Raw genomic sequence first — 57,671 nt, 5'->3', positions numbered from 1 at the left:
GCCCTCCGCGTCCTCGGCCACCACGCACTTCAGCGGCGAGGCGCCCTCCCGGCGCGCCTCCGGGTCCAGCAGGCCCAGCCGCTCCCAGCCGGGCTGCCGGGCCGGCATCCCCGGCCGGCGCGCGACCAGGGCCGCGTACACGCGCTCGCAGTCGGCCAGCGCCTTCTCCGGGTCCACCAGGCGCAGCCGGACCTCGTCCGTCCCCGGCGGGACGGCCAGCCGCACGCGCGTGGTGTCGATCTCGACGGACAGGGCGTAGGCGCCGGTGCCGTAGCCGAACCGGCCGTAGATCTCCGGTTCGGAGGCCGTCAGCACGGCGAGCGGTTCACCACCCTCCCGGATGTCGTCCAATTGGCGGCGCATCAGCGAAGTCAGCACCCCGCGCCTGCGGTGGGTCGGCGCGACGCCCACCATGGTCACGCCCGCCGCGGGGACCAGCGCGCCGCCCGGCACCGAGAGGCGGAAGCTGAAGGCGCCGGCCGAGCCGACGCAGGTGCCGCCGTCCCACACGCCCAGGGAACGCTCCAGTTCCGTGAGGTCCCGGTAGAGCGTCCGCTCGCCCAGGGTCTCCGGCACACCGCCGAACGCCAGTTCCAAGTGGTCGTACCAGACATCCCACTCATCAGCCTGCAATACGCGCGTATCAAGAGCCATGGGGCTATCCCTACCAGGGCATTCCGTCCCGGTCGAACTGTTTTCGACCCCGAAGGTGACCTACGTCCGGGGGTACCCCTGCGCACACCCGGCCGGGATGGATAGGGTCCCGATGCAATGGCCTCGGCACGCGTGGAGACGTACGCGGCCCGGATGCGCGCGTTCTGGCACCGGGCCCGCACCGCCCTGCGCAAATCCGCCGTCGACTACTTCCGCGGCGACGCCTCCGACTGGCTCGCCTTCGGCGGGCTGCTGCTGACCGTACCCGCGATCGCCTGCGGCACGCTGATCATGCCCGTCTGGTTCTCCCCGTCGGCCCTGGTCCTGCCCATCGTGGCCGGTGGCCTGCTGCTGCGGCCCGCGAGCCTGCTCGGCCTCTACGCCGCCTCCGCGACCGCCCTGATCGTCGAGGCCCTGGTGCTGGGCCCGTACTCCGGCGGGCCGGCCCGGGTCACCCCCGGGACCGTGCTCGTGGTTGCGGCGTGCGGGTTCTTCGGGCTGGTCATCGCCCAGTTCCGCAGCCGCGTCGGCGTGCCCTGGCGGCGCGGCGGCACCATGCTCTTCGACCTGCGCGAACGGATCCGGGTCCAGAGCAAGCTGCCCACCCTGCCGCGCGGCTGGCACCGCGAGATGGCCCTGCGCCCGGCCGGCGGACAGTCCTTCTCCGGCGACTTCGTCGTCGCCGCCCGCACCAACGGCGGCCGGACCCTGGAGATCGTCCTCACCGACGTCTCCGGCAAGGGCATGGAGGCCGGCTCCCGCGCCCTCCTGCTCTCCGGAGCCTTCGGCGGGCTGCTCGGCGCGCTGCCCCCGCACGGCTTCCTGCCCGCCGCCAACGGCTACCTGCTCCGCCAGGACTGGGACGAGGGCTTCGCCACCTCCATCCACCTCGTCCTGGACCTGGAGAGCGGGGACTACGAGCTGCTCTCCGCCGGACACCTGCCCGCCCTCCAGCTCTCGGCCGGCACCGGCCGCTGGCAGGAGGTCACCGGCGAGGGCCCGCTCCTCGGCGTCTACGACGGCGCGGAGTTCACCCCGGCCCGCGGCAACCTGCGGAGCGGCGACGTCCTGATGCTCTTCACCGACGGCCTCGTCGAGACCGCCGACCGCGAGATCAGCGAGGGCATCGACAAACTCACCGGCGAGGCCGACCGCTACGTCGCCGCCGGCTGGGAGGGCGCGGCCTGGCACCTCATCGAGAAGGTCGCCAAGGACGTCAACGACGACCGCGCCCTCCTCCTCATCCGCCGCTCTCCTTCCTGACGCGTCGCTCGCACCCTTCGGCCCTGGGAGCCTCCCGGGCTTCGCGCCGCCGCGCCGGACTCCGTCCGCCGCCCGCCGCGCGGGGCCGCTGCCCGGCGGCCGCCGCCCGGGGCCGCTGGCCGGGTTGGCCGTCCGCCGGCCGCTGTCCGGGTTCGCTGCCTGGGGCTGCCGCCCGGGTCCGCCGCCCGAGGCGACCCTCCGGGGCTGCCGTACGGGTTCGCTGTCCGGGGCTGCCGCCCGGGTTCGCCGTCCGCGCCTGCCGTACGGGGCCGCTGCCTGGGGCCGCCGTCCCTGACGCGGTCCCGGCCTGCGGTTGCGGACGCGTCGCTGCGCGGTCCCGTCGGCGTCCGGGGGCGGGGTTCCAGGGGCGGCGGCCCGGCCCCCGGGCCACTTCGCGGCGATTGGCCCGTCCGCACCGCTCCCGCCCCGGGCTACCGTCCGCGCATGGACGCACCGCTCGCCGCCGACCTCGCCCGTCTCCCCGCACTCCTCGACGCCACCCGCCGCGCCGCCGCCGACGCCCTCGCGGCCCTGGACGCGCGGCCCGTCGTACCGGCCCCCGCCGACGCCGCGCCGCCCGCCCCCGAGCCGCTGCCCGAGCACGGCACCGGCACCGAAGCGGCCCTGGAGGCCTTCCAGACCCGCTGGGCACCCCGGTTCTCGGCCTCCGCGGGCCCCCGCTACCTGGGCTTCGTCACCGGCGGCGCCACCCCCGCCGCCCTCGCGGGCGACTGGCTCACTGCCGCCCACGACCAGAACTCCAACTCCGCCTTCGACGGCGCGGGCCAGCACCTGGAGCGCGAGACCACCGGCTGGCTGCGCGGCCTCTTCGGCCTCTCCGACGCCCACACCGGCACCTTCGTCAGCGGCGCCACCATGTCCAACACCGTCGGCCTCGCCATCGCCCGCGAGTGGCTCGGCGAACGCCTCGGCGTCTCCCCCGCCGAGGACGGCGCGGCGGCCATCGGCCCCGTCCGCGTCCTGTCCGGAGCCCCGCACTCCTCCATCGCCAAGGCCCTGTCCGTCCTCGGCCTCGGCCGCGCCTCCCTCGTCCGGGTGCCCACCCTCCCCGGCCGGGAGGCCGTCGACCCCGCCGCCCTCGGCCGCGCCCTGGCCGACACCCCCGGCCCGGCCGTCGTCGTCGCCAACGCCGGCACCGTCAACACCGTCGACTTCGACGACCTGAACGCCCTCGCCGCCCTCAAGGAACGCCACCCCTTCTGGCTGCACACCGACGCCGCCTTCGGGGCCTTCGCCGCTCTCTCCCCGGACCACGCCCACCTCACCGCCGGACTCGACGCCTCGGACTCCGTCTGCGTCGACCTGCACAAGTGGCTGAACGTCCCCTACGACAGCGCCGTCCAGTTCACCCGCCGCCGCGACCTCCAGGCCCGCGTTTTCGCCAACGCCGCCGCCTACCTAGGGCCCCTGGGCCCCGAACCCGACCTGGTCCACCTCACCCCCGAGAACTCCCACCGGCTGCGGGCCCTGGCCGCCTGGTTCACGCTGCGCGCGTACGGCCGCGCCGGATACCGGGAGATCGTCGAACGCGACGTCGACTGCGCCCGCGCCCTCGGTGCGGAACTGGACGGCGACCTGCTCCTGCGCCTGCTCGCCCCCGTCCGCCTCAACGTCGTCTGCTTCACCCTCGCCACCGACCCCACCCCCGAACGCCTGGCCGCCCTGCGCGAAGCCGCCGGCGCCGAGGTGTTCGTCACCCCCACCGTGTACGGGGGAACCCCCGCCCTGCGCGCAGCGTTCTCCAACTGGCGCACCACGCGCGCCGATGTGCGCCGGGCCGCAGGGGCCCTGCGCACGGCAGCGAAGGGGATCGCATGACGCGGCAGCCGCTCACCCTCCGGGAGGTCGAGGCCCTCGCCCGCCGGGCGCACCAGGGCCAGACCGACAAGGCCGGCCGGCCCTACGCCGAGCACCTCGCGGCCGTCGCCGAGGGCGTCCGCCTGCGCGGCGGCACCCCGGCGCAGCAGGCGGCGGCCTGGCTCCACGACGCCGTCGAGGACGAGGCGCTCACCCCCGCCGAGCTGGCGTCCGCGGCCCTCCCCGAGGAGGTCAAGGCCATGGTGCTGGCCCTGACCAAGCGCCCCGGGGAACCGCTTGAGGAGTACGCCGCCCGCATCCTCGCCACCCCCGGCGCCCCCCTCGTCAAGGAAGCCGACCTCGCGCACAACGCCGACCCCGTACGTCTGTCCGTACTGGACGCCCCCACCCGCGAACGGCTGACCGCGAAGTACGCGTACGTCCGCTCCCTGCTCGGCGTCACCGCCCCCTGACCCGTACCTCTTGCCCGAAATATGCCAAGTAAGTGTGTGCTTGGCGGGAAAGAACCAATGGCGATTCGTCACGGGACGGATACCCGGGGTCCGTTGGTGGGAGGATGGTGCATGTAGGGGTGTGCAGGGCCGCACGCCCCGGGCCGGCCAGGGGACGACCGAAGGTGTGATCAGTAGTGGCCATTTCACTGTCAGTCGTGGTTCTGTTGGCGATCATCCTGGTGATCCTGATCCGCGGCAAGCACATGAAGGCCGGTCCCGCGATCGTCGCGGTCCTCTTCGGTTTCTTCCTGGCGTCCAGCTCCATCGCCCCGGACGTCAACCGCTTCCTGAACTCCCTGGCCGACACCATCGCCGGCATCAAGCTCTAGCCCCGCACCCGCCCGGGAGCGACGAAGGGCCAGACCGGGGAACTGCCCTCGCGCCTGGCCCTTTTCGCTTCGGAGCGGGCGCCCGGACAGGCGGGAGACACGCCCCGCTGAGCCCTGGAGAGCCGTGCGTGGGGGATCAGTCCTCGGTGTCCGGGCCGGCGGCCGGTGGCGGGACCTCTTGCCAGTCGGTGACGGGCTTGGTGCGGAACATGCCCCGGTAGACCTCGCGGGTCAGCACGACGGCTCCCTCGCCGTACTCGTGCAGTTCCTCGAAGGCCTCCTCCGCGGACTCGTAGACGAACTTCCGCCCCTTGGCGTTGCGGATGATCCATTCCCTGTCGCTGCTGACGCCGAGTGCCATGCCTGCGCTCATGTGGTACCCCCCTGGACGATGATCGCTGATCGTACGCGGAGGGCGGGGATGACGGAGGGCTGATCGCCGCCCCGGGAACGGCGAAGGGCCAGGTCGAGGAGATCTCCTCTGACCTGGCCCTTTTCGCTTCAGAGCGGGTGACGGGAATCGAACCCGCGTAGCTAGTTTGGAAGACTAGGGCTCTACCATTGAGCTACACCCGCAGTACGCGCGCCGCAGGTCCGGGGACCGTGGCACGGACAGCATCCTAGCGGGTCGCGCGGGGGGAGCGCACACCCCTTTGCCGCCGTCGGCCCCGGGTCCGCGCCGCGCGCGCGTGCGGCGCGGGAAAAGCGAGCGCGTCGGAGGGTCTCCGGGCATGTACCCTACGTGTCGCACCGACGGGGTGTGGCGCAGCTTGGTAGCGCGTCCGCTTTGGGAGCGGAAGGTCGTCGGTTCGAATCCGGCCACCCCGACCACGAGTACTGCGTCCACGAAGATCGCGTTGTGGGCTGATTGCCGCTTGCGGTTACTATGCAAGCTGCGTGCCCGTGTGTCTGATGTACCGGGCCGAATCCGTCGAACCGCTGAATCGCAGCGATACGGCAGAACCCCCAGCAGTCAGCCACAAGGAGACCGAACCGTGAAGAGCGCCGTGGAGACCCTGAACCCGACTCGGGTTCGGCTCACTGTTGAGGTGCCCTTCGAGGAGCTCAAGGACAGCCTCGACGCGGCGTACAAGAAGATCAACCAGCAGGTCACGGTGAAGGGCTTCCGCAAGGGCAAGATCCCCGCCCGCGTCATCGACCAGCGCTTCGGCCGCGGTGCGGTGCTGGAGGAGGCCGTCAACGACGCCCTCCCGAAGTTCTACACCGAGGCGGTCAACGAAGCCGACCTGAACCCGCTGGGCCAGCCCGAGGTCGACATCAAGGAGCTGAAGGACGGCGAGCTGCTGTCCTTCACCGCCGAGGTGGACGTCCGTCCCGAGATCGAGATCCCGGACTACTCCGGCATCGAGGTCGAGGTGGACGCCATCGAGGTCTCCGACGAGGACGTCGAGAAGTCGGTCGAGCAGCTGCGCGGCCGCTTCGCCTCCACGAAGGACGTCGAGCGCGCCGCCCAGGAGGGTGACGTCGTCACGATCGACCTGGAGGCCAAGGTCGACGGAGAGGTGCTGGAGGACGGTGTCGCCAGCGACGTCTCCTACACCATCGGCTCGGGCGAGCTGCTCGACGGCATCGACGAGGCCGTCACGGGCCTGGAGGCCGGTGGCGAGGCCACCTTCACCTCCCAGCTGAAGGGCGGCTCCGCCGAGGGCAAGGACGCCGAGGTCACCGTCAAGGTCACCAAGGTCTCCGCCCGCGAGCTGCCGGAGCTGGACGACGAGTTCGCCCAGATGGCGAGCGAGTTCGACAGCATCGAGGAGCTCAAGGCGGACAGCCGCAAGCGCCTTGAGAACATGAAGCAGTACGACCAGGCCACCCAGGCCCAGGAGCGCGTCCTGGAGAAGTTCCTGGAGCTCGCGGAGATCCCGGTCCCCGAGAAGCTGCTCGCGGACGAGGTCCAGACCCGCAAGCACAACCTGGAGCACCACCAGCTCGGCCAGATGGGCCTCGACCTCGAGAAGTTCCTCGAGATCCAGGGCAAGACGGTCGAGGAGTTCGACGCCGAGACCACCGAGCAGGCCGTCAAGGGCATCAAGACCCAGTTCCTGCTGGACGCCCTGGTCAACAAGGAGAAGCTGGGCGTCAACCAGGAGGAGCTCACCGAGCACCTCATGCGCCGCGCGCAGTCCTCCGGCATGTCCCCGGACCAGTTCGCCCAGGCCGTCGTCGAGGGTGGCCAGGTTCCGATGCTCGTCGGCGAGGTCGCCCGCGGCAAGGCCCTCGCGGTCGTCGTCGAGAAGGCCAAGGTCGTCGACACCAACGGTGAGGTCATCGACCTGTCCGACGAGGACGAGGACGAGACCGAGGCCCCGGCCGCCGCCGCGACCGACGAGGTCGAGGCCGGCGAGACCGAGGCCGACGAGGCCAAGTAACACCCCGGGCCCAGGCCCTGGAAGCAGTGCCGTGAAGGGCCCGGACGCAGCCGCGTCCGGGCCCTTCACCGTGCCCCGGTGACCCTCCTCGCAGGGGCCGGTTACCTTGCGCTCCGAGCGAACAGTTCGGGAAGCGGGATGGCGTTGTCCTACCTGCGCGTTAGGGTCCATGAATACGAGGGCACGGGAGTACCCGAAGCCGGAGGGCATCGCTCCACCGGTAGGTCCGCGCCCCAGAACGAGACGCTGAGACGGCATGTGGCCGTCGGAGACGAGCAGGTGGATACGTGACGAATCTGAAGCCTTACGCCGCGGGTGAGCCGTCCATCGGTGGCGGCCTCGGCGACCATGTCTACAACCGGCTGCTCGGCGAGCGCATCATCTTCCTCGGCCAGCAGGTCGACGACGACATCGCGAACAAGATCACGGCGCAGCTCCTGCTCCTGGCCGCCGAGCCGGAGAAGGACATCTACCTGTACATCAACAGCCCCGGTGGCTCGGTGACGGCGGGCATGGCGGTCTACGACACCATGCAGTACATCCCGAACGACGTCGTCACCATCGGCATGGGCATGGCCGCCTCCATGGGCCAGTTCCTGCTCACCGGCGGCACGGCGGGCAAGCGCTTCTCCCTGCCGAACACCGACATCCTGATGCACCAGGGCTCCGCCGGCATCGGCGGCACCGCCTCGGACATCAAGATCCAGGCCCAGTACCTGCTGCGCACCAAGCAGCGCATGGCTGAGATCACCGCGCACCACTCGGGCCAGACCGTGGAGGCGATCATCCGCGACGGCGACCGCGACCGCTGGTTCACGGCCGAGGAGGCCAAGGCGTACGGCCTGATCGACGAGATCATCTCCGCCGCGTCCCTGGTCCCCGGCGGCGGCGGCACCGGGGCCTGATCCCGGCTCCGGCGCACGAAGTCCCGTACGCCCGCCCGCACGGCCCAGGCAACCTCAGCCCGCAGAACGCCACCAGGATGGTGAACACCCAGATGCAGAACAACTTCTCCGCGAGCTTCTCCGCGAGCGGCCTCTACTCCGGCCCGCAGGTGGACAACCGCTACGTCATCCCGCGCTTCGTCGAGCGCACCTCGCAGGGCGTGCGCGAGTACGACCCGTACGCGAAGCTCTTCGAGGAGCGCATCATCTTCCTCGGAGTGCAGATCGACGACGCCTCCGCCAACGACGTCATGGCGCAGCTGCTGTGCCTGGAGTCGATGGACCCGGACCGTGACATCTCGATCTACATCAACAGCCCCGGCGGCTCCTTCACCGCGCTGACGGCGATCTACGACACGATGCAGTTCGTCAAGCCGGACGTCTCGACGGTCTGCATGGGCCAGGCGGCCTCCGCCGCCGCGGTCCTGCTCGCCGCCGGCACCCCCGGCAAGCGCCTGGCGCTGCCGAACGCCCGCGTGCTGATCCACCAGCCCTCGGGCGGCACCGGCCGCGAGCAGCTCTCCGACCTGGAGATCGCGGCCAACGAGATCCTGCGCATGCGCGACCAGCTGGAGAGCATGCTGGCCAAGCACTCGACCACGCCGATCGACAAGATCCGCGAGGACATCGAGCGCGACAAGATCCTCACGGCCGAGGACGCGCTCGCCTACGGCCTGATCGACCAGGTCGTCTCCACCCGCAAGATGAACGCGGCCTGATCCTTGCCGTCAGTTGGCGTGGACACTTCGTCGGATTCGGCGATGTGAACCACGTCAAGGGGGCCCCGCTGGGGGCCCCCGGCAAGGTACCGTCGGATATGAGGCACCAGGAGTCGCTGAACCAAGCGTCTCCCAGGCGAAGGGGAAGCACCTCGTGGCACGCATCGGTGACGGCGGCGACCTGCTCAAGTGCTCGTTCTGCGGAAAGAGCCAGAAGCAGGTGAAGAAGCTCATCGCAGGACCCGGTGTGTACATCTGCGACGAGTGCATCGACCTCTGCAACGAGATCATCGAAGAGGAGCTCGCGGAGACCTCCGAGGTCCGGTGGGAGGAACTCCCCAAGCCCCGTGAGATCTACGAGTTCCTGGAGAGCTACGTCGTCGGCCAGGAGCCGGCGAAGAAGGCGCTCTCCGTGGCGGTCTACAACCACTACAAGCGGGTCCAGGCCGGCGAGAACGGCGGCGCGCAGGGCCGGGACGACGCGATCGAACTCGCGAAGTCCAACATCCTGCTGCTCGGGCCCACGGGCTCCGGCAAGACCCTGCTGGCCCAGACGCTCGCCCGCATGCTCAACGTCCCGTTCGCCATCGCCGACGCGACGGCGCTGACGGAGGCGGGGTACGTCGGCGAGGACGTCGAGAACATCCTGCTGAAGCTGATCCAGGCCGCTGACTACGACGTCAAGAAGGCCGAGACCGGCATCATCTACATCGACGAGATCGACAAGGTCGCCCGTAAGAGCGAGAACCCTTCGATCACGCGCGACGTTTCGGGCGAGGGCGTCCAGCAGGCCCTCCTGAAGATCCTGGAAGGCACGACGGCCTCGGTGCCGCCGCAGGGCGGGCGCAAGCACCCGCACCAGGAGTTCATCCAGATCGACACGACGAATGTGCTCTTCATCGTGGGCGGCGCCTTCGCCGGCCTGGAGAAGATCATCGAGTCGCGGGCCGGCGCCAAGGGCATCGGCTTCGCGGCGACGATCCGTTCCAAGCGGGAGATCGAGGAGAGCAACCAGTTCCAGGAGGTCATGCCGGAGGACCTGGTGAAGTTCGGGATGATCCCCGAGTTCATCGGCCGTCTGCCCGTCCTGACCTCGGTGCACAACCTCGACCGCGAGGCGCTGCTCCAGATCCTGATCGAGCCGCGCAACGCGCTGGTGAAGCAGTACCAGCGGCTGTTCGAACTCGACGGCGTCGAGCTGGACTTCGAGCGCGAGGCGCTCGAAGCCATCGCGGACCAGGCGATCCTCCGCCAGACCGGCGCGCGCGGGCTGCGCGCCATCATGGAAGAGGTCCTGATGTCGGTGATGTACGAGGTCCCGTCCCGCAAGGACGTGGCCCGCGTGGTCATCACCCCGGATGTGGTCCGCTCCAACGTCAACCCGACGCTGGTGCCCCGCATCGTCCCGAAGGACCAGGGCCCGCACGAGAAGTCGGCGTAGCCGTCGACGGGTCGTATGCGAATGAATGGGGCGCTCCCGTGTGGAGCGCCCCATTCGTGCGTTCAGGACTCTGGCAGGTGAAAGTAGGCCAAGTGTTCTAGATCGCCTTGCGTGGGGGTCGGTTCCTTGATCAACTCCGACGCGGGAATTCTTCCGCGAAAGGATCAAGGAATGCAGAAGAAGCGTGCGCTCGGCGTTCTGGCGGCCACGTTTGTTGCGGCCGCTCTGCCGATGGTGGCGGCCTCACCGGCGTCGGCCTCGTCGGCTGACTGTCAGATCTACCTGCGCAACATTGGCTACAACGTGGGTCCGAAGGCCCAGGGGGCGTGCGATGTCGCCGCCCCATGGGATCTCTACGGATTGAACGACCACGCCTGTTACGTGACCTTGGTGGGCCTTGGGGTGAGGGCCAACGACGCCACCACGGCGTGCTACCAGCTGGCGTGAGGATGTGAGACCGGCCGGCGTGAGGCGCTCGCCCCGCGCCGGCCGTCGCTTCTGATCAGGCCTTGACGCGGGCGGTGTTGTAGAGCTTCGCCGCCAGGTCGGCGTCCTGCTCCAGGGTGTAACCGGGCTTGCCGGCAAGGATCGAGACCGCGTCTGAGGCGCTGACCACGGCCACGGTGCTGTAGTCACCCCAGATGCACAGCGGCAGCGTGTACTCCTTGGGCCCCTTGAACGCCGGGTCTTTCGAAGTGAACTTGATCTCCTGGCACTTGAGCACGGCCCCCTTGAAGCCGGCCGGAGCGATCGACTTGGGGCTGCCGATGAGCTCGGCCGACATCTTCTCGTTCTTCTTCGACACGTTCAGCTTGGCCATCGCGAAGTACGAGTCCACCGTCTTCTCGGGGTCGGCGACGTCGCCGTAGACACCGCTGAAGTTGAGGCCCTTGGCGGTCAGTGCGTTCTTCGGGTCACCGGCCGTGTAGCTCATTCCCACCTGAGTGGGGTTCTTGATGCCCGCGGCCTCGGCTTCCTGCTTGTCCTTGTCGGTCATGGGCGACTCGGTGTACTTGGGGTTCTTCTGGAACTCGCCCACCGACTCGGGGGCCACCAGCTTGTAGCCCTTGGTGGCGTTGGAGACCGTGCCGCCCGAGGCGTTGCCCTTCAGGAAGTACCAGCCGCCGCCCGCGATGACGGCCACCGCCACGACGACGCCGATCACGACGCCCGCCTTCGACTTCTTCGGGGGCTGCTGCGGGGGCATGCCGCCGTACGGGGGCTGCTGGGGCTGCTGGTAGCCGTACGCGGGCTGGGGCGGCTGCGGGGGCTGCGCGTAGCCGCCCTGCTGGGGGTAGGCCGGCGGGGGCGGCGGCGGGGCCTGCTGGGGGTAGCCGTAGCCCGGCTGGGGAGCGGGCTGGCCGTACGGGTTCGGCGGCGGCGGGGGCTGCTGTCCGTAGGGACCCGGCTGCTGCGGCTGTTGCCCGTACGGACCTGGCTGGTTGAAACTCATCCCGCGTCCCCCTGTGAGGTTTCTTATCTGTTCCTCACATCCTGACCGAAGCCCGGCCCGGCCGGGGCGGCGGGGTCCCAGGCGTTACCGAACCACGACGCAGCCGCGACCTGGGGGTCCGCGAACGGCCCCGGATCGGCCAAGGTCAACAAGAGCGGCCACGGTGGTATTGATTCGTGACGGGGGCGGCGCCCCCCGTATCCTGTGCCCCGTGACCGAGAACACGCAGACACCCAGTGCCCCCACCTCCGAACTGCCGACCCAGTACGCGCCGGCCGAGGTAGAGGGGAAGCTTTACGAGCGCTGGGTAGAGCGTGGCTACTTCACGGCCGACCCCGCGAGCGAGAAGCCCGCGTACACCATCGTCATCCCGCCGCCGAACGTCACCGGCTCCCTGCACCTGGGCCACGCCTTCCAGCACACGCTGATGGACGCGCTGACCCGCCGCAAGCGGATGCAGGGGTACGAGTCGCTGTGGCTGCCCGGCATGGACCACGCCGGCATCGCCACCCAGAACAAGGTCGAGCAGCAGCTCGCCGAGGAGGGCAAGTCCCGCCACGACCTGGGCCGCGAGGAGTTCGTCGAGCGCGTCTGGCAGTGGAAGGAAGAGTACGGCGGCAAGATCCTCGGCCAGATGCGCCGCCTCGGCGACGGCGTCGACTGGTCGCGCGAGCGGTTCACCATGGACGAGGGCCTGTCCAAGGCCGTCCAGACGATCTTCAAGAAGCTGTTCGACGACGGGCTGATCTACCGCGCCGAGCGCATCATCAACTGGTGCCCGCGCTGTCTGACGGCCATCTCCGACATCGAGGTGGAGTACCAGGAGGACGCGGGCGAGCTCGTCTCCATCACGTACGGGGAGGGCGAGGACACCCTCGTCGTCGCGACGACCCGCGCCGAGACGATGCTGGGTGACACGGCCATCGCCGTCCACCCCGATGACGAGCGCTACCGGCACCTGGTCGGCAAGCTCATCAAGCTGCCGCTCACCGACCGCTCCATCCCGGTCGTCGCCGACACGCACGTCGACCCCGAGTTCGGCACCGGCTGCGTCAAGGTGACCCCGGCGCACGACCCGAACGACTTCGCGATCGGGCAGCGCCACGGCCTGCCGAATCTGACGGTCATGGACGAGCACGGCGTCATCACCGTCCACGGCCCCTTCCTCGGCCTGGACCGCTTCGAGGCGCGTTCCGCGATCGTCGGCGCCCTGCGCGAGCAGGGCCGCATCGTCGCCGAGAAGCGCCCGTACCTGCACTCCGTCGGGCACTGCTCGCGCTGCAGCACCACCGTCGAGCCCCGCCTGTCCCTCCAGTGGTGGGTCAAGGTCGACACCCTCGCCAAGGCCGCCGGTGACGCGGTCCGCGACGGGCGCGTCACGATCCACCCGCGGGAGATGGAGAAGCGCTACTTCGACTGGGTCGACAACCTCAACGACTGGTGCATCTCGCGCCAGCTGTGGTGGGGCCACCGCATCCCCGTCTGGTACGGCCCGGACGGCGAGGTCCTGTGCGTCGGACCCGACGACGAGGCCCCCACGGGCGAGGGCTGGACCCAGGACACCGATGTCCTCGACACCTGGTTCTCCTCCGGCCTGTGGCCGTTCTCCACGCTCGGCTGGCCGGAGAAGACCCCGGACCTGGAGAAGTTCTACTCCACCGACGTCCTGGTCACCGGCCACGACATCATCTTCTTCTGGGTCGCCCGGATGATGATGTTCGGCCTCTACGCCATGGACGGCGAGGCGCCCTTCAAGACGATCGCCCTCACCGGCCTCGTCCGCGACGAGCGCGGCAAGAAGATGTCGAAGTCCTTCGGCAACGTCGTGGACCCGCTGGACTGGATGGACAAGTACGGCTCCGACGCCGTCCGTTTCACCCTGGCCAAGGGTGCCAACCCGGGCACCGACGTGCCGATCGGCGAGGACTGGGTCCAGGCCTCCAGGAACTTCGCCAACAAGATCTGGAACGCCACCCGCTTCGCGCTCATGAACGGCGCCACGATCGAGGGCGAGCTGCCCCCGGTCGAGAAGATGTCGGCGACCGACCGCTGGATCCTGTCCCGCCTGAACAAGACGGTCGCGCAGGTCGACGCCTACTACGAGGACTTCCAGTTCTCGAAGCTCAGCGAGGCCCTCTACCACTTCGCGTGGGACGAGGTCTTCGACTGGTACGTCGAGCTCTCGAAGACCACCTTCTTCGCGGGCGGCGAGGGCGCCGCGGTCTCCGGCCGGGTGCTCGGCGAGGTCCTGGACACCACGCTGCGCCTGCTGCACCCGGTCGTCCCCTTCGTCACCGAGACCCTGTGGACCACCCTGACCGGCGGCGAGTCCCTCGTCGTCGCCGCGTGGCCCAAGGACAGCGGTTTCCGCGACGAGGCCGCCGAGACGGAGATCGAGAACCTCCAGGCCGTCGTCACCGAGGTCCGCCGCTTCCGCGCCGACCAGGGTCTGCAGCCCGGCCAGAAGGTCCCGGCCAGGCTGGACCTGGCCGGTACCGCGCTCGCCGCGCACGAGGCCGCCATCCGCCAGCTGCTGCGGCTCCAGCCGGAGGGCGAGGAGTTCCACGCCACGGCGACCCTGCCGGTGGCCGGTGCCACCGTCGCGCTGGACCTGTCCGGCACCATCGACGTGGCCGCCGAGCGCAAGCGCCTGAGCAAGGACCTGGCGGCCGCCGAGAAGGAGAAGCAGCAGGCCGAGGCGAAGCTGGGGAACGAGGCCTTCCTGGCCAAGGCCCCCGACAACGTCGTGGACAAGATCAAGGGACGGCTGGACAAGGCCGGGGCCGACATCGCGCGGATCCAGGCTCAGCTGGACGCGCTGCCCGCCGCGTAACCGCGTGACCGCGTAGCCGCGTAGCCCGTACGAGGGAGGCCCCCCACCGCCGACGGCGGTGGGGGGCCTTTCCGGTGCGGGCTCCGGCAGGGCGGAAGGTCACGGGCGGATGGGGCCGGACGGCCCTGTCCGAAGCCATCCTTAGTGCCGCATATCACTTCATATGTCCGTCTCGCGGATCCGATCCCGGCCGCCGAGCACGGATGATGGAGGGCATGCACGCGAAGCCCGCCCCCTCGGCGGTCCACCGGGTCGTGGCCGCCGGACGCCGGCTCACGGAGCGCTGGGCCGGTTCACCGCGGGCACAGGACGTGCTCACCGCCCTGGGCTGTCTGGCCCTGATGGCCCTGGACCTGCCGGGCCTGGCCGCCGCCGACAATTCGCTCAACGGCCCGTCGGCGGCCGTCGTGCTCACCCTGGGCTGCTCGACCCTGCTCCTGCGGCGCCGGATGCCGTGGCTGGCGTACGCGACCTCGCTGCTGTTCATCGGCTGGCTGCACGAGCTGACCCTGATCCAGTTCGCCCTGTACTCCGTCGGGCGCTACCGGGGCCGGCGGGCCGGGATCCTCGCCACCCTGGGCTACGTGGCCTTCGCGCTCGCGGTGTTCAGCCTGCCGGGCTGGCCCGAGCCGCGGGCGGAGACGCTCAGCTCCTTCCTCAGCCTGGTGGTGCCGATCGGCGTGCTCGCCTCGGCCGTCGGGATAGCCGCCTACCGGCACGACCTGGTGCGCGAGCTGGAGGCCCGGCGCGCCGAGACGGCGGTGCTGAACGCCGTCCAGCAGGAGCGCACCTCCGTCGCCCGGGACGTGCACGACTTCGTCGGACGGGAGCTGACCCTGCTGACGGTGCGCTCCGAGGTGCTTTCGGTGCGGGCGCGCGAGACGGCGTACGCGAAGGACTTCGAGGAGCTGGCCGACACCGCGCGGCGGGCGCACCTGGTGCTCAACGAGATCATCGTGCAGCGCGGGGAGCGGGCCGCGACCCCGGGCGTGGACGGGCTGGCGGAGCTCGCGCGGGAGAGCGGACGGGCCGGCTCGCCCGTACGGCTCGTCATGGACCCGGGCGCGCACGCGCGCTGTCGCCGCTGCGCCAGGCCGCGGTGTACCGGGTGGTGCAGGAGTGCCTGACGAACGCCGCCAAGCACGCGCACGGCGAGACCATCGACGTGGCGATCGGCGTAGAGGGGGACCGGCTGCGGATCGCGGTCAGCAACGCGCTCCCGGCCCGCGGTCCGGGCCGGGCGCCGGTCTCGGCGGGCTCGGGCACGGCGAGCATGGCCGAGCGCGTCCGCAGCCTGGGGGGCGCGCTGACGGCGACCCGCGGCGAGGACGCGTACGTGGTGGTGGCGACCCTCCCGCGCGGCTAGGCCCCTCCCGCGCGGGCCCTCCCGTGCGCCCCCCTATGCCGGGAACCTATGCCTTGAACAGGCTGTTCACCGTGTCCAGGTCCTCCACGCACTTGCCGGAGCCGAGGGCCACGCAGTCCAGCGGGGCGTCCGCGACGAAGACCGGGATGCCCGTCGCGGAGGCGATGCGCAGGTCGAGGCCGGGCAGGAGGGCGCCGCCGCCGGTGAGGACGATGCCGTGCTGCATCACGTCGCCGGACAGTTCGGGCGGGCATTCCTCCAGGGTGGTGCGGACGGCGGCGATGATCGCCTCGACCGGTTCGTCCAGGGCGGCGCGCACGTCCGGAGCGGTCAGCTCCAGCGTCTTCGGCATGCCGCCCACCTTCTCGCGGCCGCGCACGGTGAAGGTGCGGGTCTCCAGTTCGGGCCGGTCGGGGACGGGCCACGCCGAGCCGATGCCGATCTTGACGTCCTCGGCGGTGCGCTCCCCGATGAGCAGTGCGTGCTCCTTGCGCACCCAGTCCGTGATCGCCGCGTCCAGCCGGTCCCCGCCGACGCGCAGCGACTGGGAGGTGACGATCCCGCCGAGGGAGATGACGGCGACCTCGCAGGTGCCGCCGCCGATGTCGACGACCATCGATCCGCGGGCCTCGGCGACGGGCAGTCCGGCGCCGATCGCGGCCGCCATGGGCTCCTCGATCAGGTGGACGGCCTTGGCGCCGGCCCGGGTGGAGGCGTGGATGATGGCCCTGCGCTCGACCGGGGTCACCCCGGAGGGCACGCAGATCACCATCCGGGTGCGGGGCCGCCGGCCGGGGACGGCCTTGCGGACGAAGTGCCGGATCATCTCCTCGGCCGCCTCGTAGTCGCAGATCACCCCGTCCCTGAGGGGGCGGATCGCGGTGATGGAACCCGGGGTGCGGCCGATGGTCTCCTTGGCTTCGGCGCCGACGGCGAGGGCGGTGGTCGTACCCGCCTTGACCGCGACCACGGACGGCTCATTGAGGACGATTCCGTGCCCGCGGGCGTAGACGAGGGTGTTCGCGGTCCCCAGGTCGATGCCTATGTCGCGGCTGGAGGCTGTCTTGTTGGCGCTGGCCTGCGGCATTTGTTCCCCAATCTCCTGCCCGCAAGGCTTGCATAACGATCCGGTCGCTTTCGTCGCCGAAGGTCCCGAAACGGCCGGGCCGAAAGTCCCGGGGGTCCTCGTCCGTAGACTGGGGTCCGTGAGTGAGCAGCAGCCCGAGATCCCCGACCGTGACGGCGTCGACCACCTCGACGACTCCTTCGACGAGTTCGACCAGATAGTGGCGCAAGAGTCCGACCGCGACCCCGACCTGGCGGTGATCGAGGCCGGCAGCCGCACCCTGCGCGCCCAGGCCGGGCCGCCCACGGGTGATCCGGTGCCCTCCCGCCCCCAGGACCCGGAGGTGGCGAAGGCGCTCCTGGAGGTGGAGCAGGAGCTGGGCACGCGCTGGGGCGAGACCAAGCTGGAGCCGTCCGTCAGTCGCATCGCCGCGCTGATGGACGTCCTGGGCGAGCCGCAGCGCGCGTACCCGTCCATCCACATCACCGGCACCAACGGCAAGACCAGCACGGCCCGCATGGTCGAGGCCCTGCTGAACGCCTTCGAGCTGCGCACCGGCCGCTACACCAGCCCGCACGTGCAGTCGGTGACGGAGCGGATCAGCCTGGACGGGGCGCCGATCGACGCCCAGCGGTTCGTGGAGACGTACCACGACGTCAAGCCGTACGTGGAGATGGTCGACGCCGCCGAGGAGTACCGGCTGTCGTTCTTCGAGGTGCTCACCGGGATGGCGTACGCCGCCTTCGCGGACGCGCCCGTCGACGTGGCGGTCGTCGAAGTCGGCATGGGCGGGACCTGGGACGCCACCAACGTGATCGACGGGACCGTCGCGGTGATCACCCCGATCAGCCTCGACCACACGGACCGGCTCGGCTCCACGCCCGGCGAGATCGCCCAGGAGAAGGGCGGCGTCATCAAGCAGGGCGCCACCGTGATCCTGGCGCAGCAGCCGGTGGACGCCGCGCAGGTGCTGCTGAAGAAGGCCGTCGAGGTCGACGCGACGGTGGCCCGCGAGGGCATGGAGTTCGGGGTCGTCTCCCGCGAGGTGGCGGTAGGCGGCCAGATGCTGACCCTGCGCGGGGTGGGCGGCGAGTACGACGGCATCTTCCTGCCGCTGTACGGCGCCCACATGGCGCACAACGCGGCGGTGGCGCTGGCCGCCGTCGAGGCCTTCTTCGGGGTCGGCGGGGAGCACGCGCGGGAGCTGGACGCGGACACGGTGCGCCGGGCCTTCGCCTCGGTGACCTCGCCGGGCCGCATGGAGGTCGTGCGCCGCAGCCCGACGGTGATCCTGGACGCCGCGCACAACCCGGCCGGGGCGCGGGTGACGGCGGAGGCCGTCACCGAGGCCTTCGGCTTCAGCCGGCTGATCGGCGTGGTGGCGGCGAGCGAGGGCAAGGACGTCCGGGGTGTCCTGGAGGCCTTCGAGCCGATCTTCGCGGAGGTCGTCGTCACGGAGAACACCAGTCACCGGGCCATGGGCGCGGACGAGCTGGCGGCCGTAGCGGTCGAGGTCTTCGGCGCGGACCGGGTGCAGGTGGAGCCCAGGCTGGACGACGCCCTGGAGGCGGCCGTCACCCTGGCGGAGGAAGAGGCCGAATACGGTGGGGCCGGAGTCCTGGTGACCGGTTCCGTGATCACGGTGGGCGAGGCCCGCCTGCTGTTCAAGAGGGGCTGAGAAATCGATGCGCACGCTCTGCGCGAGCACGCTGATCGGTGAATTCTTCGTCGTCGGCTTCGCGGGCCTGGTGGCCATGAAGGACCCGGACCTGACCCAGGCCCAGGTGTGGACGGTCTGCGGCGTCGTCATGCTGCTGTCGGTGCTGCTGTGCGGGATGCTCTCGCGTCCCGGCGCGGTGCCGCTCGGCTGGGCGCTGCAGGTCGGCCTGATCGCGAGCGGTTTCGTGGTGCCGACGATGTTCTTCCTGGGCGCGGTCTTCGCGGGCCTGTGGTGGTGCTCCGTGCACTACGGCCGGAAGATCGACGCGGTCAAGGCGCGCTGGGCCGCCCAGGCGGAGGCCGCCGCTCCTGACGCTGCGTGACGGTTCCCCGTAACGGCCCTGTAGATTCGCCCTACCGCACCCGTATGCCGCAAGGAGTTAGCACCATGACCCAGCGCACGCTCGTCCTGCTCAAGCCCGACGCCGTCCGGCGCGGCCTGATCGGCGAGATCATCGGCCGCATCGAGCGGAAGGCCGGCTGGACCATCCCCGCGCTGGAGCTGCGTACGCTCGACCGGAGCATCCTGGAGCAGCACTACGCCGAGCACGTGGGCCGGCCCTTCTACGAGCCGCTCATGGGCTTCATGTCCAGCGGTCCGGTCGTCGCCCTGGTGGTCGAAGGGGAACGCGTGATCGAGGGTGTCCGCCAGCTGACCGGACCCACCGACCCGATCGCCGCGGCGCCCGGTTCCATCCGGGGCGACTTCGGCAGCATCACCCGGGAGAACCTGGTCCACGCCTCGGATTCCGAGGAGTCCGCGGAGCGGGAACTGAAGCTCTTCTTCCCCGCTCTCTGAGCACTCTTTCCTGACGCGACATCAGCCATATAGCGCTCATGACCTGGGGCGACCGAAGTAATTTCGGTCGCCCTTCGGTATTGCGGGCGCGGAGCGGGAACGACTGGACAGGACACGACGTCACCACTAGGGGGCGGGTATCCGTTCCGGCGGGATTGCCGGAGTCCCGTCGCGCGATGTCCGTACGTGCGGCACTACGATGGGGCCTCCACCCACCCACCCACCTCGCCGACCTGACAGCAGCCGCTATCAACTGGAAGGCCAGACGCTCCTCATGGGGAACAAGGGGAACAACATGTCGTTCATCGGCCGTGACATGGCGATCGACCTCGGGACCGCCAACACGCTGGTGTACGTGAGGGGCCGGGGAATCGTCCTGAACGAGCCGTCCGTGGTCGCCATCAACACGAACACCGGTGGCATCCTGGCGGTCGGTTCCGAGGCGAAGAAGATGATCGGCCGGACGCCCGGCAACATCGTCGCCGTACGCCCCCTCAAGGACGGCGTGATCGCCGACTTCGAGATCACCGAGCGAATGCTCCGGTACTTCATCCTCAAGATCCACAAGCGCCGGTACCTGGCGCGTCCGCGCGTGGTGGTCTGCGTGCCCTCCGGCATCACCGGAGTGGAGCGCCGCGCGGTCATCGAGGCGTCCACGCAGGCCGGCGCCCGCCAGGTGCACATCATCGAAGAGCCCATGGCCGCCGCCATCGGCTCGGGCCTGCCCGTCCACGAGGCCACCGGCAACATGGTCGTGGACATCGGCGGCGGCACCACCGAGGTCGCCGTCATCTCCCTCGGCGGAATCGTCACGGCACAGTCCATCCGGGTGGCCGGCGACGAGCTGGACAACGCGATCATCCAGCACATCAAGAAGGAGTACTCGCTCCTCCTCGGCGAGCGCACCGCCGAGCAGATCAAGATCACCATCGGGTCGGCGTACGACCTCGACAAGGACGAGCACACCGAGATCCGCGGCCGGGACCTGGTGTCCGGGCTGCCCAAGACCGTGGTGATCTCGGCCGCCGAGGTCCGCAAGGCGATCGAGGAGCCGGTCAACGCGATCGTCGACGCGGTCAAGACCACCCTCGACAAGTGCCCGCCGGAGCTCTCCGGCGACATCATGGACCGCGGCATCGTGCTCACCGGCGGCGGCGCCCTGCTGCGCGGGCTCGACGAGCGGCTGCGCCGCGAGACGGGCATGCCGATCCACATCGCGGAAGATCCGCTGGACTCCGTGGCCCTCGGCTCCGGCAAGTGCGTGGAGGAGTTCGAAGCCCTCCAGCAGGTCCTGGACGCCCAGCCCCGGCGTTGACCGAAACCCCGCGAACGGGGCATGCGGAACACAAGGATCCGCCGTACGGGTGCTACCGCGCCCGTGCGGCGGATCGTTGATATACAGGCACAGTCCGGTGCGTGCCCCGGCTCCACCGGAGCGGCTCCGCCGCATGGGTTTCTACGAGGAAGGCACGGCCTCCACACGTGAGGGACACACGAGAGAGCCGGCTGCTCCTGGTGCTTCTGATCGCCATCGCGTTCGCTTTGATCACGGTGGACATCAGAGCGGGCGAGGAGTCGCCGGTCGATGGCGCCCGGCAGGCCGCCGCGGCGGTCTTCGGCCCCGTCGAGAAGGGCATGGCGACCGCGGTGGACCCGGTCGCCAACGCCATAGGGGCCGTCCGCGACTCCGGTGAGCGCCACAACCGGATCGCGACGCTGGAGCGCGAGAACACCGCGCTCAAGACCAAGCTGGGCAGCGACGACCAGACACGCAGCCGGATCCGCGAGCTCGACGAGATGCTCAAGCGGGCCGGCGCCGGACAGTACGGGATCAAGGGCGCCGAGGTCATCGGAATAGGAGCGGCCCAGGGCTTCTCCTGGACCGTCACCATCGACGCGGGCAGCAAGGACGGCATCGAGCGCGACATGACCGTGCTCAACGGCGACGGTCTCGTCGGCCGCGTCGCCACGGTCGGTCCCGACACCGCCACCGTGGTCCTCGCCAACGACCCCGACTTCACCGTCGGCACCCGCCTGGAGAAGACCGGCGAACTCGGCTTCGCCACCGGCCAGGGCGACCGCGCCCTGTCCGTGCAGATGCTCAACGGCAAGGCCAAGGTGAACCCGGGCGACCGGCTCGTCACCTTCGGCTCGCGCGGCAACAAGCCCTTCGTGCCCGGCGTCCCCATCGGCGAGGTCGTCAAGGTCGACCCCTCGCGCGGCGACCTGACGCGCACCGTGTGGGTGCGGCCCTTCGTCGGGTTCTCCCGCCTGGACATCGTCGGCGTCGTCGTCATGCCCCCGCGCGAGGACCCGCGCGACGCCGTCCTGCCGCCCAAGCCCGAAGTGAAGCCCACCCCGACCGTCACCGTCACCGTGACCCCGTCGGCGTCCGCCAGTGCCTCCGCCAAGCCGGCCGACGAGTAGGAGCCGACCACCATGCGTTTCAACCGGATCCTGCTCTCGGGCACGCTCGTCGCCGTCGCGCTCGTCATCCAGGTCACCGTCCTCGGACGGCTCCAGCTGCCCGGCGCCGTCCCCGACCTCGTCCTGCTGACGGTGGTCGCCCTCGCCCTGGTCTACGGGCCCGTCGGCGGAGTCCTCATCGGCTTCGGCGCCGGCCTGCTCGCCGACCTGGCCCCGCCCGCCGACCACGCCGCCGGGCGCTACGCGCTCGTCCTGTGCCTGATCGGCTACCTGGTGGGCCTCGTCCGCCCCGACAACGGGCGCTTCCGCTCCGCCTGGGGGCCGATGCTCACCGTCGTCGCCGCCGCGATCGGCTCCACCCTGCTGTACGCGGGCGTGGGCGCCCTCGTCGGAGACACCGCCGCCCGGCACGTGGGCCTCGCGGGGCTGCTGTTCACCGCCACCCTCTACGACCTGCTGCTCGCGCCCTTCACGGTGCCGTTCATCATGGCCCTGGCCCGGCGCGCGGAGAACGACCCGATGGCCGTCGAAGCGGGCGGGGGACCGCCCCAGGGCAAGGACGTCTCCTCCGGCTGGCTGGCCGGCGGGACGGGGCTGCGCATCGGCAGCCAGCGCGGCGGCCTGCGCCTGAGGAGCGCGCGGGGCCGCGCCGGCCGGGCCGGCCGCATAAAGGGCGTCAAGGGCGTGAAGAGCGTCAAGAAGCTGTGACGGGGGAGCAGTCGTGACCAACATTCCGGAGACCGGCCGCACCCCCCGGGTGCAGATCCGGCTCGTCATCCTTCAGGTGCTCGTCTTCTCCCTGCTGCTCACCCTGGGCGGCCGGCTCTGGTACCTCCAGATCCGCAACGGTCAGGAGTACTCCGACGAGGCCAAGAACAACCACGTCCAGCAGGTCGTCCAGCCCGCCGTCCGCGGGTCCATCCTCGACGCCCGCGGCGTTCCGCTGGCCGACAACGAGACCCGTCTGGTCGTCTCCGCCAGCCGCACCGAGCTGATGAAGATAAAGGACAAGGGCAAGGGCGTCCTGACCCGGCTGGCCGGGGTGCTCGACATGAAGCCGCAGGACGTCATGGACAAGGTCCGCCTCTGCGACTCCAAGACCCCGCAGCCCTGCTGGAACGGCTCCCCGTACCAGCCCATCCCGGTGACCCTGGAGGCCACCACCCAGCAGGCCCTCCAGATCCGCGAACGCCCCGAGGACTTCCCCGGGATCACCGCCGAGCCCACCGCCGTACGCCGCTACCCGGCCCCCGGCGGCGCCAACACCGGGCAGGTCCTCGGCTACCTCTCCCCGGTCACCGACGACGAGATCGTCAAGGCGAAGACGACGAACTCGCCGTTCCTGCGCTCGGACCAGGTCGGCCGTTTCGGCCTGGAGCGCACCTACGACAAGCAGCTGCGCGGCAAGGCCGGCGTCACCCGCTACGAGGTGGACAACCTCGGCCGGGTCATCGGCGAGGCCGCCAACGACCCCGCCATCCCCGGCGCCAACCTGGTCACCAGCATCGACGCCCGCGTGCAGGGCGTCGCCGAGTACGAGCTCAACCAGGCCATGCTCACGGCGCGCAAGGAGATCGACCGCAACACCGGCGTGCCCTACAAGGCCGATGCCGGTGCCATCGTCGTCCTGGAGTCCAAGACCGGCCGCGTCGTGGCGATGGCCTCCAACCCGACCTACGACCCCAACGTGTGGGTGGGCGGGATCTCCGGAAAGGACTACGCCAAGCTCACCGCCAAGGAGTCCAACGTCCCGCTGATGAACCGGGCGATCCAGGGCCAGGCCGCCCCCGGCTCCATCTTCAAGGTCATCCCGACCACCGCCGCGGTCAACGCCGGGTACAAGTTCGACGGCGAGTACCCCTGCCCCAGCTCGTACTCCATCGGTGGCCAGGTCTTCAAGAACTTCGAGTCCCAGGGCCACGGCAGCATCACCCTCGGCCAGGCGCTGGAGGTCTCCTGCGACACCGTCTTCTACGCCCTCGCCCACCAGCAGTGGCAGAAGGACGGCGCGCTCAAGCCGGTCGCCCACCCCGCGGACATCTTCTACAAGACCGCCCACCAGTTCGGACTCGGCGCCGAGACGCACGTCGACCTCCCCGGCGAGGAGAAGGGCCGCGTCCCGGACCGCCAGTGGAAGCAGAAGTTCTGGGAGGCCAACAAGGACCAGTGGTGCAAGACCGGCAAGAAGGGCGGCACCTACATCGAGCTGCTGTCCTACGAGAACTGCCTCGAAGGCAACCTCATGCGCGCCGGTGACTCCGTCAACTACTCCATCGGGCAGGGCGACACGCTCGTCACCCCGATCCAGATGGCCACCATCTACGCGGCCATCTCCAACGGCGGCACCATGTGGAACCCGACCATCGGCAAGGCGGTCATCAGCGCCGACGGCAAGAAGGTCGAGGAGATCAAGCCGCAGGCCCACGGCAAGCTGCCGATGACCTCCAAGACCCGGGACCAGATCGACGAGGCCCTGGAAGGCGTCGCCACCCGCGGCACCGCCGCCTGGCGCTTCGGCGGCTGGCCGCAGAAGGAGATCCCGATGCACGCCAAGACCGGCACCGCCGAGGTCTACGGCAAGCAGACGACCTCCTGGTTCGCCACGTACACCGAGGACTACACGATCGTGATGACGATCTCCCAGGGCGGCACCGGCTCCGGTGCCTCCGGTCCGGCCGTGCGCAACGTCTACAACGCCATCTACGGCCTCGACATGGCGGGCAAGCAGGACCCGAAGAAGGCCCTGCTGCTCAAGCCCGAGGCCAAGCTCCCCACCATCCAGCCCGACGGCTCCATCGACTCCCCGGAGATCAGGCCGTACGTGCCGCCGTCGCCCGAGGACTCGGCGCCGCCCGCCCTCGCCGGACCGCCGGCCCCGCCCGTGGCCAGGCAGGACTGAGGCCCCGATGCAGACCGCCAACAAGTTCTCCGTCTCGCGGTACGCGCCCCAGCGCGGGCCGGTCGCCAAGCTCACCGCGCGCGACTCCGTCGTGCGCCGGCTCGACTGGCCGATACTGCTGTCCGCGCTCGCCCTGTCCGGCATCGGCTCCCTGCTGGTGTGGTCGGCGACCCGCAACCGCACCTCGCTGAACCAGGGGGACCCGTACTACTTCCTGCTCCGGCACGCCATGAACACCGGCATCGGCATCGTGCTGATGATCGGCACCATCTGCCTGGGGCACCGCACCCTGCGCGGGGTCGTACCGATCCTCTACGGGCTCTCGCTGGTCCTGATCATCGCCGTGCTCACCCCGCTCGGCGCCACCATCAACGGCGCCCACGCGTGGATCGTGATCGGCGGCGGGTTCTCCCTCCAGCCCTCCGAGTTCGTGAAGATCACGATCATCCTGGGCATGGCCATGCTGCTCTCCGCCCGGGTGGACGCGGGCGACCTGGCGCATCCCGACCACCGCACCGTGATGAAGGCCCTGTGCCTGGCCGCCGCCCCGATGGGCATCGTCATGCTGATGCCCGACCTGGGCTCCGTCATGGTCATGGTCATCATCGTGCTCGGCGTGCTGCTGGCCTCCGGCGCCTCCAACCGCTGGGTGGTCGGCCTGCTGGCCTCCGGCGCCGCCGGGGCCGTCCTGATCTGGCAGCTCGGCATCCTCGACGAGTACCAGATCAACCGCTTCGCGGCCTTCGCCAACCCCGAGCTCGACCCCGCCGGCGTCGGCTACAACACCAACCAGGCGCGCATCGCGATCGGCTCCGGCGGACTGACCGGCTCCGGGCTCTTCCACGGCTCGCAGACCACCGGCCAGTTCGTGCCCGAGCAGCAGACCGACTTCGTCTTCACCGTGGCCGGTGAGGAGCTCGGCTTCCTCGGCGCCGGACTGATCCTGGTCCTGCTCGGGATCGTGCTCTGGCGCGCCTGCATGATCGCCCGCGAGACCACCGAGCTCTACGGCACCGTCGTGTGCGCCGGCATCATCGCCTGGTTCGCCTTCCAGGCCTTCGAGAACATCGGAATGACCCTCGGCATCATGCCGGTGGCCGGGCTCCCGCTGCCCTTCGTGTCCTACGGAGGATCGTCGATGTTCGCCGTGTGGGTCGCCATCGGGCTGCTCCAGTCCGTCCGGGTCCAGCGCCCCCTGTCGGCCTGACCGCGCCGGGGAGGCCGCCGCCGGTTCCGGACTAGATTCGGTTCATGGCGGACACCAAGCGGGAGATCGAGCGGAAATTCGAGTTCGCGCAGGCCGGCGGCGGACCCGGCGGCGCACCCCACGACGAATCCGGCGGGACCGCCGGGGGTGGCCGGCGGCTCCCGGACCTGACCGGCACCGCCGGGATCGCCGAGGTGAGCGAGCGGGGCACCGTCCAGCTCGACGCCGTCTACTACGACACGCCCGGCCACCGGCTCGCCGCCGACGGGGTCACCCTGCGCCGCCGCACCGGCGGCGAGGACGCCGGCTGGCACCTGAAACTGCCCGTCGCGCCCGGAGTCCGCGACGAGATCCGCGCCCCGCTCGGCGACACCGTCCCCGAGGAGCTCGCCGCCCTGCTGCGCTCCCGCGTACGGGACGAACCGCTGGAGCCCCGGGTCCGGCTGCTGTCCTCCCGCGAGGTGGTCCACCTGCTCGACGCCGGCGGGGCGCTGCTCGCCGAGCTGTCCACCGACACCGTCCTCGCCGAAAGCGGCCCCGACAGCGCCGACTGGACCGAGGTGGAGGTCGAGCTGGCGGACGGCACGGACCCCGCGCTGCTGGACGCCGTCGAGGACACGTTCCGCACGGCCGGGCTCCGGGTGTCCGACGCCCCCTCGAAACTGGCGCGCGCCCTCGCCGAGACCGGCACCGCACCCGCCGCCCCGGCCGCCCCGGGCCCCGCCGACGGGTCGGCGGGCGCGCACGTCCTCGCGTACCTGCGCACCCAGTACGAGGCCCTGGTCACGCTCGACCCCGCCGTCCGCCGTGACCTGCCCGACGCCGTCCACCAGATGCGGGTGGCCACCCGGCGGCTGCGGAGCGCCTTCAAGAGCTACCGCGACGTCCTGGACCGCGAGGTCACCGACCCGCTCGGCGAGCAGCTGCGCCGGCTGGCCGCCGAACTCGGGGCGGTCCGCGACCAGGAGGTCCTCGCCGGGCGGCTGCGCGAGCGCCTCGACGAGGTCCCGGCCGCCCTGCGCCTCGGCCCGGTCCGCGACCGGCTGCTGATCTGGGACACCGGGCGCCGCCAGGAGACCCGGCTCCAGGCCCTGGCCGCGCTCGACGCCGACTGGTACACCGGCCTGCTGGACTCCGTCGAGGCGCTGCTGGCCGACCCGCCGCTGCGCAAGGCAGCCGCCCGGGCCGCCGACAGCGTCCTGCCCAAGGCCGTTCTGCACGACGACGAACGGCTCGCGGGCCGGGTCCGGGCGGCCCTGGCCATGGAGCCGGGACACGAACGGGACCTGGCCCTGCACGGGGCCCGCAAGGCCGCCAAACGCGCCCGGTACGCGGCCGAGGCCGCCCGGCCCGCCCTCGGCAAGCCGGCGAAGCGGCTGGCCAAGGCCGCCAAGTCCGTACAGAGCCTCCTCGGCGACCACCAGGACAGCGTGGTGGCCCGCGAGGCGCTGTTCGGCCTCGCCGTCCAGGCGCAGGGCGCGGGCGAGGCGACCTTCACCTGGGGCCTGCTGCACGCCCGCGAGGAGGCCTTCGCCGACCGCCTCGAACGCGAACTCCCGCACGTGTGGGCGAAGGCCGCCGACCCGCGGCTGCGGGCCGCCCTCAAGTGATCATGTGGGCGGGGGCGACCGGGCCTCGGGGTACGCTTGAGAGTCGCCCCCTGCCCGCTTCACGAAAGTCGCGTGATGTCCGAGTCGGTCTTCCCACAGCTCGAAGCTCTGCTCCCGCATGTGCAGAAGCCCATCCAGTACGTCGGTGGTGAGCTCAACTCCACCGTCAAGCCGTGGGAGAGCGCGGACGTCCGCTGGGCGCTCATGTACCCGGACGCGTACGAGGTCGGCCTCCCCAACCAGGGCGTCATGATCCTCTACGAGGTGCTCAACGAGCGCGAGGGCGTCCTCGCCGAGCGCACCTACTCGGTGTGGCCCGACCTCGAAGCGCTGATGCGCGAGCACGAGGTGCCGCAGTTCACCGTCGACAGCCACCGCCCGGTGGGCGCCTTCGACGTGTTCGGCCTGTCCTTCTCCACGGAGCTGGGCTACACCAACATGCTCACGGCCCTCGACCTGGCGGGCATCCCGCTGGAGGCGAGGAACCGTACCGTCGACCACCCCATCGTCCTCGCGGGCGGCCACGCGGCCTTCAACCCCGAGCCGATCGCGGAGTTCATCGACTGCGCGGTCATCGGCGACGGCGAACAGGCCGTCCTCGACATGACCGAGATCATCCGCGCCTGGAAGGCCGAAGGCCGGCCGGGCGGCCGCGAGGAAGTCCTGCTGCGCCTCGCGAAGACGGGCAACGTCTACGTACCGGGCTTCTACGACGTCGAGTACCTGCCGGACGGCCGCATCGGCCGGGTCGTGCCGAACCGCTCCGGCGTGCCGTGGCGCGTGTCCAAGCACACCGTCATGGACCTCGACGAGTGGCCCTACCCCAAGCAGCCCCTGGTCCCGCTCGCCGAGACGGTCCACGAGCGCATGTCCGTGGAGATCTTCCGCGGCTGCACCCGCGGCTGCCGTTTCTGCCAGGCCGGCATGATCACGCGCCCCGTGCGGGAGCGAAGCATCACCGGCATCGGCGAAATGGTCGAGAAGGGCCTGAAGGCGACCGGCTTCGAGGAGGTCGGCCTGCTGTCGCTGTCCTCCGCGGACCACACCGAGATCGCCGAGATCGCCAAGGGCCTCGCGGACCGCTACTCGGACGACAAGGTGGGCCTGTCCCTGCCGTCGACCCGGGTGGACGCCTTCAACGTCGACCTGGCCAACGAGCTGACCCGCAACGGCCGCCGTTCGGGCCTGACCTTCGCCCCCGAGGGCGGCTCCGAGCGCATGCGCAAGGTCATCAACAAGATGGTCTCGGAAGAGGACCTGATCCGAACCGTCGCCACGGCGTACGGCAACGGCTGGCGCCAGGTGAAGCTGTACTTCATGTGCGGGCTGCCGACCGAGACCGACGAGGACGTCCTCCAGATCGGTGACATGGCGGTCAACGTCATCGCCAAGGGCCGCGAGGTCTCCGGTCAGAACGACATCCGCTGCACGGTCTCGATCGGCGGGTTCGTGCCGAAGCCGCACACCCCCTTCCAGTGGGCCCCGCAGCTGTCGGCCGAGGAGACGGACGCCCGGCTGGGCAAGCTCCGCGACAAGATCCGCGGCGACAAGAAGTACGGCCGCTCCATCGGCTTCCGCTACCACGACGGCAAGCCCGGCATCGTCGAGGGCCTGCTCTCGCGCGGCGACCGGCGCATCGGCGACGTCATCCGCGCCGTGTACGAGTCCGGTGGCCGCTTCGACGGCTGGCGCGAGCACTTCTCGTACGACCGCTGGATGCAGGCGGCGGAGAAGACGCTGCCGGCCCACGGCGTCGACGTCGCCTGGTACACCACCCGCGAGCGCACCTACGAAGAGGTGCTGCCCTGGGACCACCTGGACTCCGGTCTCGACAAGGACTGGCTCTGGGAGGACTGGCAGGACGCCCTCGACGAGACCGAGGTCGAGGACTGCCGCTGGACCCCGTGCTTCGACTGCGGCGTCTGCCCGCAGATGGACACGCACATCCAGATCGGCCCGACGGGGCAGAAGCTGCTGCCGCTGTCGGTCGTGAAGTGACCGCGTGACCGTGACCGCGTGACCGTGGTCGCGTGATCCCCGGGGACCCCCCGCCGTCAACGGCGGGGGGTCCCCGTTTTTGCGCCCGGCGCAACGGCCCCGGCGCTTCTGGTGTCCTTAGCGGCATGGATATGGAGAAGCGGCAGCCCGCGCCCGGCGCCGAAGGATGCCTGGTCGGCGTCCTGCGGGTGCCGGTCAAGATCGTGGCCGTCCTGGTGGTGCTGCCCGTCCGGGTGGTGTGGGACGTGCTCGTCGCGGTCGCCCGGCTGCTGAACCGGCGCGTCCTCGGGCCTGCGGGGCGGGGGCTGGGCCGCTTCCACGCGCGGGTGCTGCGTCCGGTCCTGGGCGTGCTCGGCCGGGCGGCCGTGATCGTGCTGAAGCTGGTCTTCGTCTGGCCGTGGGCGGGCCTGTGGCGGTACGCACTGGAGCCCGCCGGGCGGGGCCTGGCGTGGCTGGGCCGCGCGGCGGGCACGTACCTGCTCCGGCCGCTGGCCGAGGGGCTCGGCCGGGCCCTGCGCGCGGTGGACCGCCACCTGCTCCGGCCGGTGGGCCGGGCCCTCGCCCTGGCCGGGCGGGCCGTGGGAACGGCGCTGTTCGTCCGGCCGTGCGCCGCGCTGTGGCGCTACGTCCTCGTGCCCGCCGGGCAGGGGACCGCATGGGTGGCGCGCGGCATCGGGACCGCGCTGGTGTGGCTCGGCCGGGCGCTGTTGGTGTGGCCCTGGGCCGCGCTGTGGCGGTACGCCGCCCGGCCGGTGGCCGTCGGCGCGTACCGCCACCTGCTCGCCCCGCTCGGCCGGGCGGCGTACGCCTGGCTGCTCGCCCCGCTCGGACGGCTGCTGGCCGGCGCCTGGCAGCTGGCCGGCCGGGTCAGCCGGGCCCTGGGCCGCGGGCTCGTCCTGCTGTGGCGCGGGCTCTTCGCACGGCCCTGCGCCTGGGCCTACCGGCAGGTCGCCACCCCCGTGGGACACGTGGTCCGCGAGGTCTGGCGCGGCGCCCGGGCCGCCGTGCGCGAAGCGCGCGGCGAGGTGCGGCGCGCGCTGTCCTGGGGGGCGCCCCGGGAACCGGCGAGGTCACGGGCGCGTACTCTGGGTAGTACGACAGCCGTAGGCACCGCGCCCGCTCCCGAGATCTCCCTGCACGAGCAACCGCAGGGGTGAGCCGGAGGCAGGGCACGGCGGCCCGGCCCCACGGACACTCAGGGCGACGCGCGAGCCGCGACGCCCCGCACAAGGAGAAGAACCACTGGGCAAGCGACAGCCCGAAGGCCCGCCTCCCGCACCGGTGGTGCAGCGCATCCGACTGCGCTACACCAAGCGTGGCCGCCTCCGGTTCACCAGCCACCGAGACTTCCAGCGCGCCTTCGAGCGCGCCCTGCGCCGCGCCGAGGTGCCCATGGCGTACTCGGCCGGCTTCACCCCCCACCCCCGGGTCTCGTACGCGAACGCCGCGCCCACCGGCACCGGCAGCGAGGCCGAGTACCTGGAGATCGGGCTCGCCGCGGCCCGCGACCCCGAGAAGCTCCGTGCGCTCCTCGACGAGTCGATGCCGCTCGGGCTCGACATCATCGACGCCGTCGAAGCCCGTACCTCCGGGCTCGCGGACCGGCTGACCGCCTCCGTGTGGGAGCTGCGCCTGGAGGGCGTGGACCCCGCCGACGCCGAGCGGGCGGTGGGGATCTTCCTCGCCGCCGAGTCCGTGGAGGTGCAGCGCCGCACCAAGAACGGCGTGCGCACCTTCGACACCCGGGCCGCGGTCGTCTCCCTGGAAGCCATTCCGGTCCAGGCTGATAGGCCGCTGGACAATGCTTGTGCGATACTGCGGCTGGTTGTTCGGCATTTGACACCTGCCGTGCGACCCGACGACGTCCTGTCCGGTCTCCACGCTGTGGCCGACCTGGCGCCGCCGGTCCCCGCAGCGGTGACCAGGCTGGCGCAGGGGCTCTTCGACGAGGAGTCCGGCACGGTGACCGACCCGCTCGCGCCCGACCGCGAGGCTGTCACGGCCGCCCCACCCACGGCCGCCGTGCCCGCCGACGCGAAGGCGCCGGAAGGTCCCGCCGCGTAGGGATCGTCGTCGTCGCGCCGCCCTGGCACTCGGGAGCCACCTGGGTCGGGCAGCGCACTGACCTGAAGACTTCCGCCAGGCCGTACGGACCATACGTACGGAACCGGCGGCCATGGACTACAGCTCCCGTGTGGCGAACGCGCCCCGGAGGCCGGCTCCGCGCTCATTACGCGAAGCCGTGCCGGACCGGATGTCAGCCGCGGCGCCCGGGAGCGTGACGGGAGAACCCCGCATGCTCAACACCGAAAACGAAAACACCGCCGCCGCCGACAGTGGCAGCCCCAGCGACAACCTGCCCCCGCGCAGGCGTCGCCGCGCGGCTTCCCGGCCCGCCGGCCCGCCCGGCGGCGCCGCTGCCGCCCCGGAGGCACCCGCCGCCGAGGCCGCGCCCGTGGTGGAGGAGGCTCCGGCCGCCGCCCCCGCGCCGCGTGCCCGTCGCCGTGCCACCCGCGCGGTGGCCGCTCCGGTCGCCGTAGAGGCCACCGCGCCCGGCGAGGCCGTCGTCGCGGAGGCCGCCCCCGTGGCGCCCGCCGCCGAAGAGGCCCCCGCCGCCGCCCCGGCTCCGCGTGCCCGTCGTCGCGCCACCCGCGCCGTCGCCGCTCCGGAGGCGCCCGCCGCCGAGGCCGCGGCTCCCGAGGCTCCGGCCGTCGTGGCCGCTCCGGTCGAGGAGGAGGCTCCGGCCGCCGCTCCGGCTCCGCGTGCCCGTCGTCGTGCCACCCGCGCCGTGACGGCTCCGGCCGCTGTCGAGACCCCGGCCGCTGAGGCCGTAGCCGAGACGGCCCCGGCCGCCGCCGCTCCGGTCGAGGAGGAGGCTCCGGCCGCCGCTCCGGCCCCGCGTGCCCGTCGTCGTGCCACCCGCGCCGTGACCGCTCCGGCCGCTGTCGAGACCCCGGCCGCTGAGGCCGTAGCCGAGACGGCCCCCGCCGCCGCTCCGGTCGAGGAGGAGGCTCCGGCCGCCGCTCCGGCTCCGCGTGCCCGTCGTCGTGCCACCCGCGCCGTGACGGCTCCGGCCGCCGTCGAGACCCCGGCCGCCGAGGCCGTCGCCGAGACGGCCCCCGCCGTGGCGGAAGAGGCCCCCCGGTCCGCCGGCCGCGCCGTGACCGTCGCCGACGCCGTCGACTCCCCCAAGCGCGGCGGCCGCCGCCGCGCCACCCGCTCCACCACGTCGGCCGCCCCCGCGCAGCCGGCCGCCGAGGCCGAGGCGCCCGCCGCCCCGTCCCCGTCGAGGGCGTCCCGCCGCGCCACGCGTCCCGCCGTGGCCGTCTTCCAGGCCCCGGTCTTCGCCGAGCCGATGTTCCAGACCCCCGAGACGGCCGCGATGGCCGCCGCGGCCGCTGCCGCCGCCGTGCGCGCGGAGGAGGACGAGGAGCCCGAGGCCGAGACCGTGGCCGAGGTCCAGACCCCGGCGCCCGCCGCGCAGCCGGCCGGCCGTCGTCGTCGCCGTCGTGGCGCCCCCGAGCCCGTGCAGCCGGCCGCGCCGTCCGGCCCCGTCTCGCTGGCCGACGTAGAGCTGGTCGACGAGGAGCAGGAGGCCGAGGCCGCCGAGCTCGACGAGGACGAGAACGAGAACGACGAGTCCGGCGAGCGCCCCTCGCGCCGTCGCCGTCGCGGTGGCCGGCGCCGCCGCCGCGGTGAGTCCGCCGACCTCGACGAGTCCGCCGACGAGGACGCCGAGGCCGAGGCCGAGGCTTCCGAGCAGGAAGAGGACGAGGAGGACGAGGCCGAAGAGGCCCTCGGCTCCAGCTCCAGCCGGCGCCGCCGGCGTCGTCGCCGTCGCAGCGGTGACGGCGGGACCGACGCCGACGCGGCCGAGGAGGACGGCGTCCGTACCGTCGTCAAGGTCCGCGAGCCGCGCCCGGCGCGCGAGCGCAGCGAGTCCACCTCCTCCGACGAGGTCCAGTCCATCAAGGGCTCGACCCGCCTGGAGGCCAAGAAGCAGCGCCGCCGCGAAGGCCGCGAGCAGGGCCGCCGCCGCGTCCCGATCATCACCGAGGCCGAGTTCCTGGCCCGCCGCGAGGCCGTCGAGCGCGTGATGGTCGTCCGCCAGGCCGGCGAGCGCACCCAGATCGGCGTGCTGGAGGACAACGTCCTCGTCGAGCACTACGTCAACAAGGAGGAGGCCACCTCCTACGTCGGCAACGTCTACCTGGGCAAGGTCCAGAACGTGCTGCCGTCGATGGAGGCCGCCTTCATCGACATCGGCAAGGGCCGCAACGCGGTCCTGTACGCCGGTGAGGTCAACTTCGAGGCGCTCGGCATGGCCAACGGGCCGCGCCGCATCGAGTCCGCCCTCAAGTCCGGCCAGTCGGTCCTGGTGCAGGTCACCAAGGACCCGATCGGCCACAAGGGCGCCCGCCTGACCAGCCAGGTCTCGCTGCCCGGCCGCTACCTGGTCTACGTGCCCGAGGGCTCGATGACCGGCATCAGCCGCAAGCTGCCCGACACCGAGCGCGCGCGCCTGAAGACCATCCTCAAGAAGATCGTCCCCGAGGACGCGGGCGTCATCGTGCGCACCGCCGCCGAGGGCGCGAGCGAGGACGAGCTGCGCCGTGACGTCATGCGCCTCCAGGAGCAGTGGGAGGACATCCAGAAGAAGTCGAAGCAGATCTCGACCTCCTCGCCGAGCCTGCTGTACGGCGAGCCGGACATGACCGTCCGCGTCGTGCGCGACATCTTCAACGAGGACTTCTCGAAGGTCATCGTCAGCGGCGACACCGCCTGGGAGACCATCCACGGCTACGTGAACCACGTGGCCCCGGACCTGGCCGACCGGCTGTCGCGCTGGACCTCCGAGGTCGACGTCTTCGCGACGTACCGGATCGACGAGCAGCTCGCCAAGGCGCTCGACCGCAAGGTGTGGCTGCCCTCGGGCGGCTCCCTCGTGATCGACAAGACCGAGGCGATGATCGTCATCGACGTCAACACCGGCAAGTTCACCGGTCAGGGCGGCAACCTCGAAGAGACCGTCACCAGGAACAACCTGGAGGCGGCCGAGGAGATCGTGCGCCAGCTGCGGCTGCGCGACCTGGGCGGCATCGTCGTCATCGACTTCATCGACATGGTCCTGGAGTCCAACCGCGACCTGGTCCTGCGGCGCATGCTGGAGTGCCTGGGCCGTGACCGCACCAAGCACCAGGTGGCCGAGGTCACCTCGCTGGGCCTGGTGCAGATGACCCGCAAGCGGGTGGGCCAGGGTCTGCTGGAGTCCTTCTCCGAGACCTGCGTCCACTGCAACGGCCGCGGCGTCATCGTGCACATGGAGACCCCGACCGTGGTCGGTGGCGGCGGCAACGGCAAGCGCTCCAAGCGCCGCGGCGGCCGCGCCGAGCACGAGCACGAGCACGAGCACGACCACGGGCCGGAGACGGTCGTCGAGGGCGTCGAGGACGACCTGTTCGAGGGCGAGAGCGAGACGGAGGCCGAGGTGGCCGCCGAGATCGCCGCGCCGCGTGCGCTCGCCGAGCCCGCGTTCGTCGCGGACGAGGAGCTCTACGGCAGCGCGGCCGAGGCCGAGGCCGCCGCGGGTCTGAGCGGGCGGCGCAACCGCCGTCGCGCCACGCGTAAGGCGACCGCTCCGGCGGGCGCCCCGCGCGGTGCGGAGCGGGCGGCCGCCCCGGCGCAGGCGCCGGTGACCCCGGTCGTGGAGGCCGAGCCGGTCGCCGAGCCGGCCGACACGGTGCTGGAGCCGCAGACCGAGGCCGTCATCGAGACCGTCGAGGCCGTGGAGAGCGCCGAGGCCGCGCCGAAGGGCCGTACGCGTCGCCGTGCCACCCGCAAGGCCACCGCCCCGGAGCCGGTCGCCGAGGCCGTCGCGGAGCCGGTCGCCGAGCCGGTCGTGGAGCCCGTCGCCGAGCCCGTCGTGGCGGCGGAGCCCGCCCCGGAGCCGGTCGCCCCGGCCGAGCCCGCCCCGGAGGCCGCGCCGGCCCGTCCGCGCCGCCGTGCCACCCGTAAGGCCACCGCTCCCGCCGGTTCCCCGGCAGGCGCGGCGCAGGCGGCCGTCGTGGTCGTCGAGGCCCCTGCGGCCGAGGCCGCACCGGCCGTCGCCGAGGCGGAGCCCGAGAAGGCCGCCGAGACGCCGGCCGAGGCTCCCGCCGGGGCGGAGGCCGAGGAGGCCAAGGCCCCGGCCAAGAAGGCCACCCGCAAGGCTCCGGCCAAGAAGGCGGCCACCACGGCCAAGAAGGCTCCGGCCAAGAAGGCGGCGGCCGCCAAGAAGACCGTCGCCAAGAAGACGACGACGGCCAAGAAGGCCCCGGCCAAGCGGGCGACGAAGAAGACCGCGGCGGCGGAGCAGCAGACCCCGCCCTCGGTCTCGGCGCCCACCGAGGCCTGATCCACCGCATGACCGTGGGCCCCGCCGCTCGGCGGGGCCCACGGCCTTGCGGGGCCCGGTTTGACCCCCTGGAACCAGCCCCGTAACCTAGACCGTCGGCGTGTCTTGAACGATTACCCGTTCAGCGTGCGTCGCGCTCCTGAGCACCTTCCTCCCGCATCGTCCGCGCAAGCGGATCGCCCATGGGAGAGGCCGCTCGTCCAATTCCGGATCACCGCGGGCCCCGGCCCGCGTGAGCGGCTGGCTTCAGGAGCATCCGTCCCGAGTGAGAGAGAGATCCGCGTGTACGCCATCGTGCGCAGCGGTGGTCGCCAGCACAAGGTTGCTGTCGGCGACATCGTTGAGGTTGACAAGATTTCCACTGCCAAGGTTGGCGACACGGTCGAGCTCTCGACCCTGCTCGTTGTCGACGGCGACGCCGTGACCAGCGACCCGTGGGTGCTGGCCGGGATCAAGGTCCAGGCCGAGATCGTGGACCACCACAAGGGCGCCAAGATCGACATCCTGCGCTACAAGAACAAGACCGGCTACCGCCGTCGCCAGGGTCACCGCCAGCAGTACACGGCGATCAAGGTCACCGGTATCCCCACGGCTGCGAAGTAAGAGGGACTGAGACATGGCACACAAGAAGGGCGCATCGTCCACCCGGAACGGGCGCGATTCCAATGCTCAGCGGCTCGGCGTGAAGCGCTTCGGCGGTCAGGTCGTTTCCGCTGGTGAGATCCTCGTCCGCCAGCGCGGCACCCACTTCCACCCGGGCTCGGGTGTCGGTCGTGGTGGCGACGACACGCTGTTCGCGCTGCAGGCCGGTGCCGTGCAGTTCGGCACGCACCGTGGCCGCAAGGTCGTCAACATCGTTCCGGCCGCCTGATCCAGCTCCTGCTGATCTGAAGCGTTCGTAACACCCCGAGGGCGGATCTCATCTCTTCCCGGCGCACGCCGGGAAGAGAGGTCCGCCCTCGGCGCGTTGTCACATAGACACGTTTAATGGGCAGCAAGGCCTGCCCGGGACATTCCCGTATGTATCTGGAGGAACACCCATGACCACCTTCGTGGACCGCGTCGAGCTGCACGTCGCCGCGGGTAACGGGGGCCACGGCTGCGCCTCCGTTCACCGGGAGAAGTTCAAGCCGCTCGGCGGCCCCGACGGCGGCAACGGCGGCCGTGGCGGCGACGTCATCCTCGTGGTGGAGCAGGCCATCACCACCCTGCTCGACTACCACCACAGCCCCCACCGCAAGGCCACCAACGGCCAGCCCGGCGCCGGCGACAACCGCTCCGGCAAGGACGGCCAGGACCTGATCCTGCCCGTGCCGGACGGCACCGTCGTCCTCGACAAGGAGGGCAACGTCCTCGCCGACCTCGTCGGCCAGGGCACCACCTACGTCGCCGCCGAGGGCGGCCGCGGCGGCCTCGGCAACGCCGCGCTCTCCTCGGCCCGCCGCAAGGCGCCCGGCTTCGCGCTCCTCGGCGTCCCCGGCACCACCGGTGACGTCGTCCTGGAGCTCAAGACCGTCGCCGACGTGGCGCTGGTCGGCTTCCCGAGCGCCGGCAAGTCCTCGCTGATCTCGGTGCTCTCCGCCGCCAAGCCGAAGATCGCGGACTACCCCTTCACCACCCTCGTCCCGAACCTGGGCGTCGTCACCGCCGGTTCGACCGTCTACACCATTGCCGACGTCCCGGGCCTCATCCCGGGCGCCAGCCAGGGCAAGGGCCTCGGCCTGGAGTTCCTGCGCCACGTCGAGCGCTGCTCGGTGCTGGTGCACGTGCTCGACACCGCCACCCTGGAGTCGGACCGCGACCCGCTCGCCGACCTCGACGTCATCGAGGAAGAACTGCGGCTGTACGGCGGCGGCCTGGAGAAGCGGCCCCGCCTCGTGGTCCTCAACAAGGTCGACATCCCCGACGGCAAGGACCTCGCCGAGATGGTCCGCCCGGACCTGGAGGCCCGCGGCTACAAGGTCTTCGAGGTCTCCGCGGTCGCCCGTACGGGCCTGAAGGAGCTCTCCTACTTCCTCGCCGAGGTCGTCGCCAAGGCCCGCGCCCGCAAGCCCAAGGAGGAGGCGACCCGCATCGTCATCCGTCCGAAGGCCGTGGACGACTCCGGCTTCACCGTCACCTACGACGAGGTCGAGGACGTCTACCAGGTGCGCGGCGAGAAGCCGGAGCGCTGGGTCCGCCAGACCGACTTCAACAACGACGAGGCCGTCGGCTACCTCGCGGACCGGCTCAACCGCCTCGGTGTCGAGGAGGCGCTGAAGAAGGCCGGTGCCCGCTCGGGCGACGGCGTCGCGATCGGTTCCGACGAGAACTCCGTCGTCTTCGACTGGGAGCCGACCATGATGGCCGGCGCCGAGATGCTGGGCCGCCGCGGCGAGGACCACCGCCTGGACGCTCCGCGCCCGGCCACCACCCGCCGCAAGGACAAGGAAGCCAAGCGCGGCGACGCCTCCCAGCAGGAGTACGACGAGTTCCGCCCCTTCTGAGTTGAACCCGGCCTTACACCGTTCGCCTAGGATCCTCCGGGTGAGCAGCAGCGATTCCAGCAGTGACACCACCACGGACCCCGCGGGTCCCCCGGACCCCGCGGTGTGCGTGGTGGTGATCGCGTACAACGACGCCGGGCTCGTCGGCGAGGCCGTTTCCTCGGCCCTCGCCCAGGGGCCGGTGGTCGCCGAGGTCATCGCGGTCGACGACGCCTCCTCGGACGGCACCGGGGCGGTGCTGGACGCCCTGGCCGCCGTCCACCCCCGCCTGAAGGTCGTGCACCGCACGACCAACAGCGGCGGCTGCGGCACCCCGCGCAACGACGGCATCGCCGCCGCGAGCGCCCCGTACGTCCTCTTCCTCGACAGCGACGACGTCCTGCCGCCGGGCGCGGCCGAGGCCCTCCTGCGGGCCGCCGAGGAGCACCGGGCACCGGTCACCGTCGGCGCGTGCGTGCGCCGTGAGCTGCCCGAGGGGCGCGACGTGCCCTGGATGCCCGGCCTCTACACGCCGGGCGAGGTCGTGGAGCGGCCCGCCGACCGGCCCGAGCTCGTCCGCGACACCCTCTGCGTCAACAAGCTGTACGAGCGCGCCTTCCTCGACGCGCACGGCATCCGCTTCCCCGACGGCCGCTTCGTCTACGAGGACTTCGTCTTCACCTCCCGCGTGCTGGCCGCCGCCCCCCGGATCGCGGTCGTCGGCGACCTCGTCTACGTATGGCACGTGCGCCGCCGCGCCGCCCAGGTGTCGATCTCCCTGGCCCGCGCCGACGTCGGCAACTGGCGCTCCCGCGTCGAGGCCCACGCCGCCGCCTCCCGCAACCTCGCCGCGGCCGCACCGGAACTGGGGCGCGCCTGCCAGGTCAAGTTCCTCGACTACGACCTGCGCATGTACCTGCGCGAGCTCCCCGCCGACCCGGCCTACCGGGCCGCCTGGTGGACCCTGACCCGCGACTACCTGGCCGGCTTCGACGTCGCCGACATCGACGCCGCCCCCGCCCGGGCCCGCTGGACCGCCCGCGTGCTCCTGGCCGGCGAGACCCCGCCCGAGGACCTGGAGCGGCTGACCGGCCTCGCCGCCGAACCGCCCCGGCTGCCGCCCCCGTACGCCGTGGACCCCGCCGGAACGCCGGTGTGGAGCGCGCGGCTGCCCGTCCCGCTGGACGGTCTCGCGCAGCTGTCGGTCGCGGAGCTGCCCGTCGCCGTCGAGGCCGGGCCCGCCGGGCGCGGAGCCGTCCGGATCCGGGTGCGCGACCTGTACGGGCGCCTCGCCGGGGCCGGGCCGCGGACCCTGCGGCTGAGCTTCCTGCCCCGGGCGGGCGGGGAGCCCGTCGAGGTGCGCCCGGTGGAACTGCGCGCCGCCGCCGACGGGGACGGCTGGAGCGCCGAGGTGCCCTTCCGGCTCGCCGCGCTGGCCGCCACGGGGCGCCGCCGGGGGCTGCGCGGGATGCAGGCCTGGGACGTCCGGGCGGGCGTGGAGTGCGGCGACGGGAGCTCCCTGGTCACCTCGCTGCGCCCCCTCGGCCCGCTGCTCCGCCGTCGGGCGCTGCCCAGCAGCCGGTACGGTGTTCTGCTGGCGCAGCCGTACCGGACGGCCGCCGGAGCGCTGGCCCTGCGCCTCGCGCCGGGCGCCGGGGGCGCGCTGACCTTCGTACGCAACCGCCTCGACCGCGCCCGCACGCGCAGGTCACGCTAGAGCTCGGGAGACACGCATGACTTTTCTGATCACCGGTGGCGCCGGTTACATCGGCGCCCACGTCGTCCGCGCGATGCTGGAGGCGGGCCAGCGGGTGGTGGTGCTCGACGACCTCTCCACGGGCCGCGAGGACCGGGTCCCGGAGGGCGTGCCCCTGGTGGTCGGATCGGTCCTGGACCAGCTGGTGCTCGACGAGACCCTGCGCGAGCACGCCATCACCGGCGTGGTGCACCTGGCGGGCAAGAAGCAGGTCGGCGAGTCCGTCGAGAAGCCGACGTACTACTACCACGAGAACGTGCAGGGCCTCACGGTGCTGCTCCAGGCCGTGGCCGCCGCGGGCATCCGCAACTTCCTCTTCTCCTCCTCGGCCTCCGTCTACGGGATGCCCGATGTGGAGTCGGTCACGGAGGAGACCCCCTGCCTGCCGCTGAGCCCGTACGGGGAGACCAAGCTGGCCGGTGAGTGGCTGGTCCGGGCCGCGGGCCGGGCCCACGGCATCTCCACCGCCTGCCTGCGCTACTTCAACGTGGCCGGCGCGGCCGCTCCCGAGCTCGCGGACACCGGGGTCTTCAACCTGGTCCCGATGGTCTTCGAGCGCTACGACGCCGGCGAGGGCGCCCGCATCTTCGGCGACGACTACCCGACCCCGGACGGCACCTGCATCCGCGACTACATCCACGTCGAGGACCTGGCGGAGGCCCACGTGGTGGCCGCGCGCCGGCTCGCGGAGTGGGCCGCGGCGGGGGAGTACAAGGACCTCACCGTCAACATCGGCCGCGGCGAGGGCGTCTCCGTGCGGGAGATGACCGAGCTGATGAACGAGCTCACCGGGCACACCCACCCGGCCGTGGTCACCCCGCGCCGCCCGGGCGACCCGGCGAAGGTCGTGGCCTCGGCGGACCGGATCGCGGCCGAGCTGGGCTGGAAGGCGCGCCACGACGTCCGCGAGATGATCACCTCGGCCTGGGCCGGCTGGGAGGCCAACCGCAGGGCGTGAGCCGCTCGGCGACCTGACGCGGCCGCCCGCCCCGGACCAGGTCCGGGGCGGGCGGCCGCGTCACGAGGGGGGCGGGGTCAGCGGTCCAGGAACGCGAACAGCTTCTCCCACCGGTCGGTGATCTCCGCGCTGGAGTAGCGCCGCACGTTCTCGAACCCGGCGTCGCCGAGCCGGTCGCGCCGGGCCGCGTCCGACATCAGGGCGTCCAGGTGCCCGGCCAGCTCCATGGTGTTGCCGAGGCGGGCCAGCAGCCCGTCCTCGCCGTCCCGCACGATCTCCCGTACGCCCGGGGCGCAGTCGAAGGCGGCCACCGGCAGGCCCGCCGCCATGGCCTCCAGCAGGGTGATAGGGAAGCCCTCGGCGCGGGAGGCCTGGGCGAAGACGGAGGCCCCGCGCAGCGCGCCCAGCACGTCGTCGGTGCTGCCCATCCACTCGACGGAGTCCTCCAGCCCGAGCGTGGCGCTGTGCGCCCGCAGGGTGGCCTCCTCCAGGCCCGCCCCGTAGATCCGCAGGGTCCAGTCGGGGTGGTGCGGGGCGACGTCCGCCCACGCGTCGAGGAGCAGGTCCATGCCCTTCTCGAAGGCGAGCCGGCCGATGCTCGCGACGACCTTCGCGCTCCGCGGCGCGGGGGCCGCGGGCATGAAGGGCAGCGGGTTCGGCATGCTGTCGACGTTCTCCATGCCGGAGCGGATCCACAGGTCCGCGTCCTCCGGCGTGAGCACCAGCAGCCGGTCGACGTCGGCGTAGTGCCGGCGCACCCGCTCGGCGCGGCTGGACTTGTGGCTGGCCTCGTAGGACTCGTGGCTCATGCCGATGACGGAGAGCCCCTTGGTGTCGGAGAGGGCCACCCACTCCATCGCCCAGACCTGGGTGACGATCACCACGGCGCCGGGCCGCGCCGCCCGGAACATCCCGCTCAGCGTCTCCGCCTTGGCCCGCATCTGCGCCCGCCGGGCCGCCTGGCGGCGCCGCTCGGGGGCGTTGAGGCGGCCCTTGACGCCGTGCAGGCTGCGGGCCTTGGGCGGGTGGGTCGCGTAGAGCGTCGTCGTCCCGTACGGGAGGCCGGCGGGCAGCTTCTGCCGGATCTCCTCGGCGACGGGCGCGATGCCGACGATGTGCACGCGGTGGCCGCGGTCGCTCAGCAGCCGGGCCATCTGGTGGGACCAGGTGGTCACGCCGCCGAGCTCGTCCACGCTGTTGGAGACGATGAAGACGTCGCGGCCGCCCTCGGTGGCGGTCTGCTGGCTCACTTGCCGCTCCTGGTGAAGAACTTCTCGACGATCTGGCGGGCGGCGTCCCCGCGGTCGTACTCGCCGAACTCGCTGAGGAAGCGCTGGCGGGCCTCGGCGTACTTGGCGTCGGCCTCGTCGAAGGCGGCGACGGCCTGCATCAGCTCGTCGGCCGTGGCCACCACCGGACCGGGCGCCTTCTCCTTCAGGTCGAAGTACGTGCCGCGGATGTCCGTCGCGTACTTCTCGTAGTCGTACGCGAAGAACAGCATCGGCCGGTCCAGCACCGCGTAGTCGAACATCACGGAGGAGTAGTCCGTGATCAGGCCGTCGGCCAGGGCCAGCAGCGGGGTGATGTCGTGGTGCCGGGACACGTCGAGGACCCGGCCGGCGACGGACGGCGGCAGCGAGACGCTGTTGAGGTAGTGCGTGCGCACCAGCAGCGTGAAGCGGTCGCCGAGCCGGTCCGCGAACTCCTCCACGTCGAAGGGGAACTCGAAGCCCTCCACCGTGCCGTCCGCGTTCGCCCGGAAGGTCGGCGCGTACAGCAGCACCTTCTTCGCCGGGTCGATGCCCAGCTCCGTGGCGAGCGGCCCGCGCACCCGTTCCCCGCTCTGCGCCTCGGCCCGGTGGGCCTCGACCAGGGCGTCGTTGCGCGGGTAACCGGTGCGCAGCAGCACCTCGTCGCGCAGCCGGAAGCCCTTGGCGAGGGTGCGGGCGTCGTGCTCGGAGCGGATCAGGAAGTGGTCGAAGCGGTTGACCGCCGCCTGGAACCGGTCCTGGCCGGCCTTGCCCTGCGCCTTGGTGCGGGGCTCGTGGAAGCCCATCCGCTTGAGCGCCGAACCGTGCCAGGTCTGGATGTACGTGGTCCCGGGGCGCTTGGCCAGCGCCAGCGGGAAGCCCTGGTTGTCGACCCAGTACTCGGCCTGGGCCAGCGCCCGCAGGTAGGCCCAGCTCCAGCGGCGCACCAGGGTGGCCTCCTTGGGGAAGCCGGCGGGCTTGCCGCCCGCGTAGGACCAGATCGCCTCGAAGGGCGCGCCCTGGCGGACGAGCTCCTCGTAGATCGCCTTGGGGCTGTCGCTGTACTGCTTGCCCATGTGGCTCTCGAAGACGACCGTGCCCTTCTTGACGGGCAGCTTCGAGAAGACCTCGTGGTAGACCTTCACCTTCTGCTCGCCCGAGCCGATGTTGCGGCGGGCCCGCAGGGCCCGGCGCAGGCTGCGCTTGACGACTCCGGCGGCCTTGCCGTGCATCGCGTTGTTGAGCAGCGCCTGGGTGCGGACGGCGGCCCGGCCCTCGGCGGTCAGGACGTAGGAGAGGTTGCCCTTCTTGGTCATCTCCGGCTCGAAGCGGTCGGAGACCAGGCGGGTCAGGCGCGGGCGCACCCGCAGCCGGGCCGCCGACTCCATGTCGACGCCGCCGACCGAGACGCGCGTGGTCATCCGGTCGCCGCCCGCGGTGAGCTTCAGGCGGACGTCCCAGACGGCGTCGATGATGCCGAGCGGGCGGACGGTGGAGGCCACGTCGGCGGTGGTGCTCCACTCGATCGTGTCACCCGCGTGGCGCACCTCCGTCACCGGGAAGCTGAAGGAGCGGACCCCGATCTGACGCCGGGCCCTGAACTCCAGGGTGGCCTTCAGCGGGCTCTCGGCCTTGATCCGGCCGAGCGGGTTCACGATCCGGCCCGAGAGGGTGACGGTGCCGCGTCCGTCGTCCTGGTACGAGGTCAGGCGGTTGCCCAGGGCCAGGGAGGACAGCGGCGCCGTGTGGTAGCCCTGGTCGGTGACGTCCAGTATCCGGCGGCCCTCGGCGTCGTCGAGGTGCCGGCCGCACCAGTAGACGCGGCCGTCGCGCTCGGCGAGCGGGGAGCACAGCCGGCCCTTGTTGGTCATCGCGTCGGCGGCCGGGAGGAGGTTCTCCCAGTCCTCCTTGCCCAGCAGGTAGGCGCAGATCGCCTGGAGGTGCGTGACGTTCTCGTACGCGGCCGGGTCGATGCCGGCCAGGTAGCCGTTGGCGAGCCGGGCGAATTCCTGGCGGTACGCGTCGCCCAGCAGCGGCAGGTCGCGCAGGTGCAGCACCAGGTCGTGCTTGAGGAACTTGGCGTCCTTGGCGGACTTGATGGCCGTGTGTCCCTTGTCGGCCAGCAGCTCGTCGACGCGGCGGTGGATCTCCATCCGGTGGACGAAGTTCTCGATCTCGTGGCGCCGGTTGCTGATCGACAGGGCGGCGGCCTTCTCGACCACGTTCCAGTAGTAGACGTGGTTCGGGATGAGGGTGATGCGCCGCGCGGCGACGTACGCCTGCGCGGAGAAGAGCAGGTCCTCGTAGTGGATGCCGACCGGGAAGCTCAGGCCCTGTTCCAGGAGGAACGCGCGCCGGTAGCACTTGTTCGTGGACAGGGTGTCGTAGACCAGCAGGTCCGGGTACTCGGTGATCGACTCCAGCGTGCGGGTGCGCGCGTAGATCCACGGGTACCACTCGGTGGTCTTGTTCCAGCGCTTGTCGAGGTGGACCCGCACGCACATGCCCGAGACCAGGTCGGACCCGGTGCGCTCGGCGGCGGCCAGCATGTTCCGGCAGGCGTTGCGTTCCAGCACGTCGTCGCTGTCCAGGAACATCACGTACGTGCCGGTGGCCTGCTGGATGCCGTGGTTGCGCGGCGCGCCGCACCCCCCGCTGTTCTCGGGCAGCCGGAAGGCGCGCACCCGGCCCGGATGCGCCGCTTCGAGCTCCTGGGCGACCGCGAAGGACCGGTCCTTGCTGCAGTCGTCCACGATCACGACTTCGACCCCGCGCAGGGTCTGGTCCAAAACCGACTGGACGGCTGTCGGCAGACGCTCTGCGTCGTTGTAGACGATGACGACCACGGAGACGTCAGGCACGTGCACCTCGATCCCTTTGTTCCATTCCGCTTATCCAGTCAAAGCTACCGTGTACAGCACGCGACTCCGGCAGGCCGACCCCCGGCGTGCATACTTCTGAGGAAGAGGTGAGTGGCGGGTCCGGTCGTCGACAATCACCCGTTCGGACCCAGCAGGAAGTGGTCATGACCAAGCTGTCCGTAGTTGTCCCTTGTTACAACGAAGAAGCCGTCATCGATAGTTTCGACGCGGAGATCCGCAGGGTCCTTGACACCTTGCCCGTGGAGTACGAGGTCTGCTACGTCGACGACGGCAGTCGTGACGGAACCCTCGCCAAACTCCGAACGATCGCCGCCGCGTACGGGGACCAGACGCGGTACGTCTCCTTCAGCCGGAACTTCGGCAAGGAGGCGGGCATGCTCGCCGGGCTCAAGGAAGCCACCGGTGACGCCGTGGTGATCATGGACGCGGACCTCCAGCACCCGCCGGAGCTGATCGCCACGATGCTGGAGCACTACCGGCAGGGTCACGACCAGGTCATCGCCCGCCGGACCCGCGAGGGCGACAAGAAGCTCCGCTCGGCCCTCAGCAGCCTCTACTACCGCGGGGTCAACCGCTGGGTCGACGTCGAGCTCACCGACGGGGTCGGCGACTTCCGGTTGCTCTCCCGGCCGGCCGTCGACGCCCTGCTCGCCCTTCCCGAGTACAACCGCTTCTCCAAGGGCCTCTTCTCCTGGATCGGCTTCGACACCGTCCACTTCGACTACCAGAACGCCCAGCGCGAGGCCGGCGAGACGAAGTGGAAGTTCGGCTCCCTGCTGAACTACGGCATGGACGGGCTGATCTCCTTCAACAACCGGCCCCTGCGGATCGGGATCTGGCTCGGCGTGTCGCTCGTCGGCCTGACCGTCCTGTACGCGCTGTGGATCACCGCCATGGCGATCACCAACGGCATCGACTCGCCGGGCTACGTCACGCTCGTCGCGATGATCGCCGGCATCGGCGGCGTACAGATGATCATGCTGGGCCTGATCGGCGAGTACATCGGCCGCATCTACTACGAGACCAAGCGCCGCCCGCACTTCCTGGTCAAGGAGGCGCACGGCGTCACCGCCGAGCGGATGCCCGAGGCCTCCGAAGCCGTGATCGCGGAGCGCAGCCACCGATGACCGACCTCACCCCCGGCGACAGCGGCACCGCCCCCGGCGGCGGCCGCCGCGAGCAGCTCGGGCAGATCTTCCGCTTCGCCCTGGTGGGCGGGGTCAACACCGCCACCTTCTTCGGCATCTACCTGCTGCTCCACCCCTGGATGCCGTACTTCGCCGCGTACACCCTGGCCTTCGTGCTGTCGATGATCGGGTCGTTCTTCATGAACACCTACTTCACCTACCGCACCCGGCCCACCTGGAAGAAGTTCCTGCTCTTCCCGCTGACCAACGTCACGAACTACGTGATCCAGTCCGCCGGCCTCTACGGGCTCGTCACCTGGGCCGGGATGGACACCCGCATCGCGCCGCTCGTCGCAGCCGTCGTGGCCATCCCCTTCACCTTCCTGCTCTCGCGCAAGATCCTCATCCCCGGCACGGGAACCGGCCCCGCGCCCGACGCCGCCGCGCGGCGGCCCTCGTCCACGGTCTGAAACCGGCGGGCGGCCGTGGCGCGCGACCCCGTAGATTGAGCCGGTCGGACGGATCGGTCGGTTGGTGAGGGGAAAGACGTGTCAACGGCTAGGCAAGGTGTCGTGGACGCCCGCAGGATCGTGGTCAAGGTCGGCTCCTCCTCCCTGACCACCGCGGCGGGCGGACTCGACGCCGACCGCGTGGACGCGCTGGTCGACGTCCTGGCCAAGGCCCGCAGCGGCGGGGAGAAGGAGATCGTGCTGGTTTCTTCCGGCGCCATCGCCGCCGGCCTGTCCCCGCTCGGCCTCGCCCGCCGCCCCAAGGACCTCGCCCGTCAGCAGGCCGCCGCCAGCGTCGGGCAGGGCCTCCTCGTCGCCCGGTACACCGCCTCCTTCGCCCGCTACGGCATCCGCGTCGGCCAGGTCCTGCTCACCACCGACGACACCAGCCGGCGCGCGCACTACCGCAACGCGTACCGGACCCTGGACCAGCTGCTGACCATGGGCGCGCTGCCCGTCGTCAACGAGAACGACACCGTCGCCACCGACGAGATCCGCTTCGGCGACAACGACCGGCTGGCCGCACTCGTCGCCCACCTGGTCCGTGCCGACCTCCTCGTCCTCCTCTCCGACGTGGACGGCCTCTACGACGGGGACCCGTCCCTGCCCGGCACCAGCCGCATCGACCAGGTGCGCGGCCCCGAGGACATCGCGCACGTCTCCATCGGGAGCGCGGGCAAGGCCGGGGTCGGCACGGGCGGCATGGTCACCAAGGTCGAAGCCGCCCGGATCGCCGCGGCCGCCGGGATCCCCGTCGTCCTCACCTCCGCCAGCCAGGCCGCCGACGCCCTCGCCGGCCGGCTGACCGGCACCCACTTCCACGCCACCGGGCGCCGCTCCGCCGACCGGCTGCTGTGGCTCCAGCACGCGTCGACCCCGCAGGGGCACCTCGTGCTCGACGACGGCGCCGTGCGCGCCGTCACCGAACGCGGCAGCTCGCTGCTGGCCGCCGGGATCGCCGGGGTCGAGGGCGAGTTCGTCGCGGGCGACCCCGTCGAACTGCGTTCCGCCGACGGCCGGGCCGTCGCCCGCGGGCTCGTCAACTTCGACGCGAAGGAACTTCCGCAGCTGCTCGGCCGCTCCACGCGCGAGCTGGCGCGCGAGCTCGGACCCGCGTACGAGAGGGAGGTCGTCCACCGGGACGATCTGGTGTTGCTCCAGGGCTGAGGTTCGGCAAAACCGCCGCGCGGGGGGCCGGGGACTGGTCAACTGTGAGGGGCGGGCACGCGTAGCGCAGACAGGAGGCGGCTGGTGAGACGAGCGCTGACCAGCGTCGGCACGGGGGACCAGTACGGGGACGGGGACCGGCGCGGGGGCGACGGCCCGGACGACGGGGACGCCTCCCGGCTGTGGCACATCACCCTGAGCGTCTCCGGCAAGCCGGCGCCGCTGTCCGAGGTCAGGCGCGGACTGGAGCAGCTCGCGCACGACCATCCCTTCCTGCTGACCAGCCGGTACGCCGACGACCACGCGGAGATCCGGTACTGGGAGGAGGCCCGCGACCTGCACGACGCGGCCGCCGTCGCGCTGCGGCTGTGGGGGGAGCACCGGTCCTCGGCGCAGCTGCCGCCGTGGGAGATCGTCGGCCTGGAGGTCATCGACCGCGCCACCTACCACCAGCGCGTGGCGGAGGGCTACGGCCCGCCCCCGGCCCACCCGGTGGGCGTGCACCCGTACTAGGGGGTGTCCGGCCCGCGCCGGCGGGCGGGGGCGACGTCCGGGGCGGGGCGTCTCGGGGGGCGTCTCGGGGGGTGGAAGGGCCTCGGGGGAGCGACCGGGCGGGGCTTACCCTGGCGGCATGACCTCGCTCGACGCCACCACCGCCGCCCCCGCCACCTCGCCCGTCCTCGCCACCGCGCGGGCCGCCCAGGCCGCCGCCGCGGCCATCGCCCCCCTCCCGCGGTCCGCCAAGGACACGGCCCTGCTGGCCATCGCGGACGCGCTGGAGGCCCGTACGGCCGAGATCGTCGAGGCCAACGCCGTCGACACCGCCAAGGCCGCCGCGGTCGGCACCAGCGAGACCGTCATCGACCGCCTGACCCTCACCCCCGAGCGCATCGCCGCCATCGCCTCCGACGTCCGCGACGTCGCCGCCCTCCCGGACCCCGTCGGCGAGGTCGTCCGCGGCAACACCCTCCCCAACGGCATCGACATCCGCCAGATCCGGGTGCCGCTCGGCGTGGTCGGCATCATCTACGAGGCCCGCCCCAACGTCACCGTCGACGCCGCCGCCCTCTGCCTGAAGTCCGGCAACGCCGTCCTCCTGCGCGGCAGTTCCTCCGCCTACGCCTCCAACACCGCCCTCGTCGGCATCCTCCGCGACGCCATCGCGTCGGCCGGCCTGCCCGCCGACGCGATCCAGCTCGTCCCCGGCGAGTCCCGCGACTCCGTCCGCGAGCTGATGCGCGCCCGCGGCCTCGTCGACGTGCTCATCCCGCGCGGCGGTGCCTCCCTCATCAAGACCGTCGTCGAGGAGTCCACCGTCCCGGTCATCGAGACCGGTACCGGGAACTGCCACGTCTACGTCGACGCCCAGGCCGACCTCGGCATGGCGGTGAACATCCTCGTCAACTCCAAGGCGCAGCGCCCCTCCGTCTGCAACTCCGCCGAGACCCTCCTCGTGCACCGCGACATCGCCGCCGCCTTCCTCCCGCTCGCGCTGGACGCCCTCGCGGACGCCGGGGTGACCGTGCACGGCGACGCCGAGGTGCTCTCGTACGCCGAGGAGTCCAAGGCCACCGCGGTGCCCGCCACCGACGAGGACTGGGCCGCCGAGTACCTGTCCTACGACATCGCCGCCGCCGTCGTGGACTCCCTCGACGAGGCCGTCGCGCACATCCGCCGCTGGACCTCCGGCCACACCGAGGCGATCGTCACCACCTCGCAGGCCGCCGCCCGCCGCTTCACCCAGCTGGTCGACTCGACCACGGTCGCCGTGAACGCCTCCACCCGCTTCACCGACGGTGGTCAGTTCGGCTTCGGCGCCGAGATCGGGATCTCCACCCAGAAGCTGCACGCCCGGGGCCCGATGGGCCTTCCGGAGCTCACCTCCACCAAGTACATCGTCACCGGCGACGGTCACGTGCGGTAACCACCGCTCGTACGCGGTGTGGCCGGATTCCGGCTTACACCCTGCCCAAAGCGGCCCCCCAGGTCTACGCTGGTCCCGTGCCGGACGACGTGGGGGGCAAGCCGTTCCCGGACGACGGGACCCCCGAAGACGATGCAGACGACCGCGGAGGCGCGGATCAGGACTTCGCCTCCGTGGTGTTCGACGAGGCCTTCGTCCGGAACGCCGAGATCCATGAACCGAGCGCGGCCGAGCGCCAGCGCGCCGCCGACCGGGCGCGGGCCGAGGCCGAGGCCGCCCGCGTCGCCGGAGGCTGGGCCGGCGACGACGACCACGGGTACCCCGACGGGTTCGGCATCGACGACCCCGGATGGGAGCCGGGCCAGTACGGCTACGGCTACGCCGAGGGCCCGTACGGGGCCTACGGCGGCCGCCTGCGCCCCTACCGCGGCCGCTCGCCCTGGCTGCGGCCCGTCGCCTGGGTGCTCGCCGTCGTGATGGGGCTCGGCATGGTCGCGCTGGCCTTCAGCGCCGTCTACCGCAGTGCCGCCGGGGAAGCCGACCCCGCGCCCGCGCCCGCCAGTACGCCGCTCGGGGAAGTCACCGGGGTCGGCGCGTTTACGTACCCCGTCGGCCGCCAACCCTGAAGGTACGACCCCACTCGCCGGTGCCGGAGCGGGGGCTTCTCTGAAGCGGGGACAGCGGGGAGAAGCGATGGCCGTTCCAGGAGATCCACCAGGCGGCACCCCCGAGGACATCGGCGGGGGTGATGACGAACTGCGCCCCGACGAGTACCGCTCGGTGGTGTTCGACGAGGACTTCGTACGCGCTGCCCGGCTCCAGGAGTTCTCCGCCCAGGAACGCATGGGGGAGCACGCCCGGGCCGTCCGCAGCCGGTCCATCTGGTCATCCGGCGGCTCCTCCGGCCACGGCCGGGGCCACGGCCAGGGCTCCCCGGGCCGCGGCGCCCGCCAGGGCATGCTGCTGGTCCTGCTGATCGCCACCGCCTTCGCGGTCGCCGTCTACCTGGGGCTGCGCAACCCCTACGTGCCCCCGGAGGGCGGCAACGCCGAGCCGCTCAGCAGCACCGTCATCCCCCTGGCCCCGGCCTCCGTGGTGCCCGGGGGGCGGCCCGTCGACCTCTACGAGAGCAGCCCGGCGGCCGAGTACCGGGTGGGGGCCGCCGGGATCACCCTGCCCGCCGTCCGCCGTACGCACCACTTCACCGAGAGCCAGGTCGTCGCCGCGCTGTCGATCGCCAAGGACTACCTGGTGCAGTCCTCGCTCGATCCGGACGTGCTCGCCGGCAACGCCTCCCGGCAGGTGCGGGTCCTGCTCGACCCCGGGCAGCTGGCGCAGTTCGACGAGAGCATGGCCTCGCCCTCGGGCGACGGCCGGCACGCCGCCACCGGCTGGCTGGTCCGCTTCGACCCCGGTACGGCCGTCATCGCCGACTCCCGCGTCCGGGTCAGCGGCACCCTCGCCTTCGAGGAGCGCAGCCCGGAGGTGCTGGAGATCACGAGCGACCACACTTTCGTGTACGCCGTCCGCCCGGCGACCGGCCCCCCGTCCCTCGCGGACGGGGCCTCGCTCTTCACCGTCCGCCGCGAGCTGCGGATGCGCTTCGGCCGGGACGACCTCATGGCCCGCCGCACGGAGCTGGCCTCGGCCTACGTGATGGCGGGCCCGCAGGACTGCGCCACCGAGCCCGCGGAGGGCTTCCGGCCGCTGCCGGCCGGCTCCGGGCCCACCACCGTCGGCCCGCCCGCGAGCGACCCGTACGCCAGCGGCCACCCGAGGCGCACCGCGGGGCTGTGCGGCGTACTGGCCCAGCCGCCGGTGAGCCCGACCGCAGCCGCCCCGGCCCCTACCGTGGCAGCCCCGCGTCCGGGCACCTCGGATCCGGCGACGCCGGGGGCGGGAAGCTCCGTCAGCCCCGCGGCTCCTTAGGGGACCCGCCGCCCTCCCCGCCGTCCTTGCCGTCCGCGGAATCCCTGGTGGCGGCTCCGGCGAACCGGTCGCGCAGCTTGCCGCCGAGGTCGCCCGCGCCGCCCGCGATGTCGCCGACCAGTTTCATCAGCGGATCCTTGCTGCCGCGCACCGAGTCCGCGTAGTGCGAGGCGGACTGGCGGAAGGAGTCGGTCACCGAGGTGTCCTTGTCCTCCCCCCGCCGGGGGTAGTGGCCGTCCATGATCCGCTGGTAGTCCCGGTTCTGGGACCACTTCTTCAGCTCGGCCGCCCGGACGGTGGGGAAGGGGTGCGTCCGGGGCAGCATGTTGAGGATCTTCAGGACGGAGTCGCGCAGGTCGCCGCTCGCCTCGTACTCCTCGGCCTGGGCCAGGAAGGCGTCCACATTCATCTCGTGCAGGTGGTTGCCGCCGGCGATCTTCATCAGGCCGCGCATCGAGGCGTTCACGTCCTGCCCCACCAGCAGCCCGGCCCGGTCCGCCGAGAGCTCGGACTTTCGGAACCACTCGCGCAGCGCGGTCACGATCGCCGAGATCGCCACCGTCCCGAGCGGGATCCAGGCCACCTTCAGCGCCAGGCCCGTCAGGAACAGCAGGACCGTGCGGTACACGGCGTGCCCGGACAGCGCGTGGCCCACCTCGTGGCCCACGACCGCCCGCATCTCCTCCTCGTCGAGCAGCTCCACGAGCCCCGTCGTCACGACGATGATCGGCTCGTCCAGCCCGATGCACATGGCATTGGGCTTCGGGTCCTGCTGCACGTACATCTGGGGGACCTTCTCCAGGTCCAGGATGTAGCAGGCGTCGCGGAGCATCTCGTGCAGGTGGGGGAACTGGGTCTCGCCCACCCGCACCGATTCCGACAGGAACAGCAGCCGCAGGCTGCGCTCCGGGAGCAGTCCGCTCAGGGCCTTGAACACGGTGTCGAAACCGCTCAGCTTGCGCAGCGCGACCAGCGCCGAGCGGTCCGCGGGGTGCTCGTACGCCCGGGAGGAAATGCCCGGGAACCTCCTGCGGTTGCGTGCCGGTACCTTCTCGAATCCCGTGTCCGCCATGGCGCCCTCCCCCTTGATCGGCCCTGCTGCCGTGCGTCTATCCTCTCCAACGCCTGAGTCGGCGCGAGCGTGCCCCGGGCCCCCGCATACGATGTGAGCGAAGTCTCCGCCCGCTCCCCGACTCGATAGGTACCTGCCTGATGAGCCTCTCCACCACCGCCCACAACCTGGTCGTTCTCGCTGCGGAGGGCGGCGAACAGCACGGTGGCAACCACGACAGCCTGAGCCCCTACCTGACCGGTGGCGGCGCCCTCTTCATCCTGCTGCTGATGCTGTGGGTGACCACCCGCCTCAACCGCGACCGCTAGAGCTCCTCCCGGTTCCGGTCCGGCCGCCGTGGACGTGCCACCGGGCCAGTAGGCTCTGCGCTCATGGGAGAGCAGGAAGTGCCTACGGGCCCGGTCAAGCGCCGGCTGGGCGTGATGGGCGGGACGTTCGATCCGGTCCACCACGGACACCTGGTGGCCGCCAGTGAAGTGGCCGCCCTTTTCCACCTCGACGAGGTGGTGTTCGTGCCGACCGGCGAGCCGTGGCAGAAGTCCCAGCGGGCCGTGTCCCCCGCCGAGGACCGCTACCTGATGACGGTCATCGCGACCGCCTCGAACCCCCAGTTCTCGGTGAGCCGCATCGACATCGACCGCGGCGGCCCGACGTACACGATCGACACCCTGCGGGACCTGAGCGCGCTCAACGAGGACGCCGACCTCTTCTTCATCACCGGCGCCGACGCCCTCGCCCAGATCCTGACCTGGCGCAACGCCGACGAGCTGTTCTCGCTCGCCCACTTCATCGGAGTGACCCGCCCCGGCCACGTGCTCACCGACGACGGACTGCCCGAGGGCGGCGTCTCGCTGGTCGAGGTGCCCGCGCTGGCGATCTCCTCCACGGACTGCCGCGCGCGCGTCGCCAAGGGCGATCCCGTCTGGTACCTGGTGCCGGACGGCGTGGTGCGCTACATCGACAAGCGTGAGCTGTACCGGGGAGCCTGAGCTTCCGGAGAGAGGGGCCCCGCGGTGAGCGACCCACAGGAACCGTACGACCCGTACGCCGCGCAGCAGCAGCTCCTCGGCTACGACGAGTACGGCAGGCCGGTGTACGGGCAGGTGCCCGCGCAGTCCGCCCGGCCCGCCCCGCAGCAGCAGTACGAGCAGCAGTACGAGCAGCCGTACCCGCAGCCGTACGAGCAGCCCTACGAGCCCCCCTACCAGCAGCCGTACGACCAGGGCGCGGCCGGGCAGCAGCAGTACCACGCGCCGCAGCAGCAGTGGATCCCGCAGCAGAACGCCGCCCCCGAGCCGGCGCCGCCCGCCCCCGCCCTCGCGGCCGCCCAGGTGCCCGAACCGCGCCGGGAGGCCCCCGCCGGGCCGGACGGGGACCCGGGCTACCAGACCGGGCAGTTCGCCTTCATCGACCAGCCGGACGAGGACTCCGAGGATGTCATCGACTGGCTCGCCTTCACCGAGAGCCGGACCGAGCGCCGCGAGGAGGCGCGCCGCCGGGGCCGCAACCGGACCGTCGCGCTGATCGTCGTCCTGGCCCTGTTCGTCGTGGGCGGCGCCGGCTACCTCTGGTACGCGGGCAAACTGCCGTTCCTCGACGGTCCCGCGTCGAAGAAGGACAGCGCGGCCGCCGCCGGGGCGCAGAAGCGCGACATGATCGTCGTCCACCTGCGCAACACCAAGCGGGGCGGCAGCTCGACCGCCCTCCTCGTCGACAACGTCACCGCCCGGCAGGGCGCCACCGTCCTGCTGCCCAACACCTTGGGCGTCACGAAGCAGGACGGGACCGGCAGCTCCCTCGGCACATCGGTCGAGGAGGGCGCCCTCGGCACCCGCGAGTCCCTCGACACGGTCCTCGGCACCCGCATCGGCGGCACCTGGCGCCTGGACACCCCCTTCCTGGAACGCCTCGTCGAGCTGGTCGGGGGCATCGAGGTCGACACGGACGCCGCCGTCCCCGCCGACGACCGGGCCAAGACCCCCGCCGTGGGCCAGGGCCCCAAGCAGAGCCTGACCGGGGCCATGGCCGTCGCGTACGCCACGTACCGGGCCCAGGGCGAGCCGGAGGTCAAGCAGCTGGAGCGCACCGGGAAGGTGCTGTACGCCGTGCTGCGCAAGATCCCCGGCGACCCGAAGGCGGCGGCCACGACCGTCGAGAGCATGGGACAGATCCTGGACCCGGGCCTGGACGCCCAGAGCCTGGGCGCCCTGCTGTCGCGCATCGGCGAGTACGCCAAGGAGGGCGCCTACCGCACCGAGGTGCTCGGCGTGAAGCCGGACGGCGGCCTCACGGACGACGCCAACAAGAGGGTCGTCAAGGAACTCCTCGGCGGCTCCGCCTCGGCGGCCCAGCCCGGGGCGACCCCGCGCGTGGGCCTGCGGGACGCCACCGGGGACGGCAAGGCGCAGGCCGCCGCGAAGGCGGCCCTGCTGAACGGCGGCTACGCCTTCGTGGACGGCGGCAAGGCCGACCGGCCGTCGGCCGCCTCGCAGGTCACCTACCAGGACGACGCGCAGCGCGAGCGGGCCGTCGGCGTCGCCAAGACGCTGGGCCTGCCGGAGACGGCCGTGAAGAAGGCGGAGAACACCGTGAACGCGGACGTCGTGGTGACCCTGGGGAAGGACTACAAGGCCTCCTGAGCCCCGGACAGGCGGCCCCGACCTGCGGATTCGCCCGCGCGGAACGTTCCGCGCGGGCGGTGTCGGCGGTACATGAGACCCTTGTAAGGATCTGCCCGCCAACCCGAAAGCATGGCCAGTGACCGCCACGGACCGCTCCATCGAGCTCATCACCGCCGCCGCCCAGGCCGCGGCCGACCGGCTCGCGCACGACATCATCGCGTACGACGTCAGCGATGTGCTGTCGATCACCGATGCCTTCCTGCTCGCCTCCGCGCCCAACGACCGCCAGGTCAAGTCGATCGTGGACGAGATCGAGGAGCGCCTCCTCAAGGAGCTCGGCGCCAAGCCGGTGCGCCGCGAGGGCGACCGCGACGCCCGCTGGATCCTGCTGGACTACGTCGACATCGTCGTGCACGTCCAGCACAGCGAGGAGCGCGTCTTCTACGCGCTGGAGCGTCTGTGGAAGGACTGCCCCGAGATCGAGCTCCCCGAGGACGCCAAGCTCACCCTCGGCAAGGCCGAGGAGCACGCCAAGCTGCGCGAGGCGGCGGGCGACGACGAACTGGACGGTGATCTGTTCTGAGCACGGCCAACACGGGCGGGCCCGGTAGGAAGATCGTCCTCTGGCGGCACGGCCAGACCTCGTGGAATCTGGAGCGGCGCTTCCAGGGCTCCACGGACATCGAGCTGACCGAGACGGGTGTGGCGCAGGCGCGCCGCGCCGCCCGGTTGCTCGCGTCCCTGAAGCCGGACGCCATAGTCGCCTCCGACCTGCGGCGGGCCGCCGCCACCGCCGCCGAGCTGGCCGCCGTCACGGGGCTGCCGGTGGAGCACGACCAGGCGCTGCGCGAGACGTACGCCGGCGAGTGGCAGGGGCTCACCCACGAGGAGATCCTCGACAAGTACGGCGAGCAGTACGCGGCGTGGAAGCGCGGCGAGCCCGTCCGACGGGGCGGGGGCGAGCTGGAGACCGAGGTCGCCGACCGCGCCGCTCCGGTCGTCCTGAGGCACGCCGACCGGCTGCCGGAGGGCGGCACGCTGGTCGTCGTAAGCCACGGCGGCACCATCCGTACGACCATCGGCCGCCTGCTGGGCCTGGAGTCGCACTACTGGGAGGGCCTCGGCGGGCTCTCCAACTGCTGCTGGTCCGTCCTCGGCGAGGGCGCGCGCGGCTGGCGGCTGATGGAGCACAACGCCGGAACGCTGCCCGAGCCGGTCCTCGGCGACGACGACTGAGAGCTCCGGCAGGGGCTCCCGGCGGGCTCCGTCACGGCTCCCGCGGGGCTGCCCGGGGCTTCCCGGGGCGGCCCGGACCCGGATTTCACTTTCCGGCTGGTCACAGGCTAGAGTTCTTCTTGTTCGCAGCGAAGAACACCGGAAACGGGGGAAGCGCGGCGGAGAGCGGGGCTATAGCTCAGTTGGTAGAGCGCCTGCATGGCATGCAGGAGGTCAGGAGTTCAATTCTCCTTAGCTCCACAGTGAAGGATCCCGTCCCCAACAGGGGGCGGGATCCTTGCGTTTGTTCCCTTTGCGCTTGCTGACCCGGCCCGTACCGGCATGGCAGAATCGGACCGCCGGAGGGGGACACGACGGCCCGACGCGGGAGGGAGTCGCTGACGGATGGGTGCACACCGGCGGCGGTGCGACTGGTGCGACAACGGCACGCCGATCGTGCGGGACATGGATCCGGTCCATTCCGACTACCAGTACTGGTGCGAGGAATGCGCGCGGGCGCTGATCATAAAAGGCGACCCGATCGAGACGTACCGGGAGCTGGAGGGCGAGCCGATCTACGGTCGGCTCCTCGACGAGCACTGCACGCTGAAGCGGTTCTACCAGTTCGCCAAGGCATAACACAGCAAGTGCGGTCGATGCGGGTCAAATCGGGCATGGCTCGGGCTCCACGGAAACCGATTTTTGGACCAGGGCCATGACCGTGTAATGTTTGGGACGTCGCCAAGGGGAACCGGCAAGGGAAACCGAAGCGGCAGGCAAAGCAAGGGGCTATAGCTCAGTTGGTAGAGCGCCTGCATGGCATGCAGGAGGTCAGGAGTTCAATTCTCCTTAGCTCCACAGTGAGAGAAGCGGGGGGCCCCGGGGGGGGGGGGGGGGGGGGGGCGGGGGGGGGGGGCCCCCCCGGGGGGGGGGCCGGGGGGGGGGGGGGCGG

General features: G+C 71.6%; 50 protein-coding genes and 4 tRNA genes (1 of these 54 only partly in view). 46 read left to right on the top strand and 8 right to left on the bottom strand.

Annotated features, from left to right (window positions below):
* Positions 1-654, bottom strand: the 5' portion of a protein-coding gene (locus ACFYYT_RS09140) for a GNAT family N-acetyltransferase (protein ID WP_351816657.1). It extends 582 nt beyond the left edge of the window; 654 of the gene's 1,236 nt are visible here — the first part of the coding sequence; the start codon lies at positions 652-654; the stop codon falls past the left edge of the window.
* Between the two features lie 117 nt (positions 655-771).
* Between ACFYYT_RS09140 and ACFYYT_RS09135 the strand changes: the two genes are divergently transcribed.
* From ACFYYT_RS09135 to ACFYYT_RS09120, 4 genes are all read left to right on the top strand, one after another.
* Positions 772-1,917 (top strand): PP2C family protein-serine/threonine phosphatase, encoded by a 1,146-nt coding sequence (locus ACFYYT_RS09135; protein ID WP_351816660.1) that lies wholly within the window; start codon positions 772-774, stop codon positions 1,915-1,917.
* A 444-nt stretch (positions 1,918-2,361) separates the two neighbouring features.
* A complete protein-coding gene (locus ACFYYT_RS09130) occupies positions 2,362-3,756 on the top strand; it encodes a pyridoxal-dependent decarboxylase (RefSeq protein ID WP_351816663.1) in 1,395 nt (464 codons plus the stop codon).
* Entirely contained in the window at positions 3,753-4,208 is a 456-nt protein-coding gene (locus ACFYYT_RS09125) for an HD domain-containing protein (RefSeq protein WP_351816666.1), read from the top strand. Before ACFYYT_RS09130 ends, ACFYYT_RS09125 begins: the two co-directional genes overlap by 4 nt.
* Positions 4,209-4,384: 176 nt before the next feature.
* Positions 4,385-4,579: a hypothetical protein gene (locus ACFYYT_RS09120; protein WP_079426944.1), complete on the top strand. Its 195-nt coding sequence runs from the start codon at positions 4,385-4,387 to the stop codon at positions 4,577-4,579.
* 136 nt (positions 4,580-4,715) lie between these two features.
* Here the strand turns inward: ACFYYT_RS09120 and ACFYYT_RS09115 are convergent, their stop codons facing one another.
* Positions 4,716-4,952 carry a hypothetical protein gene (locus ACFYYT_RS09115; RefSeq protein ID WP_351816669.1) on the bottom strand — a complete coding sequence of 79 codons (237 nt, stop codon included), beginning with the start codon at positions 4,950-4,952 and terminating at the stop codon, positions 4,716-4,718.
* Positions 4,953-5,084: 132 nt separating this feature from the next.
* Positions 5,085-5,155, bottom strand: a tRNA-Gly gene (locus ACFYYT_RS09110).
* Between the two features lie 178 nt (positions 5,156-5,333).
* Between ACFYYT_RS09110 and ACFYYT_RS09105 the strand changes: the two genes are divergently transcribed.
* The 6 genes from ACFYYT_RS09105 to ACFYYT_RS09080 all read left to right on the top strand — a co-directional run bounded on the left by ACFYYT_RS09105 (position 5,334) and on the right by ACFYYT_RS09080 (position 10,520).
* A tRNA-Pro gene (locus ACFYYT_RS09105) sits at positions 5,334-5,410 on the top strand.
* 164 nt (positions 5,411-5,574) lie between these two features.
* Positions 5,575-6,969 (top strand): trigger factor, encoded by a 1,395-nt coding sequence (gene tig / locus ACFYYT_RS09100; RefSeq protein ID WP_351816672.1) that lies wholly within the window; start codon positions 5,575-5,577, stop codon positions 6,967-6,969.
* Between the two features lie 287 nt (positions 6,970-7,256).
* Positions 7,257-7,874 (top strand): ATP-dependent Clp protease proteolytic subunit, encoded by a 618-nt coding sequence (locus ACFYYT_RS09095; RefSeq protein WP_030229632.1) that lies wholly within the window; start codon positions 7,257-7,259, stop codon positions 7,872-7,874.
* Between the two features lie 77 nt (positions 7,875-7,951).
* Positions 7,952-8,632: an ATP-dependent Clp protease proteolytic subunit gene (locus ACFYYT_RS09090; RefSeq protein ID WP_351816676.1), complete on the top strand. Its 681-nt coding sequence runs from the start codon at positions 7,952-7,954 to the stop codon at positions 8,630-8,632.
* A 154-nt stretch (positions 8,633-8,786) separates the two neighbouring features.
* Positions 8,787-10,073 carry an ATP-dependent Clp protease ATP-binding subunit ClpX gene (clpX, locus tag ACFYYT_RS09085; protein ID WP_351816679.1) on the top strand — a complete coding sequence of 429 codons (1,287 nt, stop codon included), beginning with the start codon at positions 8,787-8,789 and terminating at the stop codon, positions 10,071-10,073.
* 171 nt (positions 10,074-10,244) lie between these two features.
* A complete protein-coding gene (locus ACFYYT_RS09080; RefSeq protein ID WP_351816682.1) occupies positions 10,245-10,520 on the top strand; it encodes a hypothetical protein in 276 nt (91 codons plus the stop codon).
* 55 nt (positions 10,521-10,575) lie between these two features.
* Here ACFYYT_RS09080 and ACFYYT_RS09075 read toward each other — a convergent pair whose 3' ends face one another.
* Entirely contained in the window at positions 10,576-11,526 is a 951-nt protein-coding gene (locus ACFYYT_RS09075; protein ID WP_351816685.1) for a hypothetical protein, read from the bottom strand.
* A gap of 211 nt (positions 11,527-11,737) precedes the next feature.
* On the opposite strand from ACFYYT_RS09075, the gene ACFYYT_RS09070 reads away from it, so the two are divergent.
* The 3 genes from ACFYYT_RS09070 to ACFYYT_RS09060 all read left to right on the top strand — a co-directional run bounded on the left by ACFYYT_RS09070 (position 11,738) and on the right by ACFYYT_RS09060 (position 15,725).
* Positions 11,738-14,359 carry a valine--tRNA ligase gene (locus ACFYYT_RS09070; protein WP_351816688.1) on the top strand — a complete coding sequence of 874 codons (2,622 nt, stop codon included), beginning with the start codon at positions 11,738-11,740 and terminating at the stop codon, positions 14,357-14,359.
* 215 nt (positions 14,360-14,574) lie between these two features.
* A complete protein-coding gene (locus ACFYYT_RS09065) occupies positions 14,575-15,486 on the top strand; it encodes a histidine kinase (RefSeq protein WP_351816691.1) in 912 nt (303 codons plus the stop codon).
* The gene (locus tag ACFYYT_RS09060) at positions 15,468-15,725 is read left to right on the top strand and encodes a hypothetical protein (RefSeq protein ID WP_351816693.1); all 258 of its coding nucleotides are present in this window, start codon (positions 15,468-15,470) and stop codon (positions 15,723-15,725) included. Before ACFYYT_RS09065 ends, ACFYYT_RS09060 begins: the two co-directional genes overlap by 19 nt.
* Before the next feature lie 46 nt (positions 15,726-15,771).
* Here the strand turns inward: ACFYYT_RS09060 and ACFYYT_RS09055 are convergent, their stop codons facing one another.
* Positions 15,772-16,812 (bottom strand): rod shape-determining protein, encoded by a 1,041-nt coding sequence (locus ACFYYT_RS09055; protein ID WP_351816696.1) that lies wholly within the window; start codon positions 16,810-16,812, stop codon positions 15,772-15,774.
* 118 nt (positions 16,813-16,930) lie between these two features.
* Between ACFYYT_RS09055 and ACFYYT_RS09050 the strand changes: the two genes are divergently transcribed.
* The 18 genes from ACFYYT_RS09050 (at position 16,931) to galE (ending at position 41,023) form a co-directional block, all read left to right on the top strand.
* Positions 16,931-18,469 (top strand): bifunctional folylpolyglutamate synthase/dihydrofolate synthase, encoded by a 1,539-nt coding sequence (locus tag ACFYYT_RS09050; protein ID WP_388607263.1) that lies wholly within the window; start codon positions 16,931-16,933, stop codon positions 18,467-18,469.
* A gap of 7 nt (positions 18,470-18,476) precedes the next feature.
* A complete protein-coding gene (locus ACFYYT_RS09045; RefSeq protein WP_351816699.1) occupies positions 18,477-18,833 on the top strand; it encodes a DUF4233 domain-containing protein in 357 nt (118 codons plus the stop codon).
* Positions 18,834-18,898: 65 nt separating this feature from the next.
* Positions 18,899-19,309, top strand: coding sequence for a nucleoside-diphosphate kinase (ndk, locus tag ACFYYT_RS09040; protein ID WP_351816702.1), 411 nt, complete (start codon positions 18,899-18,901; stop codon positions 19,307-19,309).
* A gap of 295 nt (positions 19,310-19,604) precedes the next feature.
* Positions 19,605-20,624, top strand: a complete 1,020-nt coding sequence (locus tag ACFYYT_RS09035) for a rod shape-determining protein (RefSeq protein WP_008738981.1) — start codon at positions 19,605-19,607, stop codon at positions 20,622-20,624.
* Positions 20,625-20,791: 167 nt separating this feature from the next.
* Complete coding sequence (gene mreC, locus ACFYYT_RS09030) at positions 20,792-21,736, top strand: rod shape-determining protein MreC (protein ID WP_351816705.1); 945 nt, start codon at positions 20,792-20,794, stop codon at positions 21,734-21,736.
* Between the two features lie 12 nt (positions 21,737-21,748).
* The gene (gene mreD / locus ACFYYT_RS09025) at positions 21,749-22,444 is read left to right on the top strand and encodes a rod shape-determining protein MreD (RefSeq protein ID WP_351816708.1); all 696 of its coding nucleotides are present in this window, start codon (positions 21,749-21,751) and stop codon (positions 22,442-22,444) included.
* Positions 22,445-22,457: 13 nt separating this feature from the next.
* Positions 22,458-24,635 carry a penicillin-binding protein 2 gene (gene mrdA / locus ACFYYT_RS09020; RefSeq protein WP_351816711.1) on the top strand — a complete coding sequence of 726 codons (2,178 nt, stop codon included), beginning with the start codon at positions 22,458-22,460 and terminating at the stop codon, positions 24,633-24,635.
* Positions 24,636-24,642: 7 nt separating this feature from the next.
* Positions 24,643-25,842: a rod shape-determining protein RodA gene (rodA, locus tag ACFYYT_RS09015; protein WP_351816714.1), complete on the top strand. Its 1,200-nt coding sequence runs from the start codon at positions 24,643-24,645 to the stop codon at positions 25,840-25,842.
* Positions 25,843-25,886: 44 nt separating this feature from the next.
* On the top strand, positions 25,887-27,452 hold the full coding sequence (locus ACFYYT_RS09010; protein WP_351816716.1) for a CYTH and CHAD domain-containing protein: 1,566 nt from the start codon (positions 25,887-25,889) through the stop codon (positions 27,450-27,452).
* 72 nt (positions 27,453-27,524) lie between these two features.
* Positions 27,525-29,450 carry a TIGR03960 family B12-binding radical SAM protein gene (locus tag ACFYYT_RS09005; RefSeq protein ID WP_351816719.1) on the top strand — a complete coding sequence of 642 codons (1,926 nt, stop codon included), beginning with the start codon at positions 27,525-27,527 and terminating at the stop codon, positions 29,448-29,450.
* A 125-nt stretch (positions 29,451-29,575) separates the two neighbouring features.
* On the top strand, positions 29,576-30,607 hold the full coding sequence (locus tag ACFYYT_RS09000; RefSeq protein ID WP_351816722.1) for a hypothetical protein: 1,032 nt from the start codon (positions 29,576-29,578) through the stop codon (positions 30,605-30,607).
* A gap of 127 nt (positions 30,608-30,734) precedes the next feature.
* Positions 30,735-31,514: a TIGR03936 family radical SAM-associated protein gene (locus ACFYYT_RS08995; protein WP_351816725.1), complete on the top strand. Its 780-nt coding sequence runs from the start codon at positions 30,735-30,737 to the stop codon at positions 31,512-31,514.
* Between the two features lie 232 nt (positions 31,515-31,746).
* Complete coding sequence (locus ACFYYT_RS08990; protein ID WP_351816728.1) at positions 31,747-35,844, top strand: Rne/Rng family ribonuclease; 4,098 nt, start codon at positions 31,747-31,749, stop codon at positions 35,842-35,844.
* A gap of 282 nt (positions 35,845-36,126) precedes the next feature.
* The gene (rplU, locus tag ACFYYT_RS08985) at positions 36,127-36,447 is read left to right on the top strand and encodes a 50S ribosomal protein L21 (RefSeq protein ID WP_030159347.1); all 321 of its coding nucleotides are present in this window, start codon (positions 36,127-36,129) and stop codon (positions 36,445-36,447) included.
* A 13-nt stretch (positions 36,448-36,460) separates the two neighbouring features.
* Positions 36,461-36,715, top strand: a complete 255-nt coding sequence (gene rpmA, locus ACFYYT_RS08980; RefSeq protein ID WP_030027134.1) for a 50S ribosomal protein L27 — start codon at positions 36,461-36,463, stop codon at positions 36,713-36,715.
* A gap of 169 nt (positions 36,716-36,884) precedes the next feature.
* Positions 36,885-38,330, top strand: a complete 1,446-nt coding sequence (obgE, locus tag ACFYYT_RS08975; RefSeq protein ID WP_351816730.1) for a GTPase ObgE — start codon at positions 36,885-36,887, stop codon at positions 38,328-38,330.
* 40 nt (positions 38,331-38,370) lie between these two features.
* Entirely contained in the window at positions 38,371-40,026 is a 1,656-nt protein-coding gene (locus ACFYYT_RS08970; RefSeq protein ID WP_351816733.1) for a glycosyltransferase family 2 protein, read from the top strand.
* 16 nt (positions 40,027-40,042) lie between these two features.
* Positions 40,043-41,023 (top strand): UDP-glucose 4-epimerase GalE, encoded by a 981-nt coding sequence (gene galE, locus ACFYYT_RS08965; RefSeq protein WP_351816736.1) that lies wholly within the window; start codon positions 40,043-40,045, stop codon positions 41,021-41,023.
* 77 nt (positions 41,024-41,100) lie between these two features.
* Here galE and ACFYYT_RS08960 read toward each other — a convergent pair whose 3' ends face one another.
* Together ACFYYT_RS08960 and ACFYYT_RS08955 are read right to left on the bottom strand one after the other, a co-directional pair.
* Positions 41,101-42,273, bottom strand: coding sequence for a glycosyltransferase (locus ACFYYT_RS08960; protein WP_351816739.1), 1,173 nt, complete (start codon positions 42,271-42,273; stop codon positions 41,101-41,103).
* Entirely contained in the window at positions 42,270-45,140 is a 2,871-nt protein-coding gene (locus tag ACFYYT_RS08955; protein WP_351816742.1) for a bifunctional glycosyltransferase family 2 protein/CDP-glycerol:glycerophosphate glycerophosphotransferase, read from the bottom strand. Before ACFYYT_RS08955 ends, ACFYYT_RS08960 begins: the two co-directional genes overlap by 4 nt.
* 158 nt (positions 45,141-45,298) lie before the next feature.
* On the opposite strand from ACFYYT_RS08955, the gene ACFYYT_RS08950 reads away from it, so the two are divergent.
* The 7 genes from ACFYYT_RS08950 to ACFYYT_RS08920 all read left to right on the top strand — a co-directional run bounded on the left by ACFYYT_RS08950 (position 45,299) and on the right by ACFYYT_RS08920 (position 51,811).
* Complete coding sequence (locus ACFYYT_RS08950) at positions 45,299-46,282, top strand: glycosyltransferase family 2 protein (RefSeq protein ID WP_351816745.1); 984 nt, start codon at positions 45,299-45,301, stop codon at positions 46,280-46,282.
* Positions 46,279-46,752 (top strand): GtrA family protein, encoded by a 474-nt coding sequence (locus ACFYYT_RS08945; protein WP_351816748.1) that lies wholly within the window; start codon positions 46,279-46,281, stop codon positions 46,750-46,752. The genes ACFYYT_RS08950 and ACFYYT_RS08945 overlap by 4 nt, the downstream gene beginning before the upstream one ends.
* A gap of 78 nt (positions 46,753-46,830) precedes the next feature.
* Positions 46,831-47,958 carry a glutamate 5-kinase gene (gene proB / locus ACFYYT_RS08940; protein ID WP_351816751.1) on the top strand — a complete coding sequence of 376 codons (1,128 nt, stop codon included), beginning with the start codon at positions 46,831-46,833 and terminating at the stop codon, positions 47,956-47,958.
* Between the two features lie 84 nt (positions 47,959-48,042).
* Positions 48,043-48,471, top strand: a complete 429-nt coding sequence (locus ACFYYT_RS08935; protein WP_351816754.1) for a hypothetical protein — start codon at positions 48,043-48,045, stop codon at positions 48,469-48,471.
* A 118-nt stretch (positions 48,472-48,589) separates the two neighbouring features.
* A complete protein-coding gene (locus ACFYYT_RS08930; protein ID WP_351816757.1) occupies positions 48,590-49,882 on the top strand; it encodes a glutamate-5-semialdehyde dehydrogenase in 1,293 nt (430 codons plus the stop codon).
* 77 nt (positions 49,883-49,959) lie between these two features.
* On the top strand, positions 49,960-50,508 hold the full coding sequence (locus tag ACFYYT_RS08925) for a hypothetical protein (protein ID WP_351816759.1): 549 nt from the start codon (positions 49,960-49,962) through the stop codon (positions 50,506-50,508).
* A 67-nt stretch (positions 50,509-50,575) separates the two neighbouring features.
* A complete protein-coding gene (locus ACFYYT_RS08920; RefSeq protein WP_351816762.1) occupies positions 50,576-51,811 on the top strand; it encodes a hypothetical protein in 1,236 nt (411 codons plus the stop codon).
* Here ACFYYT_RS08920 and ACFYYT_RS08915 read toward each other — a convergent pair.
* A complete protein-coding gene (locus ACFYYT_RS08915) occupies positions 51,792-52,883 on the bottom strand; it encodes a M48 family metallopeptidase (RefSeq protein ID WP_351816765.1) in 1,092 nt (363 codons plus the stop codon). The two genes, ACFYYT_RS08920 and ACFYYT_RS08915, sit on opposite strands and share 20 nt — an antisense overlap.
* Before the next feature lie 140 nt (positions 52,884-53,023).
* On the opposite strand from ACFYYT_RS08915, the gene ACFYYT_RS08910 reads away from it, so the two are divergent.
* From ACFYYT_RS08910 to ACFYYT_RS08875, 8 genes are all read left to right on the top strand, one after another.
* A complete protein-coding gene (locus tag ACFYYT_RS08910; RefSeq protein ID WP_351816766.1) occupies positions 53,024-53,191 on the top strand; it encodes a hypothetical protein in 168 nt (55 codons plus the stop codon).
* Between the two features lie 63 nt (positions 53,192-53,254).
* Complete coding sequence (gene nadD, locus ACFYYT_RS08905; protein ID WP_351816768.1) at positions 53,255-53,872, top strand: nicotinate-nucleotide adenylyltransferase; 618 nt, start codon at positions 53,255-53,257, stop codon at positions 53,870-53,872.
* 24 nt (positions 53,873-53,896) lie between these two features.
* A complete protein-coding gene (locus ACFYYT_RS08900) occupies positions 53,897-55,522 on the top strand; it encodes an LCP family protein (protein WP_351816771.1) in 1,626 nt (541 codons plus the stop codon).
* A gap of 118 nt (positions 55,523-55,640) precedes the next feature.
* The gene (gene rsfS, locus ACFYYT_RS08895; RefSeq protein ID WP_267718558.1) at positions 55,641-56,087 is read left to right on the top strand and encodes a ribosome silencing factor; all 447 of its coding nucleotides are present in this window, start codon (positions 55,641-55,643) and stop codon (positions 56,085-56,087) included.
* Positions 56,084-56,740: a histidine phosphatase family protein gene (locus ACFYYT_RS08890; protein ID WP_351816799.1), complete on the top strand. Its 657-nt coding sequence runs from the start codon at positions 56,084-56,086 to the stop codon at positions 56,738-56,740. The genes rsfS and ACFYYT_RS08890 overlap by 4 nt, the downstream gene beginning before the upstream one ends.
* 167 nt (positions 56,741-56,907) lie before the next feature.
* Positions 56,908-56,980 (top strand) — tRNA-Ala (locus ACFYYT_RS08885).
* Between the two features lie 144 nt (positions 56,981-57,124).
* Positions 57,125-57,358 (top strand): hypothetical protein, encoded by a 234-nt coding sequence (locus ACFYYT_RS08880; RefSeq protein ID WP_351816773.1) that lies wholly within the window; start codon positions 57,125-57,127, stop codon positions 57,356-57,358.
* Between the two features lie 146 nt (positions 57,359-57,504).
* Positions 57,505-57,577, top strand: a tRNA-Ala gene (locus tag ACFYYT_RS08875).
* Positions 57,578-57,671 lie beyond the last annotated feature (94 nt).

Source organism: Streptomyces sp. NPDC002032 (genome assembly GCF_042890765.1).
Taxonomy (GTDB): Bacteria; Actinomycetota; Actinomycetes; order Streptomycetales; family Streptomycetaceae; genus Streptomyces.
Note: the sequence above shows the minus strand (reverse complement) of the source record. Positions and strands in the feature narration are given on the sequence as shown.

Excerpts from the sequence above, each read along its gene's own strand:
- ACFYYT_RS09135 (WP_351816660.1), top strand. The coding sequence starts at position 772 with ATGGCCTCGGCACGCGTGGAGACGTACGCGGCCCGGATGCGCGCGTTC.
- ACFYYT_RS09130 (WP_351816663.1), top strand. The coding sequence starts at position 2,362 with ATGGACGCACCGCTCGCCGCCGACCTCGCCCGTCTCCCCGCACTCCTC.
- ACFYYT_RS09125 (WP_351816666.1), top strand. The coding sequence starts at position 3,753 with ATGACGCGGCAGCCGCTCACCCTCCGGGAGGTCGAGGCCCTCGCCCGC.
- ACFYYT_RS09115 (WP_351816669.1), bottom strand. The coding sequence starts at position 4,952 with ATGAGCGCAGGCATGGCACTCGGCGTCAGCAGCGACAGGGAATGGATC.
- ACFYYT_RS09090 (WP_351816676.1), top strand. The coding sequence starts at position 7,952 with ATGGTGAACACCCAGATGCAGAACAACTTCTCCGCGAGCTTCTCCGCG.
- ACFYYT_RS09080 (WP_351816682.1), top strand. The coding sequence starts at position 10,245 with ATGCAGAAGAAGCGTGCGCTCGGCGTTCTGGCGGCCACGTTTGTTGCG.
- ACFYYT_RS09075 (WP_351816685.1), bottom strand. The coding sequence starts at position 11,526 with ATGAGTTTCAACCAGCCAGGTCCGTACGGGCAACAGCCGCAGCAGCCG.
- ACFYYT_RS09065 (WP_351816691.1), top strand. The coding sequence starts at position 14,575 with ATGCACGCGAAGCCCGCCCCCTCGGCGGTCCACCGGGTCGTGGCCGCC.
- ACFYYT_RS09055 (WP_351816696.1), bottom strand. The coding sequence starts at position 16,812 with ATGCCGCAGGCCAGCGCCAACAAGACAGCCTCCAGCCGCGACATAGGC.
- ACFYYT_RS09045 (WP_351816699.1), top strand. The coding sequence starts at position 18,477 with ATGCGCACGCTCTGCGCGAGCACGCTGATCGGTGAATTCTTCGTCGTC.
- ndk (WP_351816702.1), top strand. The coding sequence starts at position 18,899 with ATGACCCAGCGCACGCTCGTCCTGCTCAAGCCCGACGCCGTCCGGCGC.
- ACFYYT_RS09035 (WP_008738981.1), top strand. The coding sequence starts at position 19,605 with ATGTCGTTCATCGGCCGTGACATGGCGATCGACCTCGGGACCGCCAAC.
- mreD (WP_351816708.1), top strand. The coding sequence starts at position 21,749 with ATGCGTTTCAACCGGATCCTGCTCTCGGGCACGCTCGTCGCCGTCGCG.
- rodA (WP_351816714.1), top strand. The coding sequence starts at position 24,643 with ATGCAGACCGCCAACAAGTTCTCCGTCTCGCGGTACGCGCCCCAGCGC.
- ACFYYT_RS09010 (WP_351816716.1), top strand. The coding sequence starts at position 25,887 with ATGGCGGACACCAAGCGGGAGATCGAGCGGAAATTCGAGTTCGCGCAG.
- ACFYYT_RS09000 (WP_351816722.1), top strand. The coding sequence starts at position 29,576 with ATGGATATGGAGAAGCGGCAGCCCGCGCCCGGCGCCGAAGGATGCCTG.
- ACFYYT_RS08990 (WP_351816728.1), top strand. The coding sequence starts at position 31,747 with ATGCTCAACACCGAAAACGAAAACACCGCCGCCGCCGACAGTGGCAGC.
- rpmA (WP_030027134.1), top strand. The coding sequence starts at position 36,461 with ATGGCACACAAGAAGGGCGCATCGTCCACCCGGAACGGGCGCGATTCC.
- obgE (WP_351816730.1), top strand. The coding sequence starts at position 36,885 with ATGACCACCTTCGTGGACCGCGTCGAGCTGCACGTCGCCGCGGGTAAC.
- galE (WP_351816736.1), top strand. The coding sequence starts at position 40,043 with ATGACTTTTCTGATCACCGGTGGCGCCGGTTACATCGGCGCCCACGTC.
- ACFYYT_RS08950 (WP_351816745.1), top strand. The coding sequence starts at position 45,299 with ATGACCAAGCTGTCCGTAGTTGTCCCTTGTTACAACGAAGAAGCCGTC.
- ACFYYT_RS08945 (WP_351816748.1), top strand. The coding sequence starts at position 46,279 with ATGACCGACCTCACCCCCGGCGACAGCGGCACCGCCCCCGGCGGCGGC.
- ACFYYT_RS08930 (WP_351816757.1), top strand. The coding sequence starts at position 48,590 with ATGACCTCGCTCGACGCCACCACCGCCGCCCCCGCCACCTCGCCCGTC.
- ACFYYT_RS08920 (WP_351816762.1), top strand. The coding sequence starts at position 50,576 with ATGGCCGTTCCAGGAGATCCACCAGGCGGCACCCCCGAGGACATCGGC.
- ACFYYT_RS08915 (WP_351816765.1), bottom strand. The coding sequence starts at position 52,883 with ATGGCGGACACGGGATTCGAGAAGGTACCGGCACGCAACCGCAGGAGG.
- ACFYYT_RS08910 (WP_351816766.1), top strand. The coding sequence starts at position 53,024 with ATGAGCCTCTCCACCACCGCCCACAACCTGGTCGTTCTCGCTGCGGAG.
- nadD (WP_351816768.1), top strand. The coding sequence starts at position 53,255 with ATGGGAGAGCAGGAAGTGCCTACGGGCCCGGTCAAGCGCCGGCTGGGC.
- ACFYYT_RS08880 (WP_351816773.1), top strand. The coding sequence starts at position 57,125 with ATGGGTGCACACCGGCGGCGGTGCGACTGGTGCGACAACGGCACGCCG.